The following is a 48552-nucleotide window of genomic DNA, read 5'->3' on the forward strand; positions in this document are numbered from 1 at the left end:
GCAATCCACTCCACATCGGTGTGAGCGCCGAATCCATAGTTGAAGCTCGAGCCGGACAAGCCATCGCCGTGTGCGACTTCAATCGAGTCAACACCGGCAGCATCGAGGGCTTCCGCGATCGTTCGAACGTGTTCGAGACCATACTGATGACGAATAGCGTGGCTTCCGTCGCGAAGCGTTACGTCCGAGATGTACAACTTCTTTGCCGAATTCATATCCTTCTCCGCCCTCACTTCGGTCAAGCCGACAGTCGTGTTTCGGCCAAACGTTCTGCACACGCCAGCGCCGCACTTGTCATGATGTCAAGATTCCCGGCGTAAGCCGGCAAGTAATGCGCCGCTCCCTCGACTTCCAGGAAGATCGACGTTTTCAACCCAGAAACGGCGCCAATTCCAGGCACATTCAGCGGAGCCGACGCAGGAATTCGTTCGAACTGCACCCGCTGCTTAAGTCGGTAACCAGGGACGTATGCTTGGACAGCCTTCGCCATGGCTTCGACACTCGCTTCAATCTGTTGGGTGTCTGCATCTTCGGAAAGCGTGAACACCGTATCGCGCATGATGAGTGGCGGCTCGGCCGGGTTCAGAATGATGATGGCCTTACCTTGGCGTGCTCCACCTACAGAGCAGATCGCATTGCTTGTCGTCTCCGTGAACTCGTCAATGTTCGCTCGGGTTCCCGGGCCCGCCGACTTACTTGAAATGGAAGCAACGATCTCGGCGTAGTGGACGTTGGCGACTCGAGAAACAGCCGCGACCATGGGGATAGTCGCCTGGCCGCCGCAGGTCACCATATTGAGATTGGTGGCATTCAAGTTTTTGTCGAGGTTAACGACAGGCACGACGTACGGCCCGATTGCCGCAGGCGTCAAATCGATAACTTGAATTCCGTGCTTCTGCAGCATCTCGTTGTGATGCTTGTGTGCTCCAGCCGACGTCGCATCAAACGCAATTCGGATGTCCTTGAATCCCGGCATCCGGACCAACCCATCGATACCCTCCGCGGTCGTCGGTATGCCGAGACGTGCGGCGCGAGCAAGGCCATCGGAGGAAGCATCGATACCGACTAGCGCCCCCATTTCAAGATTCAGGCCATTGCGCATGACCTTGATCATCAGGTCGGTGCCAATGTTTCCCGAACCAATAATTGCGACCTTGTGCTTGCCGCCTGATTTCATATCCATCTCTCTCTCCTTCTTGTCGCGGCGGCTTCAGCGGCCGAGTTCCTTTGCCGTCTTGCCACCAATGCCGAATTGCGTCTTTGGCATCTCTGAAATAATGACCCGGACACTTTCGATCGGCACTTCGACAGCCTCAACCGCGGCGTCCGTCAGCGCTGCGATGAGCCTCGCTTTCTGTTCATCGGTTCGACCTTCCATCAGAAACACTTGCATAATCGGCATGAAATGACTCCTAAGCTCGGCGCTCACACAAAGCGCATTGAAACGCTTCCCAGGTGCTGGTAGCGAACCGTTACGTTGTCTCCCGCGGCAACAGCGACCGCTTCAGTCACTCCGCCGGTCATAATGAACACCCCCGCCGGCAATTCACGGCCCCGTGCTCCGAGCATGTTTGCCAGCATGGCAACGCTACTTGCTGGGTGGCCCAAGACCGCCGCGCCTGCAGCGGTCGCTACTACTTCGCCGTTCTTCTCAAGTACGACCCCCAGATTTTTGAGGTCCAAGCCTTCAGCGCTACGGTGTGTTCCACCGACAACGAAGCGGGCCGACGAGGTGTTGTCGGCAATCACACTCTTAAGGTCAAATTTGAAGTTCTCGTAACGAGAATCGATGACTTCAACGGCGGGCACCACAAAGTCGGTAGCGGCCAGCACATCACCGATATGGCAGCCGGGGCCCTTCAGAGGACGTTTGAGTACGAAGGCAATCTCCGCTTCCACCTTAGGGTGGATAAGCTTGGATGTATCGATGGCCATACCATCCATACACGCGCCGTAGTCGGTGAGAAAGCCGTAGACTGGCTCGCTTACGCCCATCTGACGCATTTTTGCGAACGAGGTCAGCCCCATCTTGAGGCCCGCGACTCGGATGCCTCTCGCTTCTTTGCGAGCACGAATGGCATCCTGAATCGCATAGGCATCGTCCCAATCCATGTCGGGATACTTGTCGGTAATCTTCGACACCGCCTCACGATTCAGTTCGGCGTTTTCGAGGTGCTCAGCAAGCTGAGCGATGACGTCTTGATTCAAATTCATAGTCACACCTTGAAGTGGGCTTGGCCCCTCAAATGAAACGCACACCGGCCGATCCGATCCCGCCAAGGCTAATGCGAAGCTGGTCACCGGCTTTGACAGGAACCATTGCAGCCAGGGAACCAGAGAGAATGACCTCACCGGCTTTCAGAGACATCCCCAGAGTACCCAGCGTGTTAGCAAGCCAGGCAACCGCATTCGCGGGATGGCCGAGTGCCGCTGCACCCGCCCCTGTCGCTACAATCTCTCCGTTCTTCTCTAGGGTCATGCCAACGGTGGCCAGGTCCAACCCCCGCGGGTCCACGCCGCAATCTCCCAGCACAAAGACGCCTGAAGAAGCGTTGTCTGCAACCGTGTCCTGAATCTTGATCTTCCAGTCACGGATACGAGAGTCGACAATCTCGAAGCACGGGATAACATGCGAAGTTGCGCGGAGTACATCGGCCAACGTCACGCCTGGCCCTGACAAATCTTCCTTGAGCACGAAGGCAATCTCGCCTTCCGCCTTGGGCGCGATAAGGGAGTCAGCAGCAATCGCGGCGCCGTCGGAAAACACCATTCCAGACAGTAGATGGCCGAAGTCTGGTTGCCCGACTCCAAGCATGTCCATCACGACTTTGCTTGTAACGCCGACCTTCTTCCCAACCACCCGCTCCCCGGCGTCCAGCCTGTGCTTAACCATCGCAAGCTGAATCTTGTAGGCATCTTCGATTGAGATGTCATCCCAGCGCTCTGTCAGAGGCGCGATGGGCTGTCGATCTGACAAAGCTCGGTGAAGCATCGAGCCGATTTCATTCACTTGATCGTGTTGCATATCGCAGACCTTAGAGTTTCACGCAGACGTTTCGCAGTTCTGTATAGAACTCGAGGGAATGGACACCGCCTTCTCGACCGATACCGGATTGCTTAGCCCCGCCAAATGCTGTCCGGAGATCACGAAGGAACCAGGAGTTGATCCAGCAAATGCCAACATCGAGAGCACGCCCCATCCTGTGCGCCCTGCCGAGGTCGGACGTCCAGACGGTCGCAGCCAGGCCATAACGTGTGTCGTTAGCCATCGCCACAACCTCGTCCTCAGTGTCGAACGGCCTGATATGGCAGCAAGGCCCGAAGATCTCTTCGCGTACAACTGCCGCTGTTTCCGGCAAACCGGTCCAAATCGTCGGTTGGACCCACGCACCTTCTGCCAGAGCTCCCTGCATTTCCGGTACACCGCCGCCACTCACGACTGTGGCGCCTTCCTCTACAGCTTTCTGGTAGTACGAAAGGACTTTCTTTTGATGAGTAAGCGATACCAAGGGGCCCATAGTCACCCCTTTGGCATTGGGCGGCCCTAGTGTCAGACCTTCCGCCTTTTCCTTTAGAGCCGCCACGAAACGGTCAAAGATGGGGCGTTGTACATACACGCGTTCGGTACCCAAACACACCTGCCCACTGTTCTCGAAGGCGGATCGGGCAATCCCCGCGACAGCCTTGTCGAAATCGGCATCTGCGAACACGATGCCAGGATTCTTGCCGCCGAGTTCCAGGGAAACCGGCCTCACGCCCGTGGCGGCCGCTTTCATAATCGCTTCACCGGTGCCTGTCTCCCCGGTGAACGTCAAGCCGTTGACATGGGGATGCTGTGTCAAGAAGGCACCCGCTGAGTCGGGGCCAAATCCATGTACTACGTTGTAGACGCCAGGCGGCACTCCGACTTCGTTCATCACCTCGCCAAGCAAAGTTGCCGTCGCTGGCGTCTCTTCGGACGGTTTCACCACTACCGTGTTGCCACACGCGAGTGCAGGTCCTACCTTCCATGTCATGAGCAGCAGCGGCAGATTCCAAGGGCAGATCACCCCGATCACGCCGCGTGGAACTCGTACCCCGTAGTTCAGGGCATCTCCTCCATCAGGAGTCGCCATGGCGAAGCTTTCTGCCGGAACGTTCTTAATCAGATCGGCGAAGACCTTGAAGTTCGCTGCACCTCGCGGAATGTCAATATGACTCGCCACTGACGCCGGCTTTCCAGTGTCTGCAATTTCCGCCTGGAGGAACTCGTCGAACCTACGATTGATGCCATCAGCAACCGCATGAAGCATGTCCACGCGTTGGGCCACGGTCATTCGCCCCCACGGTCCTTTCAGTGCATTACGCGCTGCCAAAACCGCCGAATCTACTTCGGCAAGTCCGGCTTCATGAACACGGCCAATCAAGGTGTTGTCGATTGGATTTCTATTGTCGAACTGACGGGCTGTGGACACCCACTCCCCGTCGATGAAGTTCTTGAACTCTTTCATGAAGGTTACCTCTTGAATCAACCTGGAAAACTAAGTCGGATCTAATGGCCGCCGACGGACATTTGTGCTGCAGACACAGCGTCTCGACGACGGCGCGACAGCCCACCCAGAGCGATGGCGCCGAGCAGTGGTGGAATCGCGATGAACTGAAATAGCACCGCACCATCCGACAAGACGCTCAGCAGAACGCCACCGCTCACGGCACCCACAATCGACCCGAGGCGTCCCATTGCCAACGCGCAGCTCAAGCCCGTCGCGCGAACGTTCGTCGGATACAGATTCGCTGTCAGCGCGTTCATCCCAGTCTGCCCTCCCACAACTCCGAACCCCGCGCAGAAGACTGCGGCGGCCAACGAGGTTGGAGTTGTCAGGGTGTAGCCAATCAGAACCAGTGCTCCGCTAGAGAGCAAGTACGCGGCCCCAAGAACGTAGAATGGATTCAGACGATCCATCAGTCTCGCGAGCACCAGGGCACCAATCGTTCCACCGAGCGGCGCCATTGCCGCGATGCGCGCTGCCGTGCTGATGGCATATCCCTGTTCCCGCATGATGGTTGGCAGCCAGCTGGACAGGAGATAGAACACAAAGAGAGAGCAGAAGTAAGCCAACCATAGGCTCACCGTCGTCATGCGCCAGCCGCGACCGAGAAGCTGGCGAATACGCGGAGCTGAGTCACTGGCGGACGTCTCTGCGGCGACGATGCGGAATTGATCCCAGCGATCGTCTCCACAAATGCGGCGCACCAATTTTTTGAGCTCTTCGCTTCGCAGAGGGCGCATAGCCAGGAAGCGAACTGACTCTGGCAGCCACAGCGCGAGCACTGGGAGCAGCACGAGCGGTACCACACCACCCGTCAACAGAACGCTTCGCCAGCCAAAGCTATCGATAAGCCTTGCTGCCAGCTCCCCGCCGAGGGCAAAACCTGCGGTGAACCCGCAGAAGCTAAGCGTTACCAAAAACATCCGATGCCGTTTCGGTGAATACTCAGACGTCAGTGCAATTGACGTCGGCATCGCTGCCCCTAGGCCGAGCCCGGTCAGAAAGCGAAGCACAATGAGCATCTCCAGGCTGGTGGATGCTGCGGAAGCCGCCGTTCCGGCACCGAAAACAAGTACGGACAGGAGCATTACTCGCTTACGTCCTAGGCGGTCCGCCAGCGAGCCAAGCGCCAATGCGCCGACCATGAGACCAAACAAACCTGCGCTGAACGCGGGAGCGAGTGCGGTGACGGGAAGCTTCCACTCCTGTCTCAAAGCCGGTGCGATGTACCCGATAGCAGCTGTGTCAAAGCCATCGATTGCCACGATGGAGGCGCAAAGGGCAAGAACCAGTATTTGGAAGCGTGACAGTGGACTTTCGTCCACGATGTCCTCGATGCTGACGGTCTTTTGCTTTTCCATATTTGTCTCCTTGGGTGATTTGGACCACCTCAGTTGTCATTTTTTTGGTACTACAGTTATAGGGGCGACCTACTTGCTTTCGGGGTCTCCAAACGTCATGTATTCCCACATCCGTTCAAAGATGCGACCGCTGTACGTAGCGCGTTCTGACGCCTCGCTCGCTGAAATGAGCGCCACTTCTCCATCAAGATTTGCTGCACGTACTTCTTGGTCGAGGCGCGCGGCATCTTCCAGATACCAGGAAAGAACTACCGCCTCTTCAAGCGACCTTCCGGCAACGACTGCTCCGTTGCCGCGCATAACGACAGCATTTGCATCGCCCATTTCATCGATGACTGCGGCTGCTTGCACTGCGGTTCGGATGAGTTGTGGATCATCCCAAAGAGGCACACCTGCTCCAAAATACGTACCCATACCGTGAAGGCAACGGGGAGTCAGGCGCGCTGCTGAAAGCGACATAACCGTGGGCGGCATGCTTCGCACAATGCCACCTACGTCGGGGCGTCGACGGTAGATCTCTTGGTGAATGCGCACCTCACCGAGGACTCCCTGCGGCAAATCCCCGTGGACGCTAACGGTCATACCGAGGTCGCCCTTTTGGATCAGGCCCATCGGCTTTGCCGCGCATACAAGAAAGCTGTCTACTCCTGTACGAACGCTGCAGTGGCCGTAGGCGTGTGCCAGTTTGGATCGACCAATGGCGCGTGCGGCCATACGTACCAAGCGCTGCTGCTCTTCTTCGGTCTCATTGGGTTCAACCCGGATCGCGCTCATGCCTTGAACTCCTCGATGTCCGGCTTTGATCCCCACATGCAAAAGGATGAATAGGTACTCGGAAACTGGCGCGGCCGATACGACGACTCCTCGTCAGCCGTGATACTCCGAACTCCCGTTGAGTACTCGTAGATCATTCCATCGGGACCTTCGAAGTACAGGAAGATCGCGCCAGACGTAGGATGCCTGCCTGGTCCGAACAGGATGCGAATCCCGCTTTCCCTGAGCATGTAGTAGGACCTCATCAGATCATCAATACTCTCGACCTGGTGATTGATGTGCTGTACGCCTGCATAGGTTGATGGGAAAAGCGCGATCTTGTGATGCACCTCGTCAATGCGCAGCAGCGGCGCATCGCCAATCCAGTCACTGACCCGAGCGTTGCACAACTCCGTCCAGAACTTCTGATCGCGAGGGGGGTTCAGCGACCGCAAACCTATGTGGCTGAAGCCGCTAATGCCAGCATCGCGAGAGGGGAAGTAGCGTCGGCCACTATGGTGAGGAGCTACGACAAGTTCGATCTTGTTGCCCGACGGATCCTTGAATTTGACGAGCTCACGGACACGACGTAGCTCACATTGTTCGCTGGTACCGGCAAGCGGCTGCATGCCATGCGCTTCAAGCAGGTCCGCCGCGGCCTTGAGTGACGCTGAATCGGTCACCTCAAACGCACTCGTATGATCCGAAGGGTCTCCTTCGAAATAGCACAGAGTGTGGTCTCGGTTATCGGAGCGAAAATACACCGCACCGCTGGTGCGATGGGCAACTTCGAGGCCAAGTACTTTCGTGGCGTACGCAGTGCTGCCCTCGAGGTCTCGAGTTCCCAGCCTCACATACCGAATGTCAGATAGATGGATCATCGCGTCTCCTGTAGCCGCCTTGTTTTTGCGCCAGGAGACGCGGTATCTGATGCCACGTCATTGTGGCCCAACCGGTTTGTGTGTCTCCTGTGCCGCGGCCTGGTCGCTAGTAGCTACGGCGGCGTGTCTGGAGAGCAATGTAGCGAGCGCGTGGACATGCGCATAGCAAATGTTTAGGATTCAGATTATTTGATTTTCGGATATTGGGTGTATGGCCCAATATCGTCTTGCGGTGCAGCATGGGCGGATCGCGACGGCGGCCGCCCATGCTGCACCTAGGCATAGGCCGCCATAAACGCCAGCCACAGGGGCTAGAGTTCCCTTAACAATTCCCAATCCAGCACATGAGACTCGATCTGAATCTGCTCCGCATACTCGTCGCCATACATGAGTCAGGTAGTGTTACTGCTGCTGCGAAGCGCCTGAAAATGAGCCAGCCGGCCGCTAGTGCGGCTTTGTCAAAGCTGCGTGAATCGTTGACAGATCCGCTTTTCATAAGACAAGCCGACGGAATGGTGCCGACACCACGGGCGGATTTGCTAGCGAGCAGAGCGAAGGAGGTCCTCGATGCAATCGACCATGGGATTCTCCGCGCGCCGGAGTTCGACCCAAGTCAGAGTGAAGACGAATTTGTTTTCTGTCTGAGTGCGATCGGTGAGATCGTATTTTTGCCGAAGCTTGTTCGAAGCATCCGCGAACGCGCGCCGGGCGCCCGCGTACGAAGCGTGAGTCTGGCTCCAGATCGTCTTGAGGAGGCACTGCGAGTCGGCGAGGTCGACCTTGCCTTAGGGTACTTCCCCGATCTGCAGAAAGCAGAGTTCTTCCAGCGGCGGCTCTTTTCACATGACCTCGTATGTATGGTCAGAGCCGACCATAAGATTAAGGGTCCCCGCATGACGCTAAAACAGTTCACCTCCACGGAACAAGCCTTTGTTAAGGACGGTAATAGAACCCAGGAGATGTTTGAGGCGGTGCTTGCAAAGCAAGGAATCACGCGAAACATCGTGCTCCAGACGTCCCATTACCTGAGCATTCCAATCGTCATCGCAGAATCCGACTTGATCGTCGTCCTCCCTCGAACGGTAGCAAATGTCTTTGCCGACTCCACCCAAGTCCGTATCGTTCAACCGCCGATGGAAATCCCACCCTACGACCTTAAAGTCTACTGGCATCGTCGCTTCGCACATGACCCCAAGGCGAAGTGGCTACGTGAATTGGCCGTCGAGATCTTCGCCGACGATGGCTCGCCCGCTACTAGCGGGACGGTTCGCTAGAAGCGGCTTAACGGATGCAGTGCAATGGCGTTCGCCGGGCTTGCGTAACCCGTCACTGGTTGCTGAAAATCCCGGCGGCCAGATGCAGAAATGCAATGATGAACGGGAAGCTTTCGCGAGCTTCCACGCAAGCTTCCTTAGGTTGAATGCCGCCAGTGGCAGCAGAACTCACTGTACGGTTGCTATTCGCAGTAGATTTGTAGTACCCGCAACTGCAAACGGAAGTCCTGCCGAGACGACAATGGGCTGCCCCCTCTCTCCAAACCTCTCCTGAAGGACGGTTCGGCAGGCCAAGTCGGTCATCTCCACAACGTCCGCGACTTCGTGACAAAGAACAGCGTGTATCCCCCATCCAAGCGCTAGGCGGCGGGCCGTTGCGACCTGAGGTGTCATCCCGAGGATAGGCACCTCGGGACGCTCCCGCGCCATCCGCAATGCCGAGTACCCAGAGCTTGTGTATGTCACGACCGCTGGCGCTTTTAACAGACCTGCCACATGGCGAACCGCATATCCAATCGCGTCAGCCGCTTCCGGTCTCGGAACTGTATGGGACGCCTGAATTCCGTCGTGATACAAGGGGTCCGATTCCGTGCGGCTGATAATGCTATTCATCATCTTTACCGCCTCAATTGGGTAGCGCCCCGATGCAGACTCGGCCGACAGCATGACTGCATCAGCGCCATCGTAGATGGCGGTCGCGACATCTGACGCCTCTGCTCGCGTAGGTACAGGCGCCGAGATCATGGATTCAAGCATCTGTGTCGCCACGATAACCGGCTTGCCAGCCTTACGACATGCCCTGACTATCTGCTTTTGAAGTGAAGGAACAAGTTCCGCAGGCATCTCAACACCGAGATCGCCGCGAGCCACCATTACTGCATCAGCTTCGTTGACGATGGCGTCCAGGCTCTGGATGGCAGCGGGCTTCTCCAGCTTCGCAACGATCCCCGCCCGGCCGTTGACGATGCTCTTGATTTCCACAATGTCTTCGGCGCGTTGTACGAACGACAAGGCGATCCAATCGACGCCCAATGTGATTCCAAAGTCGAGGTCGGCTCGATCCTTCTCCGTCATTGCAGAGAGGGGAAGCACAACCCCCGGTACGTTGACACCCTTGCGGTCTGAGAGCATTCCTCCGTCGATAACGGTCGTTTCTGCGAAATCGCTGCCACAGCTGTCCACTCGCAGCCGAATCTTCCCGTCGTCAAGAAGGAGCTCGGCGCCCTCATGCAACGCCGCAAAGATTTCAGGATGTGGCAAGCTCACCCGATCTTCCGAGCCAGGAGCGTGCTTATCCAGGTCTAGTCGGAACGAAGCGGCCGCCCTCAACTGCACCGGCCCAATGCCAAACGTGCCCACACGCAGCTTCGGCCCTTGCAGGTCCAATAAAACGCCAATTGGGCGCCCCCTTTCCCGCTCGACGGCTCGAATCCTTTCGAGCCGTTCCTTGTGGTCCTGATGAGTGCCGTGGCTAAAATTGAGCCGGAACACATCGGCACCAGCCTCGAACAGCGCATCAATCGCCTCTGGCGTGCTGCTGGCTGGTCCTAGTGTTGCGACAATTTTGGCGTTGCGAAGACGTCTCACTACTTGCTCCAGGTTAACCGGCGATCAAAATCGCCCGGAAGTCGTTGACATTGGTCATCGTCGGCCCAGTAACTACGGAATCGCCTAGCGCGCCAAAGAATCCATGACCGTCGTTGTTGTCGAGACTTATCCTGGGATTGATGTCAGCCGCCCAGGCCCTGGTCAGCGTGTCGGGAGAAATGCTGGCTCCGGCGATTTCCTCGGCGCCATCTACACCGTCGGTATCGGCGGCCAAGGCATGCACGCCGGGAAGTCCATCAAGTGCGATGGCGAGCGACAGGAGAAATTCTGTATTCCGTCCTCCGCGGCCATTCCCTTTGATGGTCACAGTAGTTTCGCCGCCGGAAAGGAGTACGCAAGGTGCTTTGAACGGCTGCCCACGTAGCACTACTTGCCGTGTGATTCCGGCCATCGCACGACCTAGATCACGAGCCTCACCCTCGAGGCTATCTCCGAGGATATAGGGCGTGTAGCCGGCATTGCGAGCAACTTCTGCTGCGGCTTCCAGGGATGCTTGTGGTGTGATGATGGTCCGAATTGTGGCTGCGGCCAAGCGACGATCTTCCGGCTTGATGCTCTCTGCATCATCCCTCTCTAGGTAGCCGACGATGCTCTCTGGTACTTTGATCCGATATCTCTCAAGGATTTCCAGCGCGTCAAGCCGTGTTGTCGGATCTGCAACCGTCGGGCCAGATGCAATATCGACAGGACTGTCTCCAGGCACGTCGGAGATCAGAAGTGTAAGTACTCGTGCTGGATAGCACGCCGCCGCGAGTCGGCCACCTTTGACAGACGACACATGGCGACGTACGCAATTCATCTCAGAGATAGAGGCCCCGGACTGCAATAGCGCAGCGTTCAAATTTTGCTTGTCTTCCAACGAAATTCCTTCGCCGGGAGCAACAAGAAGCGATGAGCCGCCGCCTGAAATCAGGGCAATAACGAGATCGTCCGCAGAAAGGCCCTTGACCATTTCGAGCATGCGCGATGTTGCGCTGCGCCCCTTGTCATCGGGCACAGGATGAGAGGCCTCGACGACCTCAATGCGCTGGCACGGAACCGCGTGTCCATATCTCGTGATTACGAGCCCTTCGAGCGGCGCCGGCCAGTGTGCCTCGAGTGCACGCGCCATGGCAGCGGCTGCCTTTCCTGCCCCCACGACTATTGTCTTCCCCTTAGGCGGCTCTGGCAGATGCGGAGCCAGGGATCGCTCCGGTAGTGCGCTGGCCACTGCTGCGTCGAACATACTACGCAGTAGCGCTTGAGGGGCAACTGAGGAATGCTTATTCATACGATCAAGGGCGCAATGCGGAAGCGCTTAACCCCCACATGCTGTGTGCCGGCATCGCGCAATATGCTGGTGCATTTGAATGCAAGGGTAATATCACAGATGAGGCTGAGGTCGCCTCCATTGAGGATGGCGTACGTCACGGTAGCAGTAACGTACGCTAGGTCGGATATGCAGACTCGATTACTGCTTTGTGAAGATCTTTGGTGCGACAGTATTGAACGTATGCTGAATCGCGACGGCTTGCTTTTGAAGGTCGTCGCCGCGTACATCGGTCACCTTCATGCCATACTCCTTGGCGAAGGCCTTATACGAATCACTTGCCAGTGCCTTGGCGAACATCTCCTGCAATTGCTGAGCGCGATCCGGAGCCATACCCTTCGGCGCGACTAGGTACGACATCTGCTCAAGTGGTCCATACGGGAACACGTCGATCTTCTTTTCTGCAAATGTCGGTACATTGGGCAGGATTGCCACCCGTTCGTTCGAGAAGACCCCGACAGCCTTAATCAGTCCGCCCTGAATCTGCGCCATGACTTCAGATGGTTTCAGTATGCCAGCGTCGATCTGCTTACCGGCCAAGTCAGTGAGGACCTTTGAGCCACCGGTATAGGGGACGTTGACGTAGTCGACATTCGCGGCACGTGCCAACATGGCTGCAAATGTATGGTTGACGTTGTTGTTGCCAGGAGTTCCGATCGAGACTGCGCCCGGCGTCTTCTTCAGCAAGGCCATGAAGTCTTCGACGCTATTGACGGGACTGGCCTTGGGAACGACGAGGACGAGTTGTTCGACAGTCGTTTGATTCAAGGCTTTGAACTGGTCGATGCGCAACTTCGTCTCGTTCTGCGCCACGATGCCCATCAGCGACGACGTTGCGATGCCGACGGTGTATCCGTCCGGCTGGGCGTTGGCCACCTTCGTCAGTCCGATGATACTGGTACCACCCGGCACATTCTCGACAACTACCGTCACGCCCGATTTACCCAGAATTTCCGACAGCTTCCGGGCGGTCAGATCGACAGAACCGCCAGCATTCCACGGAACGACAAGTGAGATGGGCTTGGATGGGAATGCAGCATCTTTAGCATTGGCGGCGGCGCTAAACAGCGTTGCGATGACCATGGTCGCGCCTGCGGCGATACGAAACAGTTTCATTACTGTGTCTCCTCTAATAATGGGTACAACAAGAAAGCTTTAGCTCAAAACTTCACAACGTAACCAGGACCATCGATGAAGGCGAACTCGTCGAAGATCGACTCGTCGACATCAAGACCGAGACCCGGTTTTTCGAGAGGCACGACGCAGCCATTGGCGTCAGTTTGGAATCCAGCACCAAACATGTCCCGGAACGGGTTGTAGTGGGAAACGCATGCTTCAAAGTAGCCCGGGTTGTCTACAGCAGCGAGGTAGTGAACGCATGCCGCGTGATTGATACCCGTGGCAGAGCTATGCGGGTGAACCTTGTAGCCCCAAGCCGACACCATCGCAGCAATGCGGATGGCCTCGGTAATACCACCGGTCTTCGACAAGTCCGGCTGGAATACCTGCACTGCGCCCTCATCCAAAAGCTGTGCGAAGGCATAACGCGTGTAGTGATTTTCGCCAGCGGCCAGGGGCACCTTGGTACTAAAGGATGCGGCGGTCCGATACGCACCAAAGTTGTCGCAGGCGAACGGTTCTTCCAACCATCCAGCACGGATGTCTTCTAGAACTGGCATTAGACGGCGCACTTCGTCCAGGGAGTACGAAGCGTTGACGTCCGTCAGGATATCGATGCTGTCGCCTACATGGGCTCGCACATGGGTTAGACGTGCCGAGTCGTTGGCGACTCCGTCACCCAGACGTAGTTTGATCGCACGGTATCCCGCGTCGATGTATTGCTGTGCTTCCTCAGCCAGGGATTCGGGCGGTTGGTAGCCAAGAGCGATACCGCCAGCATATGCCGGAATGGACTTGCTGCTTCCGCCAAGTAGCTTGTACAGCGGTTGATTGCAGAGCTTGCCGCGTACGTCCCATAAGGCCATGTCGATGCCGCTCAACGCGAGAGACGCTGCTGCGCCGGTGCCATGGCTGGCCAATTGCATCTTGTGAACACGACTCCAAACACCGTTAGTGTCGAATGCGTCCATCCCAACAACGAGCGGAGCGATCGTGTTAGCGATCAGGCTCGTAATTGCGCCTGGACTGCGACCGGGATGAGCCTCGCCATACCCGACAACGCCGGATTCAGTTTCCACGCGAATGATGATGGTGTCGCGCTTAATGGTGCTGCCAATGCCTAGCGTCACGGTTTTGCCTTCAGGCAATCGGAACGAAAGAGGGATGGCTTTGACCGACAGAATTTTTGACATGCGATGAATTTCCTTCCTGATGCTCGGGGGAGGCTGCGAGTCACTTTCAGTGCGAGCCCTGCGTAACCTATGCGGTCCGCTTCGCCCATTTGGCCGTGCCTCCTCATGTTTCCGCGGCCAAAGTAGCTTCCGATCGTCTCCATCCAGCACCACATCGATAGACGAAAGCCATTGACTTACTAATTTCGATGCGATACATAAATGTTTACGTAGTCATTCTATGGCGACCGGCAGCGGAAGGGAAGCGCAAAATATTGCGCACCGCATCAATGTGATCCCGGCATCCACCTGATGCATCGCCTAGATAGGTCTTCGGCACAGGATTGTCGACCGGCGCTACGACTAAACGCTAATTTGGAGATGAAATGAAAGCTGTCGTGAATCGCCGTCCGCGCGTGCTTCTGACGGACGCAATCCTCCCGGAGGCGCAGCATCTGCTCGCAGAAAATGCAGATGTCGATCTACTTCCACCAGGTCTAACGGGCCCCGCCAGCGATGATGCGCTCAGGCAGCGCATCGAAGAATACGACGGCCTGATAGTGCGCCGACAACTGCCTGCTGACATATTCGAACGACCGACTAAGCTCCGTGGCGTGGTACGGCACGGTGTAGGCGTGGACTTTATTCCCGTTGACCGAGCGACTGTTCACGGGATTGCGGTCGCAAACACGCCTGCGACCAACTCAAACGCTGTCGCGGAGTATGCGATCTCTGCCATCTTCGCAATGGCTCGAAGGCTTGCCGAGTTCAACGAGGCGGTGAGACATCACAACTGGGATCACCGTACGCGCTCCGGCACCCACTGTATGGAAATACGAGGTTCGACACTTGGGATCATTGGCTTCGGTGCGATTGGCAGCCGGACAGCAGACATCGCTTCCGCAGGCTTACAAATGAATGTGGTCGCACACACATCGACGCCGTCTAAGCTTCCCCGCAGCGTTGAGTCGGTCGATCTTAATGCGTTGTTCGCGAAAAGCGACTTTATCGTGGTCGCTTGCCCCCTTACGCCGTCCACACGCGGGCTAATCAATGCTGACGTGCTAGCGTCCGCAAAAAAGCGCCCTATCCTCATCAACGTGGCACGGGGTCCGGTGATTCAACAAGACGACTTCATTGCTGCACTGACGGACGGCTCGCTAGGCGGTGCGGTGCTCGACGTTTTCGACGAACACCCGCTTCCTTCTCATAGCCCGCTCCGCACTGCGCCAAGCGTTCTGCTTACGCCACACGTTGCAGGCCTGACCCAGGATGCGCTTCGAGCCATGGGATTTGCAGCCGCAAACACGATGGCGGAAATGCTGGAAGGTAAGGTGCCATCTAGCGTCGTGAACCCCGATTTCTCGAAAAATACATCTCGTGAAATCGCCGGCGGCTTAAATAGCTAAAACGTCACTTAAAATGGTGCAAGTAAGTGGTTACGTATGCATCGCCCGAACAAGAAGGAGGATCACAATGTCGTCCGGCGTAGCACCAAATCGTTAGGCAGGACAAAGCTTTGGGGCGGGCTGTCCCGATCCGCCATTCGCCCCTCTAGCCTCTCCACGACCTGCTCAACCATTGACCGCAAGGGCTGCTGGACCGTCGTCAGCCCAATGCAGTCCCACCTGGCCATAGGAATGTCGTCATAACCAACTACCCACATGTCTTCTGGCACGCGGCGTCCGCACCGTTTCGCGGCATCGAGCACACCGATTGCGACGATGTCGTTCGTACAAAAAACGCTGTCGATAGTCGGTTGTTGAGACAACAGCGTCTGCATAGCTCGGAAGCCGAAGTCGTATCCAAAGTCGGCAGCGTCGGCACGAGTGAACACGGGCGGATCTTCCGCCTGACCCAAACCGTCCATGAAACCGCGCTCACGGTCTCGAATTGTGCTTGCGCGAGAACTTCTACTAGACTTCGCCGAAACAAGCGCAATATGCTTTCGACCGGCAGCGATGAAGTATTCTGCGACCCGCTTGCCGCCGGCGTAGTTGTCACTGACAACCGTGTCGAAAAGATCGCTCCCAACGGAGCGGTTAATCAGAATGATTGGCTTCTCCGCGGCCAGTCGGCCAAGCAACTCTTTTGATTCGTCCAGCGCTGCGGCAAAAACGACACCATCAGTCGCGCTTTCAGCAAGCGCACGTACGGTTGAATCATCCATTGCACCGTCCACCTCCCACACCGTTGTGCGAAAGCCGCGGGTCGCCAGTTGCTCTACCAATAGTTGTAGCAAGAGCGGATAGAGCGGGTTCGACAGACTAGCTACCACGACGGCAACGGTTCCGCTGCGTCTGGTCTTCATTTGTCGAGCGGCCGCGCTAGGCGAATACTCATGGTCCTGTATGACCTTTAGAACGCGAGCTTTGGTCTCAGGCTTCACTGTTGGCAAATCTTGCAGGACCCGGGAAACAGTGGTTTGAGACACTCCCGCCAGGCGGGCAATGTCAATGCTGGTAAGCCTTTTGCTCATCGTGCGATCAAAGTCTACGGCGTGTTATAGGGGAGTGCGCCACGATTCTAATCGAACACGCCGACCCACCCATGCTTCGCCGCCCACATCTGCGCGACACGGTCGCATACCCAAAGTCAGAATGAATCTGTGCGGAAAGTTGCTGATCCATGGCTGGTCCCTATGGACATGAGCGCAAGGGACTACGGGCTTACTCCGCAATGTCGGCATTGCGCCGAGTCATCCATCGGTCACGTACGAAGACATAGTCGTCGGGCATCGATTCGCGGACCTTGTCCATTGGCATAGCGCGTGTGCGGGCGTCGGCCAGCTTCAGTACCGTAATTGCGTTTGTAATAGCGCCGTTGTCCACGTATGAGGTAGGCGATGCCTTTGAGTCGCCGAATATGGAGACAGTATCCCGGACGGTACGAGGCCCAAACAACGGAAGAACAAGGTACCGGGAATCGGTCCAACCCCAAACTGCCAACGTTTGCCCCAGATCTTCCTTGTGAGCAGGTAACCCAATACTCTTCGCCGGGTCGAACACTCCTCCGATGCCGACGGTCGTGTTCACCACAAATCGGCTAAGACTCTCAGCAGCGCCTAGCGGCCTTCCCTGCAATAACTGGTTCGCGGCGGTCCCTGGCTCACCAAGGTTCCCAAGAAAGCGTGACACTCCTGCCTGGACGGCGGTTGGCGTCACCCAATCGTATGCGACCGCTAGTGGTCGTATGAGAAACTTGTCGGCATATGAGTTGAATCGGTGCATTGGGCGATTGAACCCTTCCCAAGGATCATTGATTTCTGCCGCCTTGGGCTCCGAACCACCCTCCGTAGATGCTACTTCTCTTCTTTCTTGACCGCTGGCCCCTGGAAAGGCCTGGTTGGCCGCCACTCCGTTCGTCGGCGCCTCCTTTGGCATCGAACCCGCGCAGGCGCCGAGTAATGGAAGAAACGCTGATATAAGACTAGCGCGACAGAGCATGTTTCTTACCTCCATTTTTGAAGTGTGTTCGAGTTTCTCGACAGCAGCCGTTCGAGCTGCTTTGCCTATTGCTGGCCGTCAGAATGAGTAGATAAGTCCGACGCCTCCCGAGTAGTTCAGCGATCGCTTCACGATGGGGCTGTCCTTGGCATCGCCTAGAAGTTGCGACACACCTGCCGCTGCTCTAACGGTCCAATTGCGAGACACTGTGTGGGAGTAGATTGCCGAGACAGTCGCAGACTGAATGCCTCCGCTCGGCGAGTAAGTAGCGAACCCCGATTGCTGGGATTGCAGAGGCGTAACGCCAAAGTAGGTCTGCGTGTTCTTCCGCGATCCAAAGTTGACACTCGGAACAACGGTGACAGTGTTTGCATCTCGCGCGTAGACCGGGAATACAAGCTTTGCCGTACCAGACCAGCCACGCTCGGTGTTGGTCATCGGCAGCAGGATGGTCACGCTAGCTTCGGTGGCACTCCACAGTCGGGCCCCGACAGTGAACCCGCCAAGAATGGAACCCTTGATTTTTCCCATCCCAGCGAGCTCGTCGGAGCCAGGCTGGGCGTAGCGGTTATAGTCGGCTCGTCCGGGATCGTAGGTAACAGCAGCTGTCGCAAAAATCCGATTGCTGAAGGCGTGCGAGTAGCCCGCGCCGCCTTTGGTGGGGTCGATAAAGAACCCGTTGCCGAAGTCGGCCCTGAAACCGGGCATCACAGCGAAGGCCGTTGAGTCGCTTCCCGCATATCTCGGCGTAGCGATGGCATCGAGCGATATCGAGTACGAAGACTCTCGCGCTTGTGCGGTTGGAGTCGCAAGCCAAGCGGCCGAGATCAGTAGGCCAAAAAGTAGTTGAAAGTTGACGCGCACAGTAGGCTCCTTTGATGGAGCGCAGTCTGGCGTTTCTCAGGGCCGGCAGGTGTTTGAAAACTGTCCGAAAGATGTGCTCAATTGTGCAAAAGTGTGACGGCACCCTTGGGAGGCATTCCGCGTGCACAGAACCCTCGTACACTATCGCGTCCCTTCTGAACGAAGGCGAGTGAGCGATACAGAGGATGGAAATGGTCAAGGTGCTATTGGTCGAGGATGATGACAGGCTGTCGTCTCTCATTAGCGAGTACCTCAGCGGGTATGACTTCAGTGTCGAGGTCGTTCGCCGGGGCGACATCGCTGCAGACGCTGTGCGTCAGCACAAACCCTCCGTTGTCATACTCGACCTTATGCTTCCCGTGATGAACGGCCTAGACGTTTGCAGAAGCATTCGCACGTTTTCGCGCATACCCATACTTATCCTGACCGCTCGAACGGATACTTACGACCACGTCGCCGGACTGGAGATGGGAGCCGACGACTACGTTGTAAAGCCAATAGAACCGCGAGTCCTGGTCGCTCGTGTACGTGCGCTACTAAGAAGAAGTTCCGTTGACTCCGCAACCTCGAGCTCTCCTGCGAAGACTCGCGAGGAATCCTTGAAGTTTGGCTCGCTCGAGATTTCTCCCTTGGACCGCACTGTAGTGTGGCAAGGGCAACCGGTCGAACTCAAAACCGCCGAATACAACCTGCTAGTGATACTAGCCAGAGCGGCCGGCAAGGTTCTCAGCCGAGACGATATTCTTCGACAGCTGCGGGGGATTGAGTTCGACGGTCTGGATCGATCCGTCGACAGTGGTATCTCCAGGCTCCGACGCCGCTTCTCAGACACGTCCCATGAGCCTCAGAAGATCAAAACAATCTGGGGCCGAGGTTATCTGTTCAGCCCTTCGTCCTGGGAGGAGTGAGTCATGTACCGCCCAATCTTCAGGTTGTACCTGATGATCCTGATTGCTGCCGCCTTGACGATGTTTGCCATGAGCGAATCTTTTGTCTGGATCTTTCACGACACCATTACCGAGGGACATCGGGAGAACCGCAAGGGCTATGTTTATCTCCTCCAGCAGTATGTCGAGCATGCGAAACAGGAAGGTACTACTCAGGAGTCGATCGCGCGCCTCAACCACCACGCGCTTGAGAAATTCAGCATCGTCGACCCTCAGACGATTTCGGGTCTCAGCGAACGGCAAGTCAAAGATCTGGCAGCGGGAAATTTGGTCCTCAAACCGAATGGCGAGGACTACTACGTACCTTTGAAGGACGGTGTCGTGCTGCAAATGGTCGTGGACGACGTCAATTACTCAGGCATCAAGGCAATCGCCCTGTCCCTGGTCGCTCTTGCCACCTTACTTCCCATCATCTATTGGATTTGGCTGCACTGGCGCGACCTTGGGAAGCTAGAGGATTCTGCCCGACGCTTTGGTGCTGGCGACCTGAACACGAGAGCCAAGCTTCATCCAAACTCCAACATCGCGACATTGGCTCTGCAGTTCAATAGCATGGCCGAGCGGATCCAAGGCTCAATCACCCACCAGCGGGAGATGATGAACGGCATATCGCATGAGCTGAAGACTCCGATTGCACGACTTCAGTTTGGCATCGCGTTGTTGCAGAGTCAGATGGCAACCGAGAAGAGCTCCCGTCGCCTCCAGGCTCTCCTCGGAGACGTCAGAGAACTCGACGAGTTGGTGAGCGAGATACTGGAACTAAGTCGCCTAGAGCAGGACGCTTCATACGTCGCCTTGATGACCGTCGACGTGCAAGAATGGTTGGACAGCGTCGTCGCGAGCGTTGTCCACGATGCAGCAGAAAGGAACATCGAACTGCATGTCGACACCGAAACGGCTCCGGACGAACTCGTTTGTGATCCTCGTTTGGTCGCGAGAGCCTTATTGAACTTAATGCGCAATGCCTGTAGGTATGCGGCTAGACAAGTCGCCGTTCATGCTGAAGCCACTCCTCTGGGCGGCCTACGTCTTGTTGTTGAGGATGACGGACCTGGCATTCCCGAAGAGGATCGTGGCAGGGTGTTCGAGCCCTTTGTTCGCGTGGATACGAGTCGCGATCGTGAAACTGGACGCTTCGGATTGGGGCTGGCAATCGCTCGCAGAATCGCGATGGTGCACGAAGGTAGCGTTGAAGTTGGCGATGCCACCATAGGCGGCGCTCGTTTTTCGATCGAGCTTCCGGCCCGGTAAAGTAAAAAGAGCCGTTCTGAGAAGGCGTCCAGAATGCGGCCTCGCACAGTCCGACGCCGCCCGGCAACCGACGACGCCTAGAGTTCGTGCTTGCGCCTCAAGTGCTCCAGGAGTTCAGCTGAGCGCTTTGCAACAGGGCCGGCACCATCTTCGGCCGACATCGATTCGTGCCGCGTGGCCTCTCCGACCTGCAACCCAAGATAGATGGGTGCAATCACTTGGAATGGCTGACCTCCCGGGAAGGTTACCTCGAGGCATTCATGACCCTCTTCGTCCGGATCGGGCACCGCCTGGACCACGACACCGGTCAAGGCGCAGATCACTTTGTTTTCGATTTGCGAGTCCTGCAGCGCCGCGTAGAACTGCGGCAACTGAGCAAGTGCGTCAATGTAGCGTTCGCTTTTGGTTCTCATCTTTGACCCTGTCGGTTGTTATGGCTGTCCCCGCCCGGTTACGCTGAGCAAGTCTTCGTCGATTTGCTCAACGTCCCATCGTTGCAGACAAACTTCCCGCCACTGCAATGCGAAACGCCTCCCTTGCTACCTGAACACGGTTTGCGGCCCTTGGCATAGGCGGCGCTGCTGAACATCAGGAAACACACCAGAACTGCAGAAGCAAATTTGTGCATGTAGTTTGACCTGTACGGGAAAGGCCATAAGTCTCCTCACCCAGGGCCGTGGCGAAAACCCTTCGCGAGTAGGGCTGGATTCCACGCCTGCGCAGTCTGGATGGGCATAGCGGCGTTCCCGCGGCAAGACCTCTTTAGGCAACCAGGGAGTTCAACGTAGGCTGGGAACACATATTGAAAATGCGAGCGAGCGCAACTGCGACTAAGAACATGCCATCACATATCCCGAAAACGCGCGACCAGCTGCGGCGTTCTTCGTCGTTATAACTAGGTCATATTTCTAACCCGTCGGTTATCTCGATAAAGTATCACCATCAGCCGATTATGACCCTCTCGAGAACGTATACAAGTAGGTCACACGTCGGCCGACCACAATGGCGACCCGGCGGGAGGGCCGTGCCTTTCAAGCGAGAAGGCTTCGGTGGTGACCGCTCCATTGGTCGGCTTGATACGGCAGCGATGGAGGGAGACTGGTATCTGTGGGGGAAGAGCTGAGACGACCAGCACGGGGGCGAAGATAGCCCGTGGCTTGAAATGACTGTCGGAACTGTCCTGCCTGGATAGTGGAAGGAGCCGACATCTCGGATGCTGCAGGGGGCCTTCGGCTGTCCCTTTCATACCTCAAGAAAGATATCCTCCCAAAAGCATAGCGTCTCTGTGAGTGAGGATATGTCTAGGGTTATTCCTTTGAATTGCTAAGCTAGAGATCGTTACTGGAATAACCTTCGTAGATATCCGCGATCCAGATATTGCGCTTGTTTTGCGTGCATGTTGCCCGCTTCGCGGTCGGCAGCCAGGGTGCAGAGGTTGATGACGAGCAGCTGCTTCCTTGCGCCGCTCGGGTCCCATAGCGAGCCTCGGGTGGGGGGTTTCGAATCCCTTCTTTTCGGGTCCGAGATCCAAGCCTCGGGTCTCGGATGCTGTGTTGCCATCGCGAAAAGTGAGCTCTCCGGTCATAGCCTGGGCGCCCCCTTCACCGGGGTGGGGAGTCAAGCCCTAGCTGCCCCCGTGTTGGTCCGCTTCTGACTCCGCTCTATCGCTAGAGATTCGCTCCGCGAAAGCAAAAAGGGAAGCTTTGCGCTTCCCCTTCTTGCATTCTGGCGAGCCCTTGAACTTACAGGGCAGCGTCCTTCAGCTTCTTCAACGGGCGAACCTTGACCTTCACGGATGCCGGCTTGGCAGCGAACCACTGTTCCTGGCCCGTGAACGGATTCTTGCCGAAGCGCTTCTTCGTTGCTGGCACTTGGATGGCCGAGACCTTGAAAAGGCCCGGCAGCGTGAATTCGCCAGCACCCTTCTTGTGAATCGAGCTCACGATGGTGTTTTCGAGGTGCGACAGCACCGTTTGCACGGTCTTCTTGTCCAGCTCAGTCTGGACAACCAGGTGGGCCAGCAGGCTCGACTTGTTGAACGTATCCTTCAGCGGCTTTGCAGCCGGAGCTGCGGCTGCCGCCTTCTTCGCTACGGGTGCAGCCTTCTTTGCCGGTGCTGCCACTTTCTTTGCCGCAGTCTTCGGGGCGGCCGTCTTCTTCGTTGCCATATGGCTCCTATTACAGGATACCGGCACAATTGCCGGAATCCGCGCAGCATAGCGAAGATATGAGCTGGCCCGCAATGGGGAGAGGCAGCAGAATGTTGCAGCCGGCTTCTTGGCTGCCGTGCAGATGGTGTTCACAGCGACATGGAGTAACGCCCCTGGTTGCCCTCCCGACGTTTGACCTACCGAAAGCTTTATCCGTCCGGCAAAGCTAAGCGATTCTGCCTTTTTTGCGGAACCATGCTTTCGCGAATGCCAAGACAACCCTCAGGCGCTACGAACATGAAATTCTCAATCGTGAATAAAGATCGCCGCGAGGCCGCTCCTGGCCTTATTGGAGCATGCCCGATGTGCGCAGGTCCGATGGTCGCTAAGTGCGGAGAAATGAGAGTATGGCATTGGGCTCACAAATCTCGGCGCGCTTGCGATCCGTGGTGGGAACGCGAGGGCGAATGGCATAGAGCGTGGAAGAATGAGTTTCCCGGGAGCTGGCAAGAAGTTATGCACAGGGCCGAAAACGGCGAGAAGCACATAGCCGATGTGACGACAGACAGCGGTTGGACCATCGAATTTCAGCACTCCTTCCTCAACCCTGAAGAGCGTCGATCCCGCAATGCTTTCTATCAACAACTTATCTGGATAGTTGATGGATCCAGACGAAAGATGGACCGAAAGCGATTCAATGACGCATGGAATCACGGGCTACCGCTTGCTTCAAATTCTCCCGTGCGCAGAGTTCCCAGTGACATGTGCCCACTACTTCGAGAATGGGTGAACACTGGTGCCCCAGTCCTCTTAGATTTTGGAGATGACACGCCACTATGGTGGCTGCTGGCCAAGGGATCAGGCGGCTACGCATATGTCGCACCATTCTCGAAAGCGGATTTTTTGGCTATCCATCTCGACGGCACCGCAAAAATCGCGGGCGACTTTCAATCATTCGTGAACGAACTTGACCGCCTTGTTGCGAGCTACGAAAGCCACCTCCGTGCTCGGCGCTAACATCACCCTCACGGATGCCAGCTCAGCGGCAAACAAACGATACTGAAAACTCCTCAACGTTGTCCGGTGGGTCATCGGAGGAGCAAACTCCGTGCGATACCCCCTATAGGGAGGGCATTGGTCTGCGCGGGCATGAAAGCAACTGAGAAACCATAACTTCCGCGACCTATTTCCATACCTACCCGCTCGACAAGGGCGGGTCCACAACCCCCACGCACAAGCTTCCGCGCCATCTGCACCGCCCCAGCACGCGAGTTGCCTTTACAAATTGCTACATATACCGAAAAATGCGCTCAAAGCCGATATAGCGACATTTAGGACAAATTCTGCAGCGACGGCGACACGGGAGTATCACTTGGGCCTCGAACATACAACCATTACCCATGCATGCCGGCATCGGTTCCCACCACGTCCCCGGACGAGGGTGAGCCTCATGGCTCTCCGCTGCGGCCCAGATCAATAGCGGGAGAGTCTACTGTGTTCACGACTCCCTACGGTCCGTTTGATGGGAATAGCTGGGAAAGGCTCTGCCAACTCGTCCTCAAGCGCAAATTCGCTGCGGATGGCTATTTGAACATCCCTGTCACACCCGGGGACTATGGCCTGGAAGAGTCGTGAAACGTACCGTTTTTTATTCCTGGCAGTCGGACTTAGCGGCGCGCTCCAATCGAAATTTGATTGAGGACAGCCTTAAGCGCGCTATCCGGGCCATTGCTCGTGATGAAGATGCTGGGGTAGAGCCTGTATTGGACCGCGACACCGCGAATCTAGTTGGAACTCCCGACATCGCTCAAAGCATTCTTGCCAAGATCGCCACCGCCGACATCTTTGTGGCTGACGTGAGTATTGTCGGCAGTCTCCGGCAAGGTCGCCCCACTCCCAACCCAAACGTGTTGATCGAGCTTGGCTACGCCGTGGCCGAGCTCGGCTGGGACAACGTGGTGCTTGTGATGAACGGCGTTCACGGTGGCCCCGACCAGCTGCCGTTTGATTTGCGGGGAAGAAGAACGGTGGTCTACGAGATGCGCGACGATGAGGCACCCGCTGAGGCACGCGGCTCGCTGCAGGGGCGGCTCGAAGCGTGCTTGCGGGGTACCTTGAGCACCGGTCTAGCCCACAATCTGCCCAAAGGTCCGGATGCGTCATTGTGGTGGGGATGGTGGAGTTTCGACCCTGCACCCACGGCGAGGAGCCGGGTTTTTATTCGAGAGGTAGGGCCCAGCGGATTTCTTTTTGAGCTTGACGTGTTCAATGGCGCTCATCATGGCCGGATCAGGTCGTACGCTCGCATCCTCTCTACCGATCTCGCTTACTGTCGGCTGCCAAATGGCCCCGGGAAGCCTGACGGTGAGCTCGTCTTTCGACGCGGCTGGCGGCAGGGTGTTAGAACGATTTCAATCGAAGAGGTAGCCCGATGTTCCTATTGGGGAGGGATGCGCGCGCACTTCGGCGGCGAGTTCCGATGGGAGCCTGAGCCGTGGTTCGAGCGTGGATATATCAATGAACTAGAACTTGCTAGGCTTTATTGTCTGGTTGGAGAGAATATCAACACGCTTAGGGAATGCACTGCGGACATGTCGGAGGAGCTATCTCCCGACGATGAACTAGTCCGTGTGATTCGTGGCGGCGTGGCTGGCTTGTACACCATCATGGAGAGCATTGTCATGCTCGACGACGCTGGTCGCATGTGGATTGCATACATCGATGGAGAGCTGGTCCGGTACTTTACAAACGTCCAACAAGACAGGCGTCGACTTCCCGCAGCCATCGACGTTTGGCGGGAGAACTTCCAAAATAAGGAAGTAAAGTATTGTGAGTCCATCAGGACAGTACCGCCAATAGGCAATGAGCACCTCAATGCGCCCCCAGACAGTACCGGAGACCTGCCCATATTGACGAAGCCGGTATCGCCAAAATGGTGGCAGAGAGTGAAATGGCTACTCAATCATCTCCGTTGAACGTAGTGGTTTGTCGAAAGCTGGAGTTTTCTGTCGCTGTTACCGCCATCGGCAAGAACATGGTGTCCAACTTGAGGCAGCCAAGGAATTGATGGTGGACCGCAGTCCCGTCCGCGTACTTCGTCTGGCCTATTCCGCGCGCTGCTCAATTTGCTCGCACCCCTTTTACCTCCAAGACGGTGGCAAGTACTTCTCAGGGAGTCCGGTCGGAAGATGCGAGATCCGGCTGGGCATATCTACTCGTTCGATTGGCATACCTGGGTCGGCAAGCCATTGCGCTAGTGAGCGACACGTATGGAAGACGCAATGCAACCCGCACAGCAATCACTCCTAGACCAGGTCCTGCGAAAGGTCGGAAGAAACCTGCTGCTGAATCAAGAGCTGGAGCACATACTGAAGGCCATCCTCAGCTGCGCTAGGATTGAGGGCACCATCGCAGATGCTCCAATTCGGCTTGCTAAGCGGCAGGCTCGCCTTACCACCACGTCGATGGGTGAATTGCAGCGCCAGTTGCGCAAAGAGCTTTTTGCGCCAGAGGAAGACAAATCAAACGCTGGCCCATCTGACCCTACGCAGATATGGATCAGCACAAGCATCCGACTCGAGCCTGCTGATAAGGAAACACTGGAGGCAGAGCTCGAGGCATTAACGGATGAGCGCAACGACCTTGCTCATCATTTCCTGGACCGGTGGAATCCTGGCTCTGCATCCGCGATGGAAGAGGTCTCTTCTCAGTTGGACGCACAACGAGACAAGATCCTCGCAATGCGCGAACGCCTCAGGTCGATGCACGGCACAGTGACTGAGATGATGAGGACAGTTGCTGACTTTTGGCAATCGCGCGAAGGTATTGCGACGCTGGAACTGGGTTTCCTACAGAGCAGCCGGATGATTGAGCTTCTCGGCGAAATCGCTGCCACGCCGCAGCGTGCCGATGGGTGGACCGACCTGTCTTACGCGGCGGGTATTGCGCACAGTATGGAGCCTGACGCATTTGCAAATCGCAAGGCACGCTATGGCGAACACAGCGTGAAAGCACTCATCATCAAGTCCGAGCTCTTCGAGGTCATCGAGGAAGTGCTGCCACAGGGGACGCGCACGTTAATGCGCAACCGACCTGCCCTAGGCGGCCAGGACGTTCACCTACAAAGGCCGACGTTCCACCCTAGCGAACTGAATCGTTATTAACACTGTATTAAACGTTGTTAATATCAGCTCAACTTCGCAAACCTGGGACACGCGAGGCGACCGACGCACTCCGCAAACTTAGTCTTAAACAACCAAGTAGAGTTGCGTCGCATGTTGCCGTCGAGAAAATGCGAAAAAGTCGCGAGCGCTGAATCCGACGGAACATGCTTGTAACGTTTCGGGCAACTCTTCGGAAACTCGTTCGGCCCGTACCTTGGTTCGTACCACCATCTCGCTGTTCAGCCGATATCGTGGTGTATCGATATCGCTTGATGTGATCCTTAAATCATTTATAAGTTGCTAAGCGATCTGCTAAACAACTTGCTAACGTTTCGCTCGATCGTTTCAGTAGAAGTTCTACTAAACACTCTCACGCCAAACTCTCGCGGAACTCACGTGACGGCTTGCGCACCGAGAAAAAACGGGTACAATGTGCCTGAAATGACGAAACCCCCGCGGGCCTTGGACAGCAGAGCGGGGGTTTCAAGAACTACGGACTACAGTGGCAGGCACTTTTAACCAGCTGAGGCTGGCCCTGCTTCTATGCAACACGAACTTGGAGAAGCCCGTGTCGACGGCCAAAAGTATACAAGCTTACATCCCCTTCGTAAAGGATCAGGTCGCGCACCAGGAGCAGCAAGCTGCACGCGCAACCGCGAAAGGTGACGAAAAGCGCGCACAGTCCTACCTCTCCCGGGCGGCCATGTTCCGGCAGATGGCTGCGGACTTTGAGGCACTGGAGGCCGCTACGGCTGCCCCAGCCAATCTCGAAGCATCCCTCCGCCTTACCCCCGACGACCTGCGCGACCTTCCTGAAGAGCTGATGCAGCAGCTGAGCATCAGCGAAGCCGACAAGCGCGATTTCCTGATCATAGAGCTCATCGACGACCTCGGGGGCATCGCATCCCTAGATCAGATCCTGGTTGCCCTTTTCCGCAAAAACGGCGAAATCGAGAAGCGCAATAAGCTCAACGCGCGCCTCTATCGTATGTCCAGCAAGGGCAGCATCTTCCAGTACCCGGATAAAAAGGGCGTGTACACCACGTCGTATGTTGCAGGTGGCCAGACGGGCGAGGCAGAGGAAGAGCCGGAGATGCTGAGCAACCCCGAAGACGAATCTAACGCTGACCTAGCTTAACAGCCGAGAAGGGTGGAGCGATGAAGAGAAGAAGCGAAGCCCCCCGGTAAAACCGCCGCCGGCGGGGCAAAAGAAAGGCCCTAACAACCATGATCTCTTGCAGGAGGAAGGTTGTTAGGGCCGTGGCGGACCACTTTGGTGCGATTGGATACACATTCCCCAATCCGAGCCGGATCCGCATGTTGACGCATGCGGCAACCCCGGGAAAGGAGGTATTGAAATGGAACAGTTGAAATTCAACTTCCCCATCCCTGACGGCTATACGGTCAAGTTCGTGGCGTATATCACCGTCAAGGGCGGCAAGCGGCTGTACGCTAAGGCGTACGGCAAGCGCGCTTGGCCGATCCTGGTGAAGCTCTAAGGAGCCCCGCCAGCTGGTATCCAGTCACACCGTTTCTCAACTTTAGCGGACCGGGCGCGAGTTTACAACACCTGGGGTCAATCCGCGCAATTAGTAGGGGTAATTTCTTACCGTCAGTTGGGGGAGACTACGGCGCCAGCCGCACCTCCTGTCCGAGCTAGCTCGCGAACGGTGAGGCGCCAAATTTCAGGCGCAGCGACTCGATAAGCGCTTCATCTGCACTCAGCTTCGTTTCCTCAAAAGTACGTTCCAGCGGCGAGAACGACGACGATACGTGTTCGGTGCGGCAGATGGTGAGCACGGCGTCCGGAGGGACCGGTCGGTGCTCTACAGGGCCAAAATCCCACTTTTCACTGCCCGGAACCCAGCCCTCCGGTGTGAGATGCATCTCTTTCCATTCATGACTCGCCGACATGTCGTGATCTCCTGAGAGTACAAATCAGCGTAACCTCATCAGTACTCCCCCGGCAACGCCCGGGCGGAAAAGTGCGCCAAAGCAACAGTGACAACGCCAGCCCGCCCAACGCGCTATGGCTTTCCATTAGCGGTCTCTTGCCTGCTACGACTGGCCCGGCGTTGATACTGCAGCGGCAGCTTGCTTTGCCCCGCAACAATAAAGATCGACCGAAGGCCGGACACGTCGAACCCTAAAGTTCGTCGGATTACTGTCGACAGGAGGTATGCCAGCGTCTACCGCTGGAGAACACATCTGCAACCCGTGGAGATTGAATGCGCAAGCTTCTCCTTGCAACCACCTTAATTTTTGGCCTGGCAGGGTGCTCTGACAAGCCAGCGGTATTCACAGCGACTCACCAGTTCGGAGGCCAGGACGTTGGGGTTACCGTCAGAATGACCCTGAATGACTTCTCAGACAATGACCGAAAGGAAGGCGACGGTCTGATCGAGATCGTCAAGAAACCTGGAACACCTTGGGCCGGAAGCGAAGGGGCATTTCCGATAACTTGGAGTGCCTCGGACCACAATGGTAATCCGTTGACTCCAGGCAGGCCATTTAGGGTTGTGGTCCCGGGCAAGATGGACGCATTCAAGATGGACGTGCACCCAATCAATATGACGATCCATGGGGTGGGCGCAACCGAGGCTTACTATTGTCCCGAATGTGAACTGCTTCGTAGCGGCGCAGGCCTCGGTGTTCTTCCGAGTGTCTTCCTGAGGACTGAGACAAGGTGACTAACTAATCCGCCATGACTGAAACCCTTGTCAACACCGTTGGACAAAGCTTGGTCGCTATCGGGCTGTACACGGTCGCCTTCGAATCAATGGTCCTGACGTTTCGAGCTCAGATGCAAGGCTACCTTCTGACGAACGACCCGCTCTCCCTTCCCGCCTTCAAAAAAGCATGCGAGACAGCAGACAAGACTTTCAAATTTTGCGTACCCACTGTCGTAAAGGCTAGTATTCTGAGTCAAGAGGAAGTTGATTCCTTGGTCGACGTTCGCAAGCGTCGAAACAAAATGGCGCACGAAGGATACAACGCAATGCTCAGTCTCACTGTCGAAGACATTGAAGACGACGTTACGAAAATGTTTGCAATAAGTCGAAGGGTTGAGCAATGGCGACAAGCCGTTACCAAGCAGAATCCTGATGGCAGCACGCCCTTCTCGATCGCCCCCAGTATCTTTGGCTTGTATCTCACAGCAGCTCAAGAACTTGCTCGTACCAAACTCCAAACTGAATTTGGGAGTGGCGCCGCACTTGAGAATAGCGGCTGACGAGACAGCCGAGCCATCCGCCCAGAGATCAAATGCCGTTGAAAGCAATCTCCCAACTCGCTACTTAAGTCGCTCGGCAGGACATGGCGTGCCCGCCGGCGACAACCCAACGATGCTCGATTCGAACTTCGTGCGCCGCAGGCGTGGAAGCATAGGTGCTAGCGCCCCGAACGCAAGAGGCCAACTACAAGCCGACTATTCTGCAATAAGAAATCTGTTCGGGTTCTTTCCCAGCCATGCTGGTGCCCTTCCGCGACCCGACCACGTCTTACCAGTCTTCGGATCGAAATACTTCGGAGGCAACGGCTCCTTGGCAGCCTTCACGGATCCGCTGCCAGCCGGTCGACCTCGACGTCGCTTACCTTGAATGTCCTCCACAGAGAGGCCGTATTGCTCCATCAGAGCGCGGATTTGGCCAATAACGTTTGCCAGTTCAGTCGCCCGGACTTCCGAGATTTGAGCGTCCAGAGCTTCCTTCTGAGCAAGTAACTGTTTATACGTTGCCATACATATTCTCCGTCGACTTCCTGTTGGTAGTTATGCGAACAGCGGACTCTTTCCAATCTGCCCACGGAAGCTAGCGTAGCACGTCGCTACGTGCGCTTCACTCCCATTCGCCGATCAGCTATATTTCGACAAAATCGAACTGTCTAGGGTCCGAAATCCGGATCCACACCTAACCGTCTGACTAGTTCCTGCTGCAACTCAAGAATTGAAAGTCTTCTCTTACCGCCATCGGTCTTGACGTACACCTCTTGACCGCCTGTGGCGAACAGCAGCGTACGTCTCGTCGCAGGAATTCTAACCTCCACAACGTAGAGGTCCTCGACTATCGCACGTCCATTACTTACTTGGTGAAGATAAATGCGGTACGCTGACGGGGCAATCGGAGGAACAATTTGATGCAGACGTTCAGTGACGATGCGCCTCAGTTCGTCACACTCCTGTGGATTCAATTCCACGCCAACAATTGCTCGATCGTGGTCGCGTATTCCCCAAAAAATGGCTCCTTCTTGTTCGTGTCCCGCGTTCATGAAGGCGACTGCATACTGGTCGACAACACCCTTAATCGAGCCCAGGGGGTTCCCTCCCTTGACTTCCTTTAGTTCGCATGTGCGATCTTCCTGGCGCGGGAATGTAGCCCACTGTACCCAGTGGTCTTTTGGGCGTGCCTTTAGATTCGGTCGACGAATTTCAAAATGTGATTCGTATCGTGCCAGCGAGGTAATTCGCTGAGGTGATGTTGCGGGGAGAGACACGACATGATGCCGCTCCCGCCTTAGATTGTCGACATGTGTCGCGAAGACTATTACCTGCGTCTCCCCTGCCATCACATCAAGAAGACGGGTCAACAGTGGTACATAGTTCTCGGGCCAACGCCACGTCCAATCGTCGATCAGCATCGGCAATTTCAAGCGTGCGCGCCGACGAGCTACGAACTGCTTGACTAGTTCCAGTGCAGCGCGCTGCCCCCCCGAACCAGTATTGACTCTTTCAAAAATTCCACACTCACGGAATTGGAGCCACAGCGGGTCTCTGAGTATTGAATCTGGAATAAATGGCTCGACGTCCGATAGACGAGAAGGCGTCATGTTAGTCTTTCGACCAGCAATGATAAGCTCCTGTCCTTCTGGAGCCGACAATTCCGCCATTATCTCAATAGACAGAGGAGGAGGAGTCTTTGAAACCACGACCTTGCGATTTTCATCCTGGGAAACGGAGAGCCTAATATCCTCAACCCGACTTCCATCCTCCACGACCAATTCCACTTGGGATGGTCCAGTGCCACCCTCGTTGATTACTATAGCCGGCCTACCAACGATAGCCGCTACCATAGCACCTGCGAGCTCGGTTTTTCCCGTAGCACTCGCACCGACTACCCAGTTAACCACTCCAGGAGTGAAGCGGTACTCAGCATCAAAAAACGGCCCAAAATTCTTGATTGTGACTTTTGAAAAATTCATAAATCCGATTCTAATGCGGCCAAGTCAATACGCCACTGATGAATACAATCCCGCCGGGCTGGATAATATACCGAGGCAGTTGTCGATTCGCCTATCAAAGCATAAACCCCCACGAATGGGGGGCGCGAGGATCCTATCTGGGAGAGGCTACGGTGTAATCGCCCTTCACTTTAAGCACTACATACCGGACGCCTTGGTACGTACTTACGGCTGCGGGAATAGGCTCATTGAAGGTAAAGTGTGCTGTGCATTCAGGATAGAACTTACCGAAGCGCTGCCAGGCTTCACAACACGTAGTCGAATCCACTGCTCAACTTTCGAAAAATTTTAAAATAAGGTTAAGATAATAAATGATTAAGATTGACCGATCTACAGTCCCATCACCTTGGCCATTAGACAGTGGCGATGCTACGGAAAGATTCAAAGCCGCCGCCGCATTTTTTGAGGTGAAGGAGATTAATCGAAAACAAAAACGTTTCAACTTCGGGCTTCAGTTTGCTCAACCAGAACTTCAATCCCACTTACACGATCTTTTCAAAGACAAATGCGCTTACTGCGAAAGTTATATTTTTTCTGAGAAAAGAGGAACGCCATTTCTCGACCGTTTCCGTCCGACTTCGGGTGCGATCGGTATTGACGGCCATGTCACGGTCGATGCGTATTGGTGGCTGGCGTATGAGTGGGATAACATGTACGCATGTTGCGTCCATTGCAATCGAGCAAAGGGCAGCCGATTCCCTATCGAAGGCAAGCGTGCCAGGCCTGGAACGCGAGGACAGGCACTTGATGCCGAAAAATCGTTCCTTGTTGACCCCTGTAGAGATGATCCCGACGAGCACCTACTTTTTCATCCAAACGGGCATGTAATCGGGGTATCAGAAAAGGGTCGTATAACTATACAAGTATTCAATCTAAACCGCGATGAATTAGTCCAGCGACGTATGAAAGAAGCTCACGATTTCGAGCTGCTTGAATTGTACGGACTTGCAGAAAATGAGGAGGTTTCACCCAGTTCCTTAGATAGCTCAAAAGAGTTCGCAGCGTTGCGTCGCCAAATGACACGCGATCACGCACAGAAAGTTGATTCAGCTTTGGTGAAAAAAGCAGCGGAACGGGAACAAGAAATCGAGAACAAGGAATTCCGCGACCTTAGTCTTGCAGATCCGATTAGAGCCCGCAGGGCTCTCGCACGAACGCGGTATATCGAATCCATTAGGCTTATTAACGTAGGTATTCATGAGCGAACCGAAATCCAGGTCGCGTCCACTGAGTCGGCCGGGGCGCCGTGGACCGTTCTGCTAGGCGAAAACGGAGTCGGTAAGAGTACCGTGCTCAAGGCGATTGCGTTCGTTCTTGCGGGAGAGAGCCGTTGGAACGCTCTGGGCGAGTTTGCGGAAGCACTGCTTCCTCGTAGGACGTCGGCGAAAGGCCGCGTCGGCGAGATTGCTCTCAAGCTTTCCGATGGCCAAGAACTCTCCATGAAGATCAATGCGAACGCCGAGAGAATCGAAACTAATGCGTCAGCTCCCAAGCTCTATCTCTTGGGCTTCGGTTCGACTCGACTACCTCCAAATAAGGTCCATCAACCGCCCGCCGAAGAGCCATACTCACGACTATTGAACCTTTTCGATCCGTTTGCACCTCTTGGCGACGCTATTGCGTGGCTGGTGTCGCTCCCCCCATTGCAGTTCGAGCGAGCGGGGAGAACCCTGCGAGCATTGTTGGATCTTCCTGACGAAACGCACTTCTCAAGAAAGGGAAAATCCGTCTTTCTGGTAAATGAGAACTTCCAGCAAGATGTCGCAACATTGTCTGACGGATACCAGACCATCATTGGCATCGGCTGTGACATCATGTCCGTTCTATTGGCACCTGGGCTACCGATGGAATATGCTGAAGGCATTGTGCTGATCGACGAAATCGGCAACCACCTGCATCCAACTTGGCGGATGCGACTTGTTGACGCTCTCAAGACTGCCTTCCCCAGGGTGCAGTTCATCGCGACTACCCATGAACCGCTCTGCCTGCGTGGATTGGAGAATGATGAAGTCGCTGTTCTCATGAAGGACAGCAAACACAGGGTGCATCTAGTAGATAGTCTTCCGCCCATTCGGGGCTTGCTCGTCGATCAGCTTCTTTCTTCGCCCCACTTTGGCCTCCGGAGCACTATTGATCCTAAATTCGCCAAGGTGTTGGACGAGTATTACGAGTTAATTTCGAAGACCGATCCGACCGAGAACGAACTCGAGCGAATTAAGCTCCTCGAACCAGAAGTATGCAACTTGCGCCTCGTCGGCGACAGCCCAAGAGAACAGGTGTTACTTCGGACGATTGATTCATACTTGGCAAGTGCGGAAGCGTCTCTGGAAGCTATTGATCCCGCACAACTTCCTGAGGACCTGGAAAGTGAGCTGTTCTCTCTCTTACAGGCATCAGAACCGGACGTCTCCAATGATTAAAGTACCAAGGACTATTGCGGCACCGGCAGACTTGGTCAAGCTAGCTGCCGTTGAATTGGCAGAGTCGATTTCGCATTATTCCGACCCGGAAAGTAAGGAAGTTGCCTTTGACGGATACAAGGCCTATCAACACAAGTCGGTCAAGGCAGCCTTGAACAAGCTGTTCAACGAAAAGTGCGCCTACTGTGAGATGGATTACGGCGGAGCCCCACTGGATGTGGAGCACTTTCGACCGAAGTCTGCTGTTGTCGAGTTGCATCCGACCACCTTCAAACGGGTAAAAAGGGCACCGGTCATTAAACCTGGGTACTACTGGCTCGCAGCGGAATGGACAAACTTGCTACCGTCTTGTATCGACTGCAATCGCCCTCGAACGCAAGCGTTTCCTGATGAAGCCGACGCCGTCAGCGGCAAGAGCAACTACTTTCCGTTGGTTCACGGGACCGCCCGCCCCCTGGACCGTACCATCGACATTGAACAGCAAGAGCAAAGGCTGTTGTTGGATCCTTGTCGCGATGAGCCCGGGAGACACTTGGAGTTCGGGCGCAAGGGAACAATTCGCGCAAAGCACACCCCAGGGGGACCTGATCAGAAGGGTGCAGCCTCCATAGAGGTTTACGGGCTGCAGCGCGAGGCACTCGTTCGGAAGCGAGAAGCTACGCAGATCGCGCTTCGATGGAGGATTTACGAAGTAAATCGTGCGGCAAAGTTGCTTGTAGTAGATCCACAGAACACAGGGGCGAGACGGACTCTGCGACGCATCATCAATGAGATTGAAACGCTCTATCTGGCCAAGGAGAAGCCTTTTCTAGCAATGTGCCGCCAGATAGTTCGCGAGGGAATCGGCGCACATCTACGAGCCAGGGCAATTGCGGTCCATGCTGAGCAAGGCGAAGTACGGGAAGTGGCAAACCGGAATGCGGCTCAGTTGCCTGGATAGCTTCCTTGCACGTTCCGGTGCGCTCTTGCTGCGCGACTGGGGAAGACAACAGAGGCGGGACAACACACAGAAGGAGCGTTATTCGCCAAACTCGCGCTGCAGTTTCGTTTTGAGTTCTTGGAGTACAGCGCTTGCTGCGATGCCGAAGATGGAGTTCGTGCGAACAACGTGGTCGGATGTCCAATCTGGCCACCCCTCAGGGCAGTCGTCGACCGCAACCCACGCCACCGGATTCCGACGATGAACATCAAGCAGAACCTGCTCTGGCCGCGACTTGCTCTGGAACCAAGCTTTGCGCATTTCCCGTCGATGGAAGGTTCCACCAATGCAGCGCTCCTGCAGTGTCGGCGAAAGTCTCGCCTCGGCATGATCGTACCCGCCCTTGATGAGCAGCCAGGAGGTGGATAGCACAATCTTCACGTCTGGATAGGGAGCTAGCATCTCGTCCAGCAGGGGTACATGCTCAAACAGGCTGTGACCTGGATGATGCAGCAGCTCGATGCCGCTCCTCGTTCGGTACGCGGAGTCAGGGTGCAAAACGCCATCGAAGTCGAGATAGAGAACCTGTAGCGGTTGGACCGACGATGTCTCTGCTTGCGTCACGGCCACAGCGTCATCCCCAGATGCGCGCCGCGTGCCCCTGACTGCCAATACTTCACCACATGCATGCTCGTCTCCCCTTCATGACGGAGAGATTATGTGGACCGGCAATCGTCGCGGCAACGCTCAATGCCCTCTTTGGGCTGCCACCATCTACAACCGGCAGGGTTGTGCCGATTACGTGAATATTTTTGCAACCGACGTTGCGAACGCCATACACTGCGCTCCCGCTGTCACGCAGGAGAGTCGCTGTAGCGACGCCCATCTATGCTCAAAGTCACCGTGGAAGTAGTTGGCCCAGCCGACATTGGCTCTGGAAGGAAGGTTGCTACGGCCTACATACGTAGGCTCGACCGTAGCGCAGTGTCCGACTATGTCGTCCGCCTCAGCGAACCGCCTTTCGCTGATGGGCAGGAAAGGACCCTACACGCTTACCCTCGATTCGCAGCGTCCGTATTTGACCTGGTGGCCCGTGCATTAGCAGTAGGATTGACTGGAACCGAAGAGTTGCCGCCGCGACCTCAAGTGCCGAGCGTCCCAATTCATCAGTCGGGAGACACCAGGTACGTCCGCCTTTCGGAGATCCCTGAGCCAGCAGCGACGTACTTCCGCAAGCGCATTGAGTTCTCGACGTGTCCAGTTATCGACGAAGACCCCGAACCGACGCAATGCGCTTACGCGTCGGACTGGCTTGCCTTCCTGGGCAGTCGGCGGTAATGCAATCCCACCGGCGCGCGAAGCTCTGAGACACCCCCGCGCCATCGCTGCCCCCCTGCCTAATGGCCTTGCTGCAGAGCGTCCCTAAAAAAGAATGCGCGTCCTTGAAGGCCGCGCATTGAAGATGCTTTTAAGCGTATGTCCCTTCTTCGATGCTCGCCTTCGCGACTTGGTGGACGACATCCTTCGCCCATTCCGTCACAAGCGCGTTCACAAATACATGGCGCAGCGGCACGCCAGAAATATCGCTGGTAGCTTCCGTCTGCAATTTTCCGCTGGCAACCAAGCTGAGGAGCTGGCCCGTTGTGCTTGCGCTAGGAACGACGTTCGCGCCACGCCGGAACACTTCATTGCGCAGTGGTCCGTGCGGTGCATTGACGACGCCTAGTGTCGCGTCCCAAGTTTTGCCGTTCTCCATGTAAAACATGAACGGAAAACGCCCCACCGTCCGCCACGCGTCAATAGCCGCCCACATCACCGGGTCGACCATGTCGGCCAACCAGTAGAACTGCAAATCCCCCATCTGGAAGCGGATGCTCTGCAGCTTGCTCCCATCCTCGAGGTCGATACTCCCGAAGCCGACATTGGTGCGTTCATATGACGAGCCGAACAGGTGCCGGTCCTTCTGCCGGATGGGGCACGTCAGCACAGGAAGGCTGCCAGGCAGGCCTCGCGCTTGCTTGAACCTTGCTCCGACCGAATCCAGAGCATGCAATTGCCCTACCCGCACAGCGTTCGGGCCAAAGCCCGTAATGAAGTTCGTGTCCATCTCTAATGTCCTGCTGAAATTGTGACAAGGATTGCGCGCTCTAGTCAAACGCGGCAGATGGAGTCCCTGTGGTGCGGAGCACCGTCGTGGATGTCTGCCATCTGCAATCCCGTATAGCGCCAAAACTCCTGCATCTAACATGACCGAGTGTGCGACAGGCCCCGCCCTTCATGACGGGGGAGGATAGCGCATCCAGTGCGGCTTTCGGCATCGCTATACGTGAGTATGATTCTCACACTGCGATGCCGACTGAAGGACAAGCACCGTGCCTGGCTGAACGCCCAGGCGCGGGAGGCAAACTTCGTCTGGAACTATGCTGCCAAAACATCCTCGCCCGCGGGCGTGCGGGTCTGGCGGCAGGAACCCTTGCCCCTCAAGGCGAGGAAGACGTCAACCGGAATCACCTGGATTCAGAGAGTTCCAAGATACAAATGGCAGAATCCTAAGGCAGGAATTCGAGGTGCGTTTCGTGGCGGTGGAGGTATGCGCGGCCTCGCCCTCATGAGACAACTACCTCGATGAGCCACGCGTCAACATCAGCTCGACGCCATCGGAGCGGAAAGCGAGACCCAAGATGGGCGGGCGGTGGCAAGGTTTGAGGCTGGCTCCGGATGCGCCGGAGGATTGTGGCGGTGGTGACCTTGAGGATAGCGGCAAGGTCGTGGGCGTCCAGGTAGGAGGTCGATGCCGAATGCATCCTGAGTATAGCGACGCCTATCGGCACTTGTGGCAGCGTTGGCGCAAAGGTCGCAGCCTCGGTGGTTCAGAGACTGCTGGCCATTTCGGCGGCCAACCGGCAGGTGGACCCCGCCCCGCAGCGGTCATCAGTGCAGTGAATGCGAATGGCCGCAAAGCGGCCATTTTGCGTCAGTAGTGCAAGCTTGCCGATTGTTCCAGCTCTATTAGCCGGCTCTCCGGTCTCGCGGAAGGCTCACTTTGAAAACGGTTTGGTGTTCGTCGGAGAACGCCTGAATTTTCCCTTCATGTGCTCTCGCAATTTCGCTGGCAATGTAGAGTCCGAGCCCAATGCCCCCGGTTTTATCATCCTCTTGCCGTGGACCGCGACTCAGCGGATCAAATATCCGCGTCAGCGTTACGGGGTCAATGGCCGGGCCGCTGTTGGTAACGGTCAGTTCAACATCTGCTCCGTTACCCGATACAGCAACACAAACAGGTTGGTCTGCAGACCCATACCGCAGCGCATTGATTACCAGATTGGACAACAGTTGTCGAAGGCGACAGCCATCCCAAACGCCCACCAGATTGCCAGTTATCTCCAACTCAATCAGATGGTCCGGATGGGCACCTCTCAATTGGTCAACACCGTCGCCGATCACGCGAGTGAGGTCCGTATCATCCGGTGCGATGTCGATGCCCAAGCCAAGTTTTGCCCGGTTAAAGTCGTTCAAATCATCGAGAAGGGCATTCATGCTGGCAGTGCTTCGCTCGAGCCGGTCGGCGGCTTCGGAGATGTCTACCCCAACGTTTAGCATTGTGAGATATGCGGCGGTCATCTGAATGGTTTGCAGAGGGCCACGCAGGTCGTGGCCCAACATTCCGAGCAGCAGGTTGCGAGATTCCTCTATCTCGGCCTCGAAGAAATCGACCGACTCTGCCACCGCCTGATCAATCGCTTCGTTGAATCGCATCAGATCGTCCAGGTCTGCAGCGATTAGTTGGAAGTCGTCTATCCAGAGACGCAACACACTTGCACGTAAAGCCCGGTACTCCGCCACCATCTGATTGATGTTAAAACCCCGGCGCGCGCGCATGAGGGCGTGCGTTTGGGCTGCTGTCTCCGGCGCACCAGGCGGCGTGGGAGCCCGCCCGAGAGACTTTTCGCGCTGCTCATGCCGTGTTTGCGGGGTCGCCAAATCCTTGGCAATGGCCTGCAGAATCTGCGGGGCGTGATCACGAAGTGCGAGCGGAGTCATATTTTCCGCAGCGGGAAGGAGCGTGCTGGCGAACGACTCCCACTCTCTCAGGATGCGTCCCATGTCCCGCAAAATGAAATCAGCTAGCCGCATGTCTTTCAGTTTCGATGAACGTCGCACCTGAAGCGTAACATTCTGGCAGCACAGGTCCAGACAGGGCGTGCGCTACCGAACTTCATCCTCCATTCGGAATAGCCCATGTACCCGGGAGGGCGCGCTGGCCGCAGAAGAAGTCAGCTCCATCATACCGCCAGAGTGGATGGCGGAAACGGACTCCACTACAGTCGTCCAAGGGTTGCATATATATAGAGGCCGAGATGAATCGGAAGGCGCCCGGCCATATCGTCATCGCTACAAGCACGTATCTGGCAGCACCGCAGCAAGTCGTTCCGACCTGCCTGCCACGGGCAGACATTGCATCGTCGAAATCTCTATTCGTTTGACTCAAAACTCCTTTGGACTGAGCACGACCTTGAGCCTCTTGGCTCCTTCTGGCGTTGGCAACGAAGGGACGCGATTCGACATCATTGGATATGCCTCTGGATGGCGCTTTACATACTCCACCATGCTATCCCACGGTTCTGGCACGACGCCGACATTCCGGTAGTTGACCAGCCCGTCAGGAGTCGGCGGAAGGTCGGGAATCTCGGGAGCATAGAATCGATACGCCCATGCTCCGCCTTGCTCAACGCCAATCACAACAGGCAAATACTTCCCTTCCTTCCACATGTGGAGGTCTTCCCAAACCTCGCGGTCCCTCGCATCCGCAAGCCAGCGCAGCTTCAGCTCGCCAACCGAGAATGTCATCTCGAGGATGGGATGGTCGCCGAGCTGCAGGCTTCCAAAAGTCAGGGTAGCGGGCGAGAAATCCTCTGGCAGGTTAGCCAGGTCGGATGTGGCCACGGGGCATGTCAATGCGCCAACGTAAGGTGGCAGTCCTTCCGGCATCTCCGGCTTGCGCCAGAAATTCCCGAAGAGGTTGAATTGCACCACGGCATGCACACCGTTTCCGAAATCGTTCATTTGTTTTGCGTTGTTGGATTGCGAGCCACGCGAAGTGCTGGCTCGCCCAGGCATCGAGCCTGTCTATGAGTGTAGGTTCGCGGCGACATCATGATTTGGCACGCCGGCGAGATAGGAAGTGAGCGCAGCAGGTCGCTGCGCTCGAGAGATGCCAGTAGCGTTACGGGATTTGCCAGTCGACGTGGCGATACAGCAAGCCGTCATGCAGGACATGCCCAAACGCGCATCGCGCCCACCAGAAGGTCAGATAGAAAAGAGGTTCGTCCTCGAACTTGCGAGCGCGATCCTCCCAGGCATCGAAATCTGCAATCAGCTTCTGCGCCACTGCCGGACCGATGGGAGAGCATCCAAAGCTTCGATGAAGAATCTCGTAGAACGGCCCACCCGGGGCATTGTTGTCCTCGTTCTCTTCGTCATAGCCGACGAGCCGGGCAAGCGCGGCGTCCCACTCGAGAAAATCGCCATAAAAGAGCTTGTATTCGAAGCGTTGCTCGTACGTGTACAACGCATCGCAAAGATACTCAGGCCGGAGATTCGGATAGGTTCGGTGCGACATATCAAGGCTCGTGATGAGCTCGACGTTTGACCTGTCCTTGGCCGTCACCGGGTCGACCTCGTAGGTGAACGGGTCTGGCTTTTTCTCCAGCAACTTCAGGCCTCGCAATACCCTATAAACGTACATTTCCACTCCTGCATAGAACCTAGATGGTGAGCGCTCCAGGTGATGCGCTCACGCAGCTCCGATTGGGCTGCAGAGGGTATAGGTCGAAATGGAGTAGATGACTGACGCGAAAGTGGATCGTAAGGTGAGGGAATCCTCGCCGCAGAAACCGTCGGTCGGAAATTGCGCCGCTGGGAAGGAAGTTTTCCTCGCGCCGACCGCTGGAAGAATATCTGTGAAAGCGTGCGATTATCGACGGCTCCGCGGTCGCGACAGGAGACTGCGTGCTCCACCATTGCAACGCCCATCGCCTCTCAGGCTTCTACCCAGTTCATTTGAACCGCCCCGCCATCCGCGGCGTGACCAAAGCAGCAACGCAGCCACCAGAATGCGAGGTAGAACTCTGCGTCAGCGAATTCTTTGGCACGCGCATCCCACGTATCGAACTCACCAAGGAGCCTGAGGGCAGTCTTCGGCCCAAGCGTGGCAGAGGACATCTTCGGATGCAGAAGTTCGCGGAACGGCGTTTCCGCGCTCAGCTCAGCGCCTGCGTTTCGGTCGACTCCGACCATCTTGGCAAGCACGTCGTGCCAATCTCGCCCCTCGCAACCGATGGCGAGGGAATATCGAAGGTAGCGACCATACTCGTACACCGCTTTGCGCTTGAACTCAGTTGTCAGATCGTTGGCTTCTGACACGTACAGAAAGTTACTGCGATATTGGCCCTTCGCCTTGTCGAAAACGAAGGCGTAAGAATCCAAAGATATGTCTTCACGGAGCGTGAGGTAATTGAAGACGTCGTAGACAGGGAAAGCGTAGTTCATCGGAAGCAGACTGGATGCGGCGGCCCGACTGCGTGACAGCGCATCCGCGTGAGATCGCGGCTCTCCACTTGGCGAGGTGCCGAGGGCGCGCTGAAGCAGCTATCTGGGCGAGGATTGCGAAGCTGCGGGCGCGCAGTTCGCGCAGGCGAATGGCCTGCTTAGAAGTGTAGGCGCGCGGAAGACCCATGAATTCGACATGAGCTGCACGACTCCCAGCGGGGCACGGCTTGAGGGGGGTGAAAACTCTGGGCTAGCTGGCGCCTTTTGCCGGCGGGGGACGTATATCGAGAAATTGCCCTTGGAGCTACCAGCTCGTAAGAACGGCGCTACTTGACCGACTTTGGCTTGCGGGCAAGCTTCTTCTGGACGCGCCGGGTGGTCTCCATTGCGGCTTCGAACTCAGAAAGCTGCACTTCGACCCGCGCCAGGACGTCGACTATCGTCGTACCAAGCGCCATACACCACTTCCGGAACTCCAGCACATCGAGTCGGCGCCCTCCCAGCTCGCATTTGCTGATGAAGTTCTGATCGACTCCCATCCGGGCCGCAAGCTCAACCTGCGTTATTGCTCTCGACTCGCGTTCCGCCCGAAGAGCGTTGAGCAAAAGGGCGTACTCCTCCTCAGGAATGGAAGTTCTCATTGCCAGCGTGACGGGTAGTGAACCCGGTAGCTTGCCGCCAAATGCTCAATAGTGTTAAATTTGGATACTCTAAAATCGCACTATTGACGAATCTTGGCGACCGGTCCTTCTAGCGCCGGCGCTGAGCTGAAATGGCACATCGGTCTGCGGAGACCCGAGATGGAAATGGAACACATACGAAAAGGCTTGGCCGCTCTGCTAGAAGAGTGGCCTGAGGGAGCCGCGACTACCCATAAGAGGTACAGCTTCGGCAAAACCATCGACCAGATGACCGAGCTGGAACTGATGTACCAACTGTGCATAACAGATGGCCTCGAAATCATTGGCGACCCGACGAAGGCTTTTGCTGCGTACGATGCCGACAGAGGCAGTCTGCGCGTCTATTCGATGAACAATGCCCATGTTCAGCTGACGCCTTGCGACTCGACAAGCCGACTGGCAGTACTCGAGTATGCACAGACGCATGGGGCAAGCTTCACCGTCATTCGCGACGAAGTGACCTGCGCAATTGCCGATGTCACGGCGACGGGGAAGACGTATTTCGTGGCTGCGCTCAGAGCCATGGCGAAGTACCACGCCACCCACAAGCCTGAGTAACGCGGACGAACATGCCGAATCGAGCCGCCCTCCCCTCAAGGTTCAACCGGCAAGACGTTGCCTTTATTCGGGTCGAGCAGGCTTGCAGGGGCAGAAATGCACCGGTAATTGCAGAGATATTTTTGCGCCAAGAGGCAGCGGCATGGCGCGCATAGACCCCGCTCGCTCGTACACCCCCGAAGAGCTTGAATACGAGATTGGCTCGAGTCTCAGGCGACTTCGTATCAATCGCAATCTGGAGCAAGCCGTCCTGGCAGAGCGCGCAGGTGTCAGCACGCGAGCATTGCGGAATCTCGAGTTGGGTAACGGCTCCTCATTGCACACACTCGTCTGCGTCGTTCGCGCGCTCGGCCGGCAAGAGTGGTTCGGCACGATTGGACCAGTCGCGACCGTCAATCCATTGATGATGACCAGGGATGCAGAACCTCGCCAGCGCGCGAGCAAGCCGCGAGGAAAGAAACATGAGACGAACAATGAACCCCAATGACGTGCCGGAAGACTTCCCGCGTGTCGCGATGCCGGCCGTGGTGACTGGCGTGCAGCCAAAGATCGCAGTTCGGGAGGTTGATGGGCGATACGTCGCCGGTCAGACAGAAGAAGAGCGGTACGAGCGTTGGGATGTTTGCGAGGATTTGGCGCGGCAGTTAGTGCGGGTGGCGCAGAAGGATGAGGACGAGCGTCCAGAGCAGTCGCGGGAGGAGACGCTCAAAAGAGTGCGGATCTCTGTGTCGCAGAAGGGCTGGTGTTCCGAGGATGAGCTGGATTGGCTCATTGGAAGATTGGCTGTGCTGCTGCAGGCTTGAGCGGGCGACCAGGGAGATGCTGCCGTGCCGCTTCAACTGACGGATGCAATCGACAAGCTGTACAAGCCGCCGAGGGACGGAACGAGGCAGGTCCTGGCGATGTCGCGGAGTGTCGCTGAGAAGTTGCCACGACTGGGGTCGCTGGCGGTTATCTCGGTAACCGCGCCCGGGAGGCCGTTGGCTAGTTTGGATGGATTCAGACAGGTTCTGCGGCTGAGTTTCGCGGACGTCGACTTCATGAACCCTGAGCTATCGGCGCGAGCAAGAGAGAAGCTGGTGGACGCTTTTCGGCCGGAGCATGTGGAGAGGATTCGGAAGTTCGTCGAGGCGCTACCCGGCGAAGTGGCGACCGTGGTGGTGCATTGCGAGGGAGGATACTCTCGGTCGTGTGCGATCGCGCTCGGGTTGCATCGGTTGTATGGCTGGGAGACAGATGCAGAGCTACTAGCCGAAGCTAACCCTACTGTCCTCTTCCTCTTGGCGCGGGCGGGACCTTAGCGAAAGCCAAGCAAGCCGCTACTTAAAGGAGAGCCGAGGAAAGCAAGCGCAACATCAGACGAAATGTCCTATATTTGGGACGGGGAGTCGGCAAGCAGACCTAAAAATTGGCCCAAGGCAACAAACAGGAGTTCGTGCTGATATGCCGGCGTCGCCAACCTCCCTTCGCAAAGGAAAAGGTTGGCTGAAGTATGCAAAGTCCTTATCCGACGCGGGTTACCGGGTAGGTCTAACGAACTTTGCATACTCTTGGAAACAACTTCACAGACTTTGTTTCCATCTCACACACAAAATCGACCCGAACTACTCCTCCATCACCGCAAATACTGGAACAGGTTCATTCCCTGGATCTGCATGAACGACTGCTGTGCACCTTGCAGTGCAGTCTGGCGCTGGTAGTACTCGGTAATGGCCGAGGCGTAGTCAAGGTCCTGCAGGCCTGACAGCGTCTGGGTGTTGGTCAGGTCGCGGTTCGCGCCGATGGTATCCAGCGAGTCGATTTCATCCATGCGCGAGCCTACCGACGAGCGGACGGTCAGCACGTTGTCCAGCGAGTTGCTGAACTGGCGGATGCCCGTGGCGATCACGTTCTTCAGGTTGGCCGAAACCGTGTCCTGCGAAACGCCGGTATTGATCGGTTGCTTCAGCGCGTCGATCACGCTCTTGAGGTTGGCGAACATGTCGGCGCCAGCCTGTTGTGCCGGATCGGCGGAGAACGAGTCGCCGTCGGCCGGCGTACCCTTGATCGAAAACGAGACTCCGCCGATGCTGATGGCAGCACCGTCGGTGTAGTTGACGGGCGCGCCAACGGCTGCGCCTCCGTTCGTCATGTCGGCCACCACGTACTGCTTGGCGCCGGTCGTGACATCGGTCTGGAACGTTACGCGCAGCGAATGGCCGTAGAGCGGGTCGGTCGGGTCGGTCACCGAAACCGTGCCGAAGGTACCCGTGCCCTGGTTGTTGCTGTTGCCCTTGACCACGTAGCCGGAATTGTTGGTCACGGTCTGGAAGACTTCGGCGCCGGTGTTGCCGGATTCCATCTGGCGTGCCACGTCGACCTGCAGCATCTGGTGGCCGGTGTCGCCCTGGTACACGGTGTTGCCAGCCGCGTCGGTCACGAACGGTGCCGAGCCGGTCTTCAGGCCTGCGAACAGGTAGTTGCCGTTGCCGTCGTCGGCGTTGGCGAGGCCCAGCAACTGATCGTACTGGCCTTGCAGCGCGGTGGCCAGCGATGCGCGGTCGTTGTCGCTCAGCGTGCCGTTACCGGCGTTCACCAGCAGCGTCTGAATGTTCTGCACGGTGGTGGTCACCGTCGACAGCGTGTTTTCGGTCAGGCCCAGCGATGCGGTAGCCTGCTTGCGCGATGCGGTGTACTGGCCGTTCACTGCGGTGGCCTGCGACACGCCCAGTGCGCGCGTGGCGGCCACGGGGTCGTCCGAAGGGGTCAGCACACGGCGGCCCGTGCCCAGTTGCTGCTGCACATGCAGCAGGCTGGACTGCTGGTTGTTCATCGAGGACAAGCCCTGGTGATACAGGGTGGAGGTTGCAACGCGCATGGCGTGATTCCTTCTTTTCCGGTGTTTCTGTCAGTTGACGGCTGGCTGGCGGCTTACTGCTTGCTTATCGGCGGCAATCAGCCAATGTTGATCAGCGTGTCGAAAATCGAACTGGCCGTCTGGATAACCTTGGCGTTGGCCTGGTACAGCTGCTGGAACTTGAGCAGGTTCACGGTTTCCTCGTCCATGTTCACGCCCGACACCGACTGCTGTGCCGTATAGATCTGGTTTGTGATGCTGTCCTGCGACGTCGACGCGATGTCGGTCGACTTCGCCTTGCTGCCCACGTCGTTGACCAGCTGCGCGTAGGCATCGTTGAAGCTCGACGTGCCGTTGATGGTCTTGGCGGTCTGCAGCTTGGCCAGCGCGAGCATGTTGCCGTTATCGGCAACCGAGCCCGAGTTATTGGACAGCGTGAACGTGTCGCCATTCTTCGGCGTGCCGCTGAAGCTGAACGTCATGCCATTGATCGTGTAGTCCACGCCGCTGGCCGTGGCGGTCGCCGTGGGCTGGGGTGCCAGCGCGGTGCCGGTGGCGTCGGAGAACACGTAGGTCGAGGTCGTGCTGTCGTACTTGGCCGTCAGGCTGCCGGTCAGCAGCGAGAAGCCCGCGGTCACACCGCTCAGCGACGCTTTGGCGGTACCGGTGTTCTGCGTGCTGGCGTCGACACGCGCCGGCGAAGCTGCCGCGATCTTGGCGGGGTCCGTGATCAGCGAGCCAAAGCCTGCCGCGGCGTTGCGCGTGGGCTGGATCTCGAACGATTCGTTCGCGTTCATCGCCACGTTGACATTGATCGAGAAGCCATCGGCCGACATCGACAACGGGTAGGTTGCCGTGGCGCCTGCCTGGGTAGCCACCACGGAGTTGTCGGACTTGCGCGTCAGCGTGTAGTTGGTACCGTCATACTTCAGCGAGTAGTCGCTGGTGGTCAGCGCGCTGGCGTTGGTGATGGCTGCCGTGGCGATGGCGCCCGACGTGTTCTTGGCGTTGGAGTAGACCGTCGGCGAACCGAGCGAGAACACATCGGTACCAATTGCGCCGTTCAGGTCGATGCCGAGCTTGTGCTGGTCGTTGAAGGTCTGGCCGATGGCCAGCGACAGGCGGCCAATCGCGTTCTGCGCGCCATCGAGCGTCTCACTGCGGAAGCGCATCAGGCCGCCGATCGAACCACCGGTCACAGCGCCTTCTTCCGATTCCACTACGTTGCCATTGGGCAGCGTGTAGGCAATCGTGGTACGGCTCGGGTCGGCCGACGACGGCACGGCCTTGATGTCGTAGGAATCGGAGCCCATCACCAGCGGCTGGCCGTTGCCGACGAACACGTTGTATGTACCGCCATCCTGCACCACCACCTTGGCGCCCACCAGTTCGGTCAGCTTGGACACGGCCTGGTCGCGCTGGTCGAGCAGGTCGTTGGGCGGCTGGCCGCCGGAGGCGGCGGTCATGCGCGTGATTTCCTGGTTCAGGTTGGCAATCTGCTTCGTGTAGTCGTTGACCTGTGTCACCGACGACGTCAGCTGCGTGTTGATGCCACTCTGCATCTGCTTGAAGTAGTCGCTCGACGACTTGATCTGTCCCGCCAGCGCCTGCGCGGCGGAGATCATGCCCTGGCGCGTGGCCGGGTCTGCAGGCGTGTCCGACACCGACTGCACGGCCGCGAAGAACTTCTGCATCAGCGGGGCCAGGCCGCCCTTCTGGTCGGCCAGCAGGTTGTCGATCTGCGAAATCTGGTCAGAGTATGTCGACAGGTCGGAACTGGCCGACGTAGCACCGCGCAGTTGTCCGGTCAGGAAGCTGTCGTACACGCGCTGCACGCTCACCGTGTTGGAACCCTGGCCATAGAAGCCCGAGCTCGTATTCAGGCCGCCGGCCGATGCGATGATCGTGTTCTGGCGCGAGTAACCTGCGGTGGCCGCGTTGCTGAAGTTATGGCCGACCGTGGTAAGCCCGTTCTGCGCAACGTTAAGGCCCGAAAGACCGATATTAAACAGAGACATGTTTGCCTGACTCCGGATCGAATGGCTAGCCTGCGGCACACAGCCGACGGCAATGGATGTGTTGGATAACGGCGCAAACGTGGCGCGACTTTAGCGCCGCAAGCATCTCGAATGGCACATGGTTGTGAGTGATCGCTCTCTCGGAAATCCTTTGCAGAACGGCCAATAGCGCGGCCGCAGAACGGTCGCGCTACCACGGTTTCCAGTTGTCTTGCTCCCCTCCCCCGCGTGGCGGGAGAGGGGCGTTTCAAACCCCATCCACGCTCAGGTGGATACTTTCTTCATGATGCGGACCAGCTTCTCGCCGTAAGCCGGGTCGGTGGCATAGCCCGCGCGCTGCAGGCCATGCGCGGCGTCGTCGGCATTCGATGCCGCCACCACGCCCGCGTAACGCGGGTTGTTGGTCAGCAGTCGCGCGTAGTCGTTACAGGCTTCGTCATACGAACCATAGGCGCGGAATTTCGCACGCACCTTCTGCGGCTGGCCGTCCACGTATTCGGTGGTGACGAT

48 protein-coding genes (1 of these 48 running past the window's edge) are annotated in these 48552 nt (G+C 56.7%); 17 read left to right on the top strand and 31 right to left on the bottom strand.

Annotation, left to right across the window (positions count from 1 at the left end; genetic code table 11):
* From dmpG to ACO550_RS19750, 9 genes are all read right to left on the bottom strand, one after another.
* Nucleotides 1–215 carry the 5' end (the start) of a 4-hydroxy-2-oxovalerate aldolase gene (gene dmpG / locus ACO550_RS19710; RefSeq protein ID WP_315593648.1) on the bottom strand. It extends 811 nt beyond the left edge of the window, so 215 of the gene's 1026 nt are visible here — the first part of the coding sequence; the start codon lies at nt 213–215; its stop codon lies off the left edge, out of view.
* Nucleotides 216–238: 23 nt separating this feature from the next.
* Nucleotides 239–1183 carry an acetaldehyde dehydrogenase (acetylating) gene (locus ACO550_RS19715; protein WP_315593649.1) on the bottom strand — a complete coding sequence of 315 codons (945 nt, stop codon included), beginning with the start codon at nt 1181–1183 and terminating at the stop codon, nt 239–241.
* 27 nt (nt 1184–1210) lie between these two features.
* Nucleotides 1211–1402: a 2-hydroxymuconate tautomerase gene (locus tag ACO550_RS19720; RefSeq protein ID WP_315593650.1), complete on the bottom strand. Its 192-nt coding sequence runs from the start codon at nt 1400–1402 to the stop codon at nt 1211–1213.
* A 23-nt stretch (nt 1403–1425) separates the two neighbouring features.
* Nucleotides 1426–2214: a 2-oxo-3-hexenedioate decarboxylase gene (gene dmpH, locus ACO550_RS19725; protein WP_315593651.1), complete on the bottom strand. Its 789-nt coding sequence runs from the start codon at nt 2212–2214 to the stop codon at nt 1426–1428.
* Between the two features lie 28 nt (nt 2215–2242).
* Nucleotides 2243–3025 carry a 2-oxopent-4-enoate hydratase gene (gene dmpE, locus ACO550_RS19730; RefSeq protein WP_315593652.1) on the bottom strand — a complete coding sequence of 261 codons (783 nt, stop codon included), beginning with the start codon at nt 3023–3025 and terminating at the stop codon, nt 2243–2245.
* Nucleotides 3026–3035: 10 nt separating this feature from the next.
* Nucleotides 3036–4490: a 2-hydroxymuconic semialdehyde dehydrogenase gene (locus ACO550_RS19735; protein ID WP_315593653.1), complete on the bottom strand. Its 1455-nt coding sequence runs from the start codon at nt 4488–4490 to the stop codon at nt 3036–3038.
* 41 nt (nt 4491–4531) lie between these two features.
* Complete coding sequence (locus ACO550_RS19740; RefSeq protein WP_315593654.1) at nt 4532–5890, bottom strand: aromatic acid/H+ symport family MFS transporter; 1359 nt, start codon at nt 5888–5890, stop codon at nt 4532–4534.
* Nucleotides 5891–5959: 69 nt separating this feature from the next.
* Nucleotides 5960–6664, bottom strand: coding sequence for a class II aldolase/adducin family protein (locus ACO550_RS19745; protein WP_315593655.1), 705 nt, complete (start codon nt 6662–6664; stop codon nt 5960–5962).
* On the bottom strand, nt 6661–7524 hold the full coding sequence (locus tag ACO550_RS19750) for a VOC family protein (protein ID WP_315593656.1): 864 nt from the start codon (nt 7522–7524) through the stop codon (nt 6661–6663). Before ACO550_RS19750 ends, ACO550_RS19745 begins: the two co-directional genes overlap by 4 nt.
* Before the next feature lie 344 nt (nt 7525–7868).
* On the opposite strand from ACO550_RS19750, the gene ACO550_RS19755 reads away from it, so the two are divergent.
* Nucleotides 7869–8798 (top strand): LysR substrate-binding domain-containing protein, encoded by a 930-nt coding sequence (locus tag ACO550_RS19755; RefSeq protein WP_315593657.1) that lies wholly within the window; start codon nt 7869–7871, stop codon nt 8796–8798.
* A 168-nt stretch (nt 8799–8966) separates the two neighbouring features.
* Here ACO550_RS19755 and pyk read toward each other — a convergent pair whose 3' ends face one another.
* The 4 genes from pyk to ACO550_RS19775 form a co-directional block, all read right to left on the bottom strand.
* Nucleotides 8967–10385: a pyruvate kinase gene (pyk, locus tag ACO550_RS19760; protein ID WP_315593658.1), complete on the bottom strand. Its 1419-nt coding sequence runs from the start codon at nt 10383–10385 to the stop codon at nt 8967–8969.
* Nucleotides 10386–10398: 13 nt separating this feature from the next.
* Nucleotides 10399–11676, bottom strand: a complete 1278-nt coding sequence (locus ACO550_RS19765) for a DUF4147 domain-containing protein (RefSeq protein ID WP_315593659.1) — start codon at nt 11674–11676, stop codon at nt 10399–10401.
* Nucleotides 11677–11856: 180 nt separating this feature from the next.
* The gene (locus ACO550_RS19770; RefSeq protein ID WP_315593660.1) at nt 11857–12831 is read right to left on the bottom strand and encodes a tripartite tricarboxylate transporter substrate binding protein; all 975 of its coding nucleotides are present in this window, start codon (nt 12829–12831) and stop codon (nt 11857–11859) included.
* Between the two features lie 44 nt (nt 12832–12875).
* Nucleotides 12876–14027, bottom strand: coding sequence for an enolase C-terminal domain-like protein (locus ACO550_RS19775; RefSeq protein WP_315593661.1), 1152 nt, complete (start codon nt 14025–14027; stop codon nt 12876–12878).
* A gap of 365 nt (nt 14028–14392) precedes the next feature.
* On the opposite strand from ACO550_RS19775, the gene ACO550_RS19780 reads away from it, so the two are divergent.
* Nucleotides 14393–15415 (top strand): hydroxyacid dehydrogenase, encoded by a 1023-nt coding sequence (locus ACO550_RS19780; RefSeq protein WP_315593662.1) that lies wholly within the window; start codon nt 14393–14395, stop codon nt 15413–15415.
* A gap of 62 nt (nt 15416–15477) precedes the next feature.
* Here the strand turns inward: ACO550_RS19780 and ACO550_RS19785 are convergent, their stop codons facing one another.
* From ACO550_RS19785 to ACO550_RS19795, 3 genes are all read right to left on the bottom strand, one after another.
* On the bottom strand, nt 15478–16485 hold the full coding sequence (locus ACO550_RS19785; protein WP_315593663.1) for a substrate-binding domain-containing protein: 1008 nt from the start codon (nt 16483–16485) through the stop codon (nt 15478–15480).
* 190 nt (nt 16486–16675) lie between these two features.
* Nucleotides 16676–17467: an MlaA family lipoprotein gene (locus ACO550_RS19790; RefSeq protein WP_485994940.1), complete on the bottom strand. Its 792-nt coding sequence runs from the start codon at nt 17465–17467 to the stop codon at nt 16676–16678.
* Between the two features lie 63 nt (nt 17468–17530).
* Nucleotides 17531–18316 (bottom strand): MipA/OmpV family protein, encoded by a 786-nt coding sequence (locus ACO550_RS19795; RefSeq protein WP_315593664.1) that lies wholly within the window; start codon nt 18314–18316, stop codon nt 17531–17533.
* A gap of 185 nt (nt 18317–18501) precedes the next feature.
* Here ACO550_RS19795 and ACO550_RS19800 point away from each other — a divergent pair, with 185 nt between their 5' ends.
* Both ACO550_RS19800 and ACO550_RS19805 read left to right on the top strand, forming a co-directional pair.
* Nucleotides 18502–19224: a response regulator transcription factor gene (locus ACO550_RS19800; RefSeq protein ID WP_315593665.1), complete on the top strand. Its 723-nt coding sequence runs from the start codon at nt 18502–18504 to the stop codon at nt 19222–19224.
* Between the two features lie 3 nt (nt 19225–19227).
* Complete coding sequence (locus tag ACO550_RS19805; RefSeq protein ID WP_315593666.1) at nt 19228–20514, top strand: ATP-binding protein; 1287 nt, start codon at nt 19228–19230, stop codon at nt 20512–20514.
* 77 nt (nt 20515–20591) lie between these two features.
* Here the strand turns inward: ACO550_RS19805 and ACO550_RS19810 are convergent, their stop codons facing one another.
* Both ACO550_RS19810 and ACO550_RS19815 read right to left on the bottom strand, forming a co-directional pair.
* Complete coding sequence (locus ACO550_RS19810; RefSeq protein WP_315593667.1) at nt 20592–20927, bottom strand: hypothetical protein; 336 nt, start codon at nt 20925–20927, stop codon at nt 20592–20594.
* Between the two features lie 1329 nt (nt 20928–22256).
* Nucleotides 22257–22682, bottom strand: coding sequence for an HU family DNA-binding protein (locus tag ACO550_RS19815; protein ID WP_315593668.1), 426 nt, complete (start codon nt 22680–22682; stop codon nt 22257–22259).
* A gap of 279 nt (nt 22683–22961) precedes the next feature.
* Between ACO550_RS19815 and ACO550_RS19820 the strand changes: the two genes are divergently transcribed.
* The 5 genes from ACO550_RS19820 to ACO550_RS19840 all read left to right on the top strand — a co-directional run bounded on the left by ACO550_RS19820 (nt 22962) and on the right by ACO550_RS19840 (nt 28326).
* A complete protein-coding gene (locus ACO550_RS19820) occupies nt 22962–23681 on the top strand; it encodes a competence protein CoiA (protein WP_315593669.1) in 720 nt (239 codons plus the stop codon).
* A gap of 614 nt (nt 23682–24295) precedes the next feature.
* Nucleotides 24296–25639 carry a hypothetical protein gene (locus ACO550_RS19825; RefSeq protein WP_315593670.1) on the top strand — a complete coding sequence of 448 codons (1344 nt, stop codon included), beginning with the start codon at nt 24296–24298 and terminating at the stop codon, nt 25637–25639.
* Nucleotides 25640–25945: 306 nt separating this feature from the next.
* Nucleotides 25946–26827, top strand: coding sequence for a hypothetical protein (locus ACO550_RS19830; protein ID WP_315593671.1), 882 nt, complete (start codon nt 25946–25948; stop codon nt 26825–26827).
* Between the two features lie 568 nt (nt 26828–27395).
* Entirely contained in the window at nt 27396–27965 is a 570-nt protein-coding gene (locus tag ACO550_RS19835; protein WP_315593672.1) for a hypothetical protein, read from the top strand.
* Nucleotides 27966–28185: 220 nt separating this feature from the next.
* Nucleotides 28186–28326: a hypothetical protein gene (locus tag ACO550_RS19840; protein WP_164704919.1), complete on the top strand. Its 141-nt coding sequence runs from the start codon at nt 28186–28188 to the stop codon at nt 28324–28326.
* Between the two features lie 157 nt (nt 28327–28483).
* Here ACO550_RS19840 and ACO550_RS19845 read toward each other — a convergent pair whose 3' ends face one another.
* Nucleotides 28484–28741 carry a translation initiation factor 1 gene (locus tag ACO550_RS19845; protein WP_315593673.1) on the bottom strand — a complete coding sequence of 86 codons (258 nt, stop codon included), beginning with the start codon at nt 28739–28741 and terminating at the stop codon, nt 28484–28486.
* A gap of 314 nt (nt 28742–29055) precedes the next feature.
* Between ACO550_RS19845 and ACO550_RS19850 the strand changes: the two genes are divergently transcribed.
* Nucleotides 29056–29517 (top strand): lipoprotein, encoded by a 462-nt coding sequence (locus ACO550_RS19850; protein ID WP_315593674.1) that lies wholly within the window; start codon nt 29056–29058, stop codon nt 29515–29517.
* Between the two features lie 14 nt (nt 29518–29531).
* On the top strand, nt 29532–30059 hold the full coding sequence (locus ACO550_RS19855) for a hypothetical protein (protein ID WP_315593675.1): 528 nt from the start codon (nt 29532–29534) through the stop codon (nt 30057–30059).
* Between the two features lie 195 nt (nt 30060–30254).
* Here ACO550_RS19855 and ACO550_RS19860 read toward each other — a convergent pair whose 3' ends face one another.
* Both ACO550_RS19860 and ACO550_RS19865 read right to left on the bottom strand, forming a co-directional pair.
* The gene (locus ACO550_RS19860) at nt 30255–30566 is read right to left on the bottom strand and encodes an H-NS family nucleoid-associated regulatory protein (RefSeq protein WP_315593676.1); all 312 of its coding nucleotides are present in this window, start codon (nt 30564–30566) and stop codon (nt 30255–30257) included.
* Nucleotides 30567–30709: 143 nt separating this feature from the next.
* Nucleotides 30710–32023, bottom strand: coding sequence for an RNA-binding domain-containing protein (locus ACO550_RS19865; protein ID WP_315593677.1), 1314 nt, complete (start codon nt 32021–32023; stop codon nt 30710–30712).
* A 350-nt stretch (nt 32024–32373) separates the two neighbouring features.
* On the opposite strand from ACO550_RS19865, the gene ACO550_RS19870 reads away from it, so the two are divergent.
* Together ACO550_RS19870 and ACO550_RS19875 are read left to right on the top strand one after the other, a co-directional pair.
* On the top strand, nt 32374–34482 hold the full coding sequence (locus tag ACO550_RS19870) for an AAA family ATPase (RefSeq protein WP_315593678.1): 2109 nt from the start codon (nt 32374–32376) through the stop codon (nt 34480–34482).
* Nucleotides 34475–35422, top strand: a complete 948-nt coding sequence (locus tag ACO550_RS19875; RefSeq protein WP_315593679.1) for a hypothetical protein — start codon at nt 34475–34477, stop codon at nt 35420–35422. The genes ACO550_RS19870 and ACO550_RS19875 overlap by 8 nt, the downstream gene beginning before the upstream one ends.
* 78 nt (nt 35423–35500) lie before the next feature.
* On the opposite strand, the gene ACO550_RS19880 is transcribed toward ACO550_RS19875, so the two are convergent.
* From ACO550_RS19880 to ACO550_RS19910, 7 genes are all read right to left on the bottom strand, one after another.
* Entirely contained in the window at nt 35501–36025 is a 525-nt protein-coding gene (locus tag ACO550_RS19880; protein ID WP_315593680.1) for an HAD domain-containing protein, read from the bottom strand.
* 844 nt (nt 36026–36869) lie between these two features.
* Nucleotides 36870–37508: a hypothetical protein gene (locus ACO550_RS19885; RefSeq protein ID WP_315593681.1), complete on the bottom strand. Its 639-nt coding sequence runs from the start codon at nt 37506–37508 to the stop codon at nt 36870–36872.
* A gap of 902 nt (nt 37509–38410) precedes the next feature.
* Nucleotides 38411–39535 (bottom strand): ATP-binding protein, encoded by a 1125-nt coding sequence (locus ACO550_RS19890; protein ID WP_315593682.1) that lies wholly within the window; start codon nt 39533–39535, stop codon nt 38411–38413.
* 351 nt (nt 39536–39886) lie between these two features.
* Complete coding sequence (locus tag ACO550_RS19895; RefSeq protein WP_315593683.1) at nt 39887–40465, bottom strand: hypothetical protein; 579 nt, start codon at nt 40463–40465, stop codon at nt 39887–39889.
* Nucleotides 40466–40625: 160 nt separating this feature from the next.
* On the bottom strand, nt 40626–41114 hold the full coding sequence (locus ACO550_RS19900) for a hypothetical protein (protein WP_315593684.1): 489 nt from the start codon (nt 41112–41114) through the stop codon (nt 40626–40628).
* A gap of 326 nt (nt 41115–41440) precedes the next feature.
* Nucleotides 41441–41950, bottom strand: coding sequence for a hypothetical protein (locus tag ACO550_RS19905; RefSeq protein ID WP_315593685.1), 510 nt, complete (start codon nt 41948–41950; stop codon nt 41441–41443).
* Nucleotides 41951–42276: 326 nt separating this feature from the next.
* Complete coding sequence (locus ACO550_RS19910; protein ID WP_137925375.1) at nt 42277–42591, bottom strand: helix-turn-helix domain-containing protein; 315 nt, start codon at nt 42589–42591, stop codon at nt 42277–42279.
* A 159-nt stretch (nt 42592–42750) separates the two neighbouring features.
* Here ACO550_RS19910 and ACO550_RS19915 point away from each other — a divergent pair, with 159 nt between their 5' ends.
* From ACO550_RS19915 to ACO550_RS19930, 4 genes are all read left to right on the top strand, one after another.
* Complete coding sequence (locus ACO550_RS19915; RefSeq protein ID WP_315593686.1) at nt 42751–43188, top strand: hypothetical protein; 438 nt, start codon at nt 42751–42753, stop codon at nt 43186–43188.
* A 142-nt stretch (nt 43189–43330) separates the two neighbouring features.
* A complete protein-coding gene (locus ACO550_RS19920) occupies nt 43331–43675 on the top strand; it encodes a helix-turn-helix domain-containing protein (RefSeq protein WP_485994941.1) in 345 nt (114 codons plus the stop codon).
* Nucleotides 43662–43991, top strand: a complete 330-nt coding sequence (locus ACO550_RS19925) for a hypothetical protein (RefSeq protein ID WP_315593687.1) — start codon at nt 43662–43664, stop codon at nt 43989–43991. The genes ACO550_RS19920 and ACO550_RS19925 overlap by 14 nt, the downstream gene beginning before the upstream one ends.
* A gap of 24 nt (nt 43992–44015) precedes the next feature.
* Nucleotides 44016–44489: a hypothetical protein gene (locus ACO550_RS19930; protein WP_315593688.1), complete on the top strand. Its 474-nt coding sequence runs from the start codon at nt 44016–44018 to the stop codon at nt 44487–44489.
* A 314-nt stretch (nt 44490–44803) separates the two neighbouring features.
* Here the strand turns inward: ACO550_RS19930 and flgL are convergent, their stop codons facing one another.
* From flgL to ACO550_RS19945, 3 genes are all read right to left on the bottom strand, one after another.
* Entirely contained in the window at nt 44804–46045 is a 1242-nt protein-coding gene (gene flgL / locus ACO550_RS19935; RefSeq protein WP_315593689.1) for a flagellar hook-associated protein FlgL, read from the bottom strand.
* 77 nt (nt 46046–46122) lie between these two features.
* A complete protein-coding gene (gene flgK, locus ACO550_RS19940; protein ID WP_315593690.1) occupies nt 46123–48042 on the bottom strand; it encodes a flagellar hook-associated protein FlgK in 1920 nt (639 codons plus the stop codon).
* A 264-nt stretch (nt 48043–48306) separates the two neighbouring features.
* On the bottom strand, nt 48307–48552 hold a 246-nt coding region (locus ACO550_RS19945; RefSeq protein ID WP_485994942.1), incomplete at its 5' end, for a glucosaminidase domain-containing protein.

This window comes from Cupriavidus sp. (genome assembly GCF_057315035.1).

What these genes read in the sequence shown, in the direction of transcription:
- ACO550_RS19715 (WP_315593649.1), bottom strand. Translation starts at nt 1,183, where the DNA reads ATGGATATGAAATCAGGCGGCAAGCACAAGGTCGCAATTATTGGTTCG.
- ACO550_RS19720 (WP_315593650.1), bottom strand. Translation starts at nt 1,402, where the DNA reads ATGCCGATTATGCAAGTGTTTCTGATGGAAGGTCGAACCGATGAACAG.
- dmpH (WP_315593651.1), bottom strand. Translation starts at nt 2,214, where the DNA reads ATGAATTTGAATCAAGACGTCATCGCTCAGCTTGCTGAGCACCTCGAA.
- dmpE (WP_315593652.1), bottom strand. Translation starts at nt 3,025, where the DNA reads ATGCAACACGATCAAGTGAATGAAATCGGCTCGATGCTTCACCGAGCT.
- ACO550_RS19735 (WP_315593653.1), bottom strand. Translation starts at nt 4,490, where the DNA reads ATGAAAGAGTTCAAGAACTTCATCGACGGGGAGTGGGTGTCCACAGCC.
- ACO550_RS19740 (WP_315593654.1), bottom strand. Translation starts at nt 5,890, where the DNA reads ATGGAAAAGCAAAAGACCGTCAGCATCGAGGACATCGTGGACGAAAGT.
- ACO550_RS19745 (WP_315593655.1), bottom strand. Translation starts at nt 6,664, where the DNA reads ATGAGCGCGATCCGGGTTGAACCCAATGAGACCGAAGAAGAGCAGCAG.
- ACO550_RS19750 (WP_315593656.1), bottom strand. Translation starts at nt 7,524, where the DNA reads ATGATCCATCTATCTGACATTCGGTATGTGAGGCTGGGAACTCGAGAC.
- ACO550_RS19755 (WP_315593657.1), top strand. Translation starts at nt 7,869, where the DNA reads ATGAGACTCGATCTGAATCTGCTCCGCATACTCGTCGCCATACATGAG.
- ACO550_RS19765 (WP_315593659.1), bottom strand. Translation starts at nt 11,676, where the DNA reads ATGAATAAGCATTCCTCAGTTGCCCCTCAAGCGCTACTGCGTAGTATG.
- ACO550_RS19770 (WP_315593660.1), bottom strand. Translation starts at nt 12,831, where the DNA reads ATGAAACTGTTTCGTATCGCCGCAGGCGCGACCATGGTCATCGCAACG.
- ACO550_RS19775 (WP_315593661.1), bottom strand. Translation starts at nt 14,027, where the DNA reads ATGTCAAAAATTCTGTCGGTCAAAGCCATCCCTCTTTCGTTCCGATTG.
- ACO550_RS19780 (WP_315593662.1), top strand. Translation starts at nt 14,393, where the DNA reads ATGAAAGCTGTCGTGAATCGCCGTCCGCGCGTGCTTCTGACGGACGCA.
- ACO550_RS19785 (WP_315593663.1), bottom strand. Translation starts at nt 16,485, where the DNA reads ATGAGCAAAAGGCTTACCAGCATTGACATTGCCCGCCTGGCGGGAGTG.
- ACO550_RS19790 (WP_485994940.1), bottom strand. Translation starts at nt 17,467, where the DNA reads ATGGAGGTAAGAAACATGCTCTGTCGCGCTAGTCTTATATCAGCGTTT.
- ACO550_RS19800 (WP_315593665.1), top strand. Translation starts at nt 18,502, where the DNA reads ATGGAAATGGTCAAGGTGCTATTGGTCGAGGATGATGACAGGCTGTCG.
- ACO550_RS19805 (WP_315593666.1), top strand. Translation starts at nt 19,228, where the DNA reads ATGTACCGCCCAATCTTCAGGTTGTACCTGATGATCCTGATTGCTGCC.
- ACO550_RS19810 (WP_315593667.1), bottom strand. Translation starts at nt 20,927, where the DNA reads ATGAGAACCAAAAGCGAACGCTACATTGACGCACTTGCTCAGTTGCCG.
- ACO550_RS19815 (WP_315593668.1), bottom strand. Translation starts at nt 22,682, where the DNA reads ATGGCAACGAAGAAGACGGCCGCCCCGAAGACTGCGGCAAAGAAAGTG.
- ACO550_RS19820 (WP_315593669.1), top strand. Translation starts at nt 22,962, where the DNA reads ATGAAATTCTCAATCGTGAATAAAGATCGCCGCGAGGCCGCTCCTGGC.
- ACO550_RS19830 (WP_315593671.1), top strand. Translation starts at nt 25,946, where the DNA reads ATGCAACCCGCACAGCAATCACTCCTAGACCAGGTCCTGCGAAAGGTC.
- ACO550_RS19840 (WP_164704919.1), top strand. Translation starts at nt 28,186, where the DNA reads ATGGAACAGTTGAAATTCAACTTCCCCATCCCTGACGGCTATACGGTC.
- ACO550_RS19845 (WP_315593673.1), bottom strand. Translation starts at nt 28,741, where the DNA reads ATGTCGGCGAGTCATGAATGGAAAGAGATGCATCTCACACCGGAGGGC.
- ACO550_RS19850 (WP_315593674.1), top strand. Translation starts at nt 29,056, where the DNA reads ATGCGCAAGCTTCTCCTTGCAACCACCTTAATTTTTGGCCTGGCAGGG.
- ACO550_RS19855 (WP_315593675.1), top strand. Translation starts at nt 29,532, where the DNA reads ATGACTGAAACCCTTGTCAACACCGTTGGACAAAGCTTGGTCGCTATC.
- ACO550_RS19860 (WP_315593676.1), bottom strand. Translation starts at nt 30,566, where the DNA reads ATGGCAACGTATAAACAGTTACTTGCTCAGAAGGAAGCTCTGGACGCT.
- ACO550_RS19865 (WP_315593677.1), bottom strand. Translation starts at nt 32,023, where the DNA reads ATGAATTTTTCAAAAGTCACAATCAAGAATTTTGGGCCGTTTTTTGAT.
- ACO550_RS19870 (WP_315593678.1), top strand. Translation starts at nt 32,374, where the DNA reads ATGATTAAGATTGACCGATCTACAGTCCCATCACCTTGGCCATTAGAC.
- ACO550_RS19875 (WP_315593679.1), top strand. Translation starts at nt 34,475, where the DNA reads ATGATTAAAGTACCAAGGACTATTGCGGCACCGGCAGACTTGGTCAAG.
- ACO550_RS19885 (WP_315593681.1), bottom strand. Translation starts at nt 37,508, where the DNA reads ATGGACACGAACTTCATTACGGGCTTTGGCCCGAACGCTGTGCGGGTA.
- ACO550_RS19890 (WP_315593682.1), bottom strand. Translation starts at nt 39,535, where the DNA reads ATGCGGCTAGCTGATTTCATTTTGCGGGACATGGGACGCATCCTGAGA.
- ACO550_RS19895 (WP_315593683.1), bottom strand. Translation starts at nt 40,465, where the DNA reads ATGAACGATTTCGGAAACGGTGTGCATGCCGTGGTGCAATTCAACCTC.
- ACO550_RS19905 (WP_315593685.1), bottom strand. Translation starts at nt 41,950, where the DNA reads ATGAACTACGCTTTCCCTGTCTACGACGTCTTCAATTACCTCACGCTC.
- ACO550_RS19910 (WP_137925375.1), bottom strand. Translation starts at nt 42,591, where the DNA reads ATGAGAACTTCCATTCCTGAGGAGGAGTACGCCCTTTTGCTCAACGCT.
- ACO550_RS19915 (WP_315593686.1), top strand. Translation starts at nt 42,751, where the DNA reads ATGGAAATGGAACACATACGAAAAGGCTTGGCCGCTCTGCTAGAAGAG.
- ACO550_RS19920 (WP_485994941.1), top strand. Translation starts at nt 43,331, where the DNA reads ATGGCGCGCATAGACCCCGCTCGCTCGTACACCCCCGAAGAGCTTGAA.
- ACO550_RS19925 (WP_315593687.1), top strand. Translation starts at nt 43,662, where the DNA reads ATGAACCCCAATGACGTGCCGGAAGACTTCCCGCGTGTCGCGATGCCG.
- flgL (WP_315593689.1), bottom strand. Translation starts at nt 46,045, where the DNA reads ATGCGCGTTGCAACCTCCACCCTGTATCACCAGGGCTTGTCCTCGATG.
- flgK (WP_315593690.1), bottom strand. Translation starts at nt 48,042, where the DNA reads ATGTCTCTGTTTAATATCGGTCTTTCGGGCCTTAACGTTGCGCAGAAC.